The organism is Micromonospora salmantinae (assembly GCF_022230905.1).
In the GTDB taxonomy this organism is placed as follows: Bacteria; Actinomycetota; Actinomycetes; order Mycobacteriales; family Micromonosporaceae; genus Micromonospora; species Micromonospora salmantinae.
On the sequence record NZ_JAKKFG010000045.1, the window covers coordinates 569,343 to 625,836 of the forward strand.

Here is a 56,494-nt window from a genome sequence, read left to right on the forward strand (position 1 = left end):
GGGGTCGGAGTCGAACATCGGTGTGCTGAGTCTCGCCCGCCGTGACCCCGCGCGCCATCCCCCGGGACGCCGGTTCGCCGCCGTGCCTCCACCGGCTGCGGCGTCGGGGACTATCGTCGGCGGACGTGAAGGTATGGATTCCGCACCAGGCCGGCCTGAACCTCCTGGGCGAGCTGCCCGCGGACGTGACGGTGGAGGTCTTCGAGCACACCGATCGGATGCCGTCCGAGGCGGCCGACGTCCGCTTCTGGGTGCCGCCGTTCCTGGGTGGCTCGGACGCGACGGCGGTGTTGCGGAAGCTGCCCGACCTGGCGGTGGTGCAGTTGCTCTCCGCCGGGGCGGACGCCTGGGCCGGCCGGACACCGCCGGCTGTCACGCTGTGCGATGCCCGGGGCGTGCACGACCCCTCCACCGCCGAGTGGGTCGTCACCGCGATCCTCACCCAGCTGCGGGCGTTCCCGGCGTTCGTCCGCGCGCAGGCCGAGCGGCGCTGGACGTACGCGGAGAACACCCCGACCGACGAGCTGACCGGTAAGCGGGTGCTCATCATCGGCGCCGGCTCGATCGGGGCTGCGGTGCGTGAGCGGCTCGCCCCGTTCGACGTGAGCTTCACCCTGGTCGCCAGGACGGCCCGCCCGGAGCAGGGGGTGCACGCCGTCGAGGAACTGCCCCGGCTGCTGCCCGACGCGGACGTGGTGGTGGTGCTGGTGCCGCTCACCGACCAGACCCGTGGCCTGATCGACAAGGCGTTCCTGGCCGCGATGCCGGATGGGTCGCTGCTGGTCAACGCCGCCCGGGGCCCGGTGGCACACACCGAGGCGCTCGTCGCCGAGCTGGGCACCGGACGGATCTCGGCGGCGTTGGACGTCACCGACCCGGAGCCGCTGCCCGCCGACTCCCCGCTGTGGGTCATGCCGAACGTGCTGCTCACCCCGCACGTCGGCGGGTCGGTGCGCGGGCTGTTGCCGCGGGCCTACCGACTGGTGGGCGATCAGGTCCGCCGGTTCGCCGCCGGGCAACCGCTGATCAACACGGTGGTCGACGGCTACTGACCGGGGGTCTCCGCCGGAGCGTCCGGCAGCGGCTGGCCGGTCACCGCGACCAGTCGGGGCAGATCCGCCCCACGCACGGCCGGCAGGGTGACCTGGTGGCCGTCGTCGAGCCGGGCCACAGCGCGCCCGCGCTGGTCGGTGGTCAGCTCGAGGACCTGGTCCCAGCCGATCCGACGCTGCCCGACCAGCGCCCGGATGCGCAGCTCCCGCGCGTCGGCGTCGGTGCCGGCCCGCCAGGCCCACACCGCGACGGCGAGCGGGACGAGCAGCACCGGCAGCAGGTAGTCCCGGGCGTTGGCCAGCGGCAGGGCGCCGACGAAGGCGATGATCGCGGCCACCAGGATGGCTTGGTTGTACCGGAAGCGGACAGTGTCGGGCTTACTCACCCTCCGATGATCCCACTTCGGGTTGTTTCGGCTCGCGGCGGGCGGTGCCGGCAGCGTGCGGTACGCCGTACAGTGACACAGGTCGTTGTCTCCCCTGAGTGACCGGCAAGTAACCAATTCGGCCGTCCATCGTTGCCAATCGTGGGTAGCGGACTCGCAACGTCCGATGTCCCGCACCGCCGCACCGCCCCCGTGCCCCCTCACGAAGGCGACCGCCGTGCTCCTCGCGTACCCGTTCCGCGTTCTCGTTCCCCGCCGTGCGGCACCGGAGGCCGCCACGTCCGTGGCGGTGGCGCTGCTCCTCCTCGCCGGTTCCGTCGACCTGGTTCCGCCCTCGGTGGTGATCGCGTTGGCCGCCGGTGCCGGCGCCACGCTCGCCGGGCTGCGACTGTCCCGGCTGGCCTCCCGACGCGGCACCGATCCGACACCGCGTGCGGCGGGGGTGCTCCTCGACGCGGCGGTGGTGGCGGCGGGTCTCACCGCCGTCGTGTTGCCCCTGGCCGGCATCGGGCACAACCTCGCCGTGCTGATCGGGTCGGTGGTCGTGGCGGCCCTCTCGGCGGCCGGTCTGTACCGGCTCCCCGGCCGGTCCCGGGCGGCGGCCTCGGCCCGGTTGCGGTGGCTGGTCGAGTCGACCGGCCCGGCCGTCGGTCTGGCCCTCGCCGGCTGGTTGCTGCTGCCCCCCGACGGCCTGCCGGTCCCGGTTCGGCTGGTCGCCGCGTTGACACTCGGCGGGTTGGGCATGGCCGCGTTGAACGCGTTCGCGGGGCCACGGCGGCGCTCGGGTGCGGCGCTCTGCCGGGGCGGCGTCCTGCTCACAGTGGGCGGGCTGGTGCTGCTGGCCACGTTGCCGTCCGCGCCGGCCGGCCGGGCCGCCCTGCTGGCCGTACCCCCGTTGGTGTTCGGGATGTTGCTCGTCGCGGTCGGCGCCGCGGATGCGGCGGACGACTTCGAGTCGGTGGAGCCGGTCGCCGCGGCCTGGCCCCGGTCGGTGCTCCCCGCGGCGGTGCTGCTGCTGGCGGCGGGTCTGCACCTGGGCGCCGGCCGCGCACCGGACCGGACGAGCGTGCTGTTGGCCCTGGCGGCGGTGCCGCCCCTGGTGCTGCGCGAGCTGCTGCGCGCCGGTGACGCGTCCACGTCCGTTCGGCGGGCCGCTCATCGGCGACGGGCCGGCCGTTCGTTGCGGCACCGCCGTGCGGCCCCGGCCCGCTGGCCGGGCACACCGGAGCCGCCGCCCGGGCGAGCCCTCGACGTCGCGGAGGGCGCGGCGACCGCGACGGGTGCCGGCTCGACCTGGTCGCCTGACCACAGTTCCGCGTGGTCGGGGCTCGACCGGCGACCCGCGGCGGCGAGCGGCACCCCCGGCGACCGGGCTGCCCTGCTGGACGCCCTGGCCGCGATCGGCGACGTTCCGGCGCCGGCCGGCGCGCTGCTGCTGGTGGACCTGCACGGCACCGAGGGTTTCGGCCCGACGGCCCGGGAGGACGTGCTGGCCGAGGCGGTGCACCGGGCCCGCGCGGTCATCGCCCCCGACGATCTGGTCACCGGGTGCACGGGTACCGGCTTCGCGGTGGTCACCGCCGCCGGGCCGGTGCTGGCGTACGCGCTGGGCACCCGACTGCTGAGCGCGCTCGGCCCGCCCTACCGGCTGGCCGGCGCGATGCTGCGCGTGCAGACGAGCATCGGGTTGGCCGAGGTGAGCGGCGCCGGGCCGGCGGACGTGCTCCGGCAGGCCGAGCTGGCCCGGCGACGGGCCGTGCAGTTGGGCCGGGACCGGGTGGAGTGGTACGACGCGTTCCTGGAGGAGCAGCTGGTGCGCCGGCTCGACCTGGAGCGCGAGCTGCCCGGTGCGGTGGCGCGCGGCGAGCTGGACCTCGTCTACCAGCCGGTGGTCGACCTGGCCGACGGGCAGCCGGTCGGCGCGGAGGCGCTGTTGCGGTGGCGCAGCCCGGTGCTCGGCACTGTGCTCCCGGCCGAGTTGCTGCCGGTCGCCGAGGACCTGGACCTGGTCGGCGAGTTGGAGTGGTGGGTGCTGGACCGGGCCTGCCGACAGTTGTCCAACTGGTCGGTGGGCGTCCGGGAGCTGTGGATGGCGGTGAACGTCACGACCCGGGAGCTGACCACCCCCGACTTCGTCCAGCGGCTCGCGGCAGTGCTGGCCGCGTACGGGGTGCCGCCGGAGCGGCTGGTGGTGGAGGTGAGCGAGCCGAGAGTCGCCGGTGATCTGCCGACTGTGGTGGCTCGGCTGGCCGGGCTGCGGTCGATTGGCGTCCGCACCGCGTTGGACGACTTCCGGGCCGAGCACGCCTCGCTGGCCCAGCTTCGCCGCCTGCCGATCGACCTGCTCAAGGTGGGCCCGGAGTTGGTGGGGGCACGGCCGGACGGGCAACCGCCGCTGATCGACGTGGTGGTCAACGTGGGCGAGCGGTTGGGCGTCGAGATCGTCGCCGAGGAGTTGGAGTCGTCGACCCAGGTCGAGGGGGCGCGCCGGGGTGGTTGCCGGTACGGGCAGGGGTTCGCGCTGGCCCGTCCGGCGACGGCCGAGCGGGTCGAGGCGTACTTCGAGGAGTTTCCCTCAGCGTCTCGCTGAACCGGTTCATCTCCTCCGGGGTGGTGCGGTGCTGCCGCGCGGCGTGAGGTGGGGTGTCTCGTCCTGCACCCGCCCGGCCGGTTGCCCGGCAACGACGGCGAGCAGTTGCCGGGCGGCGTGCGCGCCGTACGCCGGGATGTCCCGGCCGAGCGCGGTCAGCGGCGGGTGCACCAGCCGGCACAGCGGCGAGTCGTCCCAGGCCACGATGGACAGATCGCCGGGCACTGTCAGGCCCATCTCCTGGGCGACGGAGAGCCCGGCGATGGCCATCACGTCGTTGTCGTAGATGACCGCCGTGGGCCGGTCGGCCGAGCTGAGCAACCGGCGGGTGGCCCGACCGCCCTCCTCGCCGGTGTAGTCGGACCAGACGGTGACCGCGTCGACCAGGCCGAGCCGCCGGCAGACCGCCGCGAAGGCGTCGGTGCGGATCTCGGTGTGCCGCAGGTCGGGCAGGCCGGCGACCCGGGCGATGCGCCGGTGCCCGAGCGCGACCAGGTACTCCACCGTCTCGGTCAGCGCTGCGGCGTCGTCGGACCAGAGACTCGCCAGCTCACCGGTGCCGCCGGGGCCGCCGATCACCACCGCCGGCAGTTGCAGCCGTTCGAGTGCGGGGATGCGACGATCGTCGGTGCGCAGGTCGCAGACGAGCACCCCGTCCACCCGTCGTTCGCCCCACCAGCGCCGGTAGACGGCGATCTCGGCGTCCGGGTCGGCCACCACCTGGAGGGTCAGCGCGTACGAGCGGGCGGAGAGTTCGGCCTCGACGCCACTGATCAGCGCCATGAAGAACGGCTCGACGCCGAGGGTCCGCGCCGGTCGGCACAGGGCCAGGCCGATCGCACCGGCGGTGGCGGCCGAGAGGGCGCGGGCGGCGCTGCTGCGGCTGAAACCGATCTCCGTGGCGATGGCGAGGATTCGCTGCCGGGTGGCCTCGGAGACGCCGGGTTGCCCGTTCAGCGCGTACGACACGGCGCCCTTGGACACCCCGGCGCGTTGGGCGACGTCGGCGATGGTCGGCCGCTTCACCGGCGTGCTCCTTCGCTCTCTGGCCGTTGACAGCCCGGATTCCGGACCGTACGGTTTCTCAGCTTATCCGGTTCAGTTGGCATCTTTCGATGCGGGAAGGTGCGGTGAAATCGTGAGCCGACAGGCACTCTACGACGGTTGGACAGTGCGGGCGGCCCCCGGAGCACAGGTGCCCGAGGAGGTCGCCGGCCGGTCCGTGCCGGCGACAGTGCCGGGCTGTGTGCACACCGACCTGCTCGACGCCGGGCTGATCCCCGACCCGTACCTCGACGACAACGAACGGGCGGTGGCCTGGATCGGGCGCACCGACTGGGTCTACCAGACCACCTTCGTCCACCGGGTGGGCGACGACGAGCGCGTCGACCTGGTCTGCGCCGGCCTGGACACCGTCGCCACGCTCACCCTCAACGGTGTGGAGGTCGGCCGCACCGCGAACATGCACCGCGGCTACCGGTTCGACGTCCGACCGCTGTTGCGCGACGGGAACAACGACCTGGTGGTCAGGTTCGACTCCGCGTACCGCTACGCCGAGGCGCAGCAGGAGCGACTCGGCGACCGGCCGAACGCCTACCCGGAGCCGTTCCACTTCATCCGCAAGATGGCCTGCAACTTCGGCTGGGACTGGGGGCCGACACTGGTCACCGCCGGCATCTGGCAGGAGATCAGCCTGCACGCCTGGTCGACCGCGCGACTGGCCACCGTCCGTCCACTGGTCACCATGGACGGTCGCGACGGCCGGGTCGAGGTGCACGTCGAGGTCGAGCGGGTCGCTGACGTCCCGCTGACCGTCCGCGCCGCAGTGGCCGGCGTCCGCGCCGAGGTGGTCGTCCCGGCCGGGCAGCGCACTGCCGTGCTGACCCTCACCGTCCGCGAGCCCGCGCTGTGGTGGCCCCGGGGGTACGGCGAGCAGGCCCGCCACCCGATCGAGGTGACACTGCACGGACCGGACGGCGACACCCTGGACAACTGGTCGCACCGCATCGGCTTCCGCTCGGTACGGCTGGACACCACACCCGACGAGCACGGCACCCCGTTCGCGCTGTCGGTGAACGACGTCCCAGTCTTCGTCCGCGGGGTCAACTGGATCCCGGACGACACGTTCCCCACCCGGATCACCCGGGCCCGGCTGGCCGAGCGCTTCGACCAGGCCCTCGCGGCCAACGTCAACCTGCTGCGGGTCTGGGGCGGCGGCCGGTACGAGTCGGCGGACTTCTACGACCTCGCCGACGAGCGCGGCCTCCTCGTCCAGCAGGACTTCCTCTTCGCCTGCGCCGCGTACCCGGAGGAGGAGCCGTTCGGCACCGAGGTGGCCGCCGAAGCCGCCGAGCAGGTGACCCGGCTCGCGCCGTACCCGTCCCTGGTGCTGTGGACCGGCAACAACGAGAACATCTGGGGCTGGCACGACTGGGACTGGCAGCAGGCCCTCGCCGGGCGCACCTGGGGGCGCGGCTACTACCTCGACGTGCTGCCCCGGATCGTCGGCGAGCTGGACCCGACCCGCCCGTACTGGCCGGGCAGCCCCTGGTCGGGCACCGAGGCGATCCACCCCAACGACCCGGCACACGGCACCACCCACATCTGGGACGTGTGGAACACCGACGACTACACCAAGTACCGGGAGTACGTCCCGCGCTTCGTTGCCGAGTTCGGCTACCAGGCCCCACCGGCGTACGCCACCCTGCGCCGGGCGATCAGCGACGAAGCGCTGGCGCACGACTCACCGGGCATGGCGCACCACCAGAAGGCGGCCGGCGGTGACGCCAAGCTCCAGCGGGGCCTCGACGCGCACCTGCCCGCCCCGGCGGACTTCGACGACTGGCACTACCTGACGCAGCTCAACCAGGCCCGGGCGATCCAGCTCGGGGTGGAGCACTTCCGCTCACACCGGGACGTCTGCGCGGGCACCATCGTCTGGCAGCTCAACGACTGCTGGCCGGTGACCTCCTGGTCGGCCGTCGACGGCGACGGCCGACGCAAACCCCTGTGGTACGCGCTGCGCCGCGCCTACGCCGACCGGCTGCTCACCGTGCAACCGCGCGACGGCGGCCTGGCCCTGGTGGCTGTCAACGAGACCGCCGAGGCATGGACCGCGACGGCCGCTGTCACCCGGTTCACGCTCACCGGGGAGCCGAGGGCGAAGACCTCGGTCGACCTCGACGTCCCGGCGTACTCCTCGGTGGTGCTGGTGCTGCCGGCGGACCTGGCGCGGTCGGAGGACGCCCGGCGCGAGTTGCTGGTCGCGGAGGCCGGTGGCACCGCGCAGCGCGCCCTGTGGTTCTTCGCCGAGGACCGGGAGGTGGACTGGCCGACGGCGGCCTGGGACGCGACGGTCGAGCCTGTCGACGGTGGGCGGCGGGTCCGGGTCACGGCCCGCACGGTGCTGCGCGACCTGACGCTCTTCCCGGACCGCCTGGACCCGACGGCATCCGTGGACAAGGCCCTGATCACCCTGCTTCCGGGCGAGTCGGCCACGTTCACCGTGCGCGCGGCCGGGGCGCTGGACCCTGCCGCCCTCACGGCCCGCCCGGTGCTGCGCTGCGTCAACGACCTCGCCTGACGTCCAAGATCGTGCTCGGTCCATGGAGTAGTGGCCTTTCACGGCTGCGAAGGCCACTACTTCCTGATGTCCGTTGCGTGACCGCTGGGTGTCTCTGTTGGCGTGTGCCTGAGGTGGCCGGGGGGTGAGGGGCGGTCGGTTGTCCTTTGCTCTGCACCCGCGGGCGCGACGGCTACGGTCTGCGACTGGTGCTTATTGGGGTGCAGAGCAAAGGGGGTGGGGGTGGCCTGTGCCCCCTCACCACGACGAGGGCAGCTGCTGATCAAGGTCTTGCCTAACCGGCCGCCGCGCTAACGCAATGGCGTTGCCTGGGACCCGCGTCGTGGCCTCGAGTTGAAGACTTGTTCAAGTGCTAAAGTCTTCGTATCGATCGGGAGGGTGCTCATGTCGGTGCCGCTGTACCAGGCCAAGGCGGAACTGTTCCGCACCCTCGGGCACCCGGTGCGCATCCGGGTCCTCGAACTGCTCCAGGACGGTCCGAAGCCGGTCCGCGACCTGCTCGCCGCCATCGAGGTCGAAGCCTCCAACCTCTCCCAGCAACTCGCCGTGCTGCGCCGCGCCGGAATGGTCACCTCACACCGCGACGGCCCCCTCGTCATGTACGCCCTCAGCACCCCGGACGTGGCCGACCTGCTGGCCGCCGGGCGGCGGATCCTGGGCGCGGTCCTCACCGACCGGGACGGCCTGCTCGGGGAGTTGCGCGCCACCGGCGCGGACAGGTGAGCGGCGCCATCCCGGTGGCCCGAGAGCGGCTCCTCGGGCTGCTGCCCGGCCGGGCCGACTGGGCCGCGGTCCACCGCTCACCGCGCCGGGACCTGCTGGCCGGGCTCACCGTGGCGGTGGTGGCGCTGCCGTTGGCCCTGGCGTTCGGTGTCACCTCCGGGCTCGGCGCCCAGGCCGGGTTGATCACTGCCGTGATCGCCGGTGCGGTGGCCGCTGTCTTCGGGGGCTCCAACCTCCAGGTCTCCGGGCCGACCGGGGCGATGACAGTGGTGCTGGTGCCGGTGGTGCAGCAGTTCGGAGCCACCGGCGTGCTGATGGTCGGGGCGATGGCTGGCCTGGTGCTGATCGCGCTCGCCGTGGCCCGCCTGGGCCGCTACGTCCGCTACCTGCCCACCCCGGTGCTGGAGGGCTTCACCGCCGGCATCGCCGTGGTCATCGCGCTGCAACAGGTGCCCGCCGCACTCGGCGTCAGCGACGCGCACGGGGAAAAGGTCTGGGCCGTCGCCTTCGACGCGGTCGCCCGTTTCGTCGTACACCCGCGGCCGGCCGCGCTCGCGGTGGCCCTCGCCGTCGCGGCGCTGATGCTGCTGGGTGCCCGGTGGCGACCCGGCCTGCCGTTCTCGCTGCTCGGTGTGGGGGCCGCCACCGTCCTCGCCGAGGTCATCCCGATCGATCTGATCCGGATCGGCGCGTTGCCGCAGGGCCTGCCCGCGCCCTCGCTCAGCTTCCTCGACCTCGGCGCACTGGGCGTGCTGCTTCCCAGCGCTCTCGCCGTCGCCGCGCTCGCCGCCCTGGAGAGTCTGCTCTCCGCCACCGTTGCCGATGGCATGACCGTCGGCGAGCGGCACGACCCGGACCGGGAACTCTTCGGTCAGGGGATGGCCAACCTCGCTGCCCCCCTCTTCGGCGGTATCCCGGCGACCGCCGCCATCGCCCGGACGGCTGTCAACGTCCGCGCCGGGGCGGCCTCGAAGCTGGCGGCTCTCACCCACGCCGTCGCCCTCGCCGCCATCGTGCTGGCCGCCGCGCCGTTGGTCGGCCGGATCCCGCTCGCCGCCCTGGCCGGGGTGCTGCTGGCCACCACCGTCCGGATGGTGGAGGCTGGTTCGCTGTGGGCGCTGGCCCGGGCCACCCGGGGTGACGCGGTGGTGCTGGTGCTCACCTTCGCCGTCACGGTGATCTGGGACCTCGTCACCGCCGTCGCGGTCGGCGTCGGCGTCGCCGTGGTGCTCGCCCTGCGCGCGGTGGCCCGCAGCGCCCGGCTGGAACAGGTGCCCCTCGACCCAGGGGAACACAGCGCCGAGGAGTACGCGCTGCTCACCGAACACATCGTCGCGTACCGGCTGGACGGGCCGCTCTTCTTCGCTGCGGCCCACACCTTCCTCCTCGAACTCTCCGAGGTCACCGACGTCCGTGTCGTCATCCTGCGAATGTCCCGGGTGACCACAATGGACGGCACCGGCGCGCACGTCCTCGGCGATGCGATCCGGCGGCTACGCGGACGCGGGATCATCGTCCTGCTCTCCGGTATCAACCCCGCACACGACGAGGTGCTGGCCACCCTGGGGGTGGCTGACGACCTGCGCCGCGAGGAGTTGCTCTTCCCGGACACGCCCGCCGCCATCCGGTACGCCCGCACCGTCGCGCTCCCCGCAGCGGGCCACCCGATCGTGCTCGATCCATGAAGTAGTGGCCTCCTCAGGTGGGGAGGCCACTACTTCCATGTTCGCGCACGATCACGCCCGGGGGCGCGATCCGACGGTCAGGCGCGGGCGGCGGCGAGCACCTGGCCGACCAGGGCGCCGGAGGTGCCGGAGCGCTCGTACTCGGGCCGGTTCAGGCTGCCACCCATCAGCGGCGCCGGGTTGCGGTGCACGGCCGGGCTGTCCGAGCTGACCAGGGCCGCGAAGTGGTACTCGTCGGCGCCGGTCGCCTCGACGATCCGGGCGATGTTGCGTGGGGTGATGCCACCGCCCGGCATGATGACGATCCGGCCGGCGGCCCGGCGCACCAGGTCGGCGATGAGCGGAGCACCCTCCAGCACGCTGACCTCCTGACCCGAGGTGAGCACCCGGTGCACGCCCAGCTCGATCAGCTGCTCCAGCGCCGCGTGCGGGTCGCGGGTCATGTCGAACGCCCGGTGGAAGGTGATGCTGGCGTCGCCCGCGGCGGCGATCAGCCGGCGGGTGGTCGGCACGTCGACGTCACCCTCGGCGGTCAACGCGCCGATCACGATGCCGTGCGCGCCGGCCGCCACCGCGGCCCGGACGTCCCGCTCCATGGCCTCGATCTCGAACGGCGAGTAGATGAAGTCGCCGGCCCGAGGACGGACGATCACGTGTACCCGGATCCGGCTGACCGCGCGCACTGTCGTCTCGATGGTGCCCAGGCTGGGGGTCAGCCCGCCGTCGAAGAGCGCGGAGCACAACTCCACCCGGTCGGCGCCGGCCTCCTCGGCGGCGACCGCTCCCTCGACGCTGTCGATGCAGATCTCGAATGTGTTCATGATTCTTCCTCTTCCGTGCGAGACGTACGAGACGATGCCGTGGTCCAGTCGATGACGGCCGTGACGGCACCAACGGGTACGCCGCCGCCGAGCACCGGCACCTGGCGCAGCGCGTCGGCCCCACCCACCGGTACGCCCACGGCGTCGAGGGCGGCGAGGGCGATGGCGGTGGTGGCTCGGGGCGAACCGTCGATCGCCTTCACCGCCACCGCGTGACCGTCCGGTGCGGCCACCGCGAGAACGCCTTCGGCCCCGCCCTTGGCGAGGACGCCGGGCAGCGCCCGCATCAGGTCGGTGTTCGGGTGCCCGTTCCAGCCGCCGACGTACTCCGGGTGTTGGCGCATGGCCTGCGCGACCAGCGCCTCGTCGCTGCCGGCCGGCGCGGTGACCAACGCCTGGAAGGTGCGGGCCAGGCCGGTCAGCGACAGGCCGAACAGCGGTGCACCGCAGCCGTCGACAGCGTGGTGCGCGATCGGCGTGCCGGCCAGCCTGGCGACGGCGGCGGCGGTTTCCCGCTGGAGCGGGTGGTCGGGGTCGAGGTAGTCGTGGGTGCTCCAGGACCGGGCGACGCAGGCGACGAGCATCGCGGCGTGCTTGCCGGAGCAGTTCATCCGGACCCGGTCGCGCTGCCCGTCGGCGCGGATCAGCCGGTCCCGGGTCGGTTCGTCCTCCGGCCAGTCCTCCGGGCAGCCGAGGGCGTTCTCGGTCAGGCCGGCCCCGGCCAGCATCGCCCGCACCACCTCGACGTGCCTGTCGTCGCCGGTGTGGCTGCCGGCGGCGAGGGCCAGCGCCGGGCCGGTCAGCTCGTCGCCCGCCGCGATCCGGCAGGCCAGTGCCTGCACCGGCTTGAGGGTGGAGCGGGGCAGCACCGGCTCGTCGGGTACGCCGGCGGCGAGGGCGACCTTTCCGTCCGGGGCGAGCACCACGACGCTGCCGTAGTGCCGGCTCTCCACGAAGCCGTTGCGCACGACCCGGGCCAGTTCGGCGTAGCGGAAGATGGTCACCGGGGAGTGTTCCCTTCGAGGAGTGGTGGGGGCAGCTCGGCGCTCCGCCGTCCGCGCCGTCCACCGAAGCGGCCGTTGCGGGCCTGGAGGACGCGGGCGAACTTCGACAGCGAGGCGTTGACGACCAGGTAGATCAGCGCCACCACCAGGAACGTCTGGATCAACAGATGGGTGTACGAGGAGAGCACCTGCCCGCTGTAGAGCAGCTCGGTGTAGCTGACCACGAAGCCGAGCGAGGTGTCCTTGAGCAGCCCGACGAGCTGGCTGACCAGTGACGGGGCGAGTTGGAGCAGCGCCTGCGGCAGGACCACCAGCGCCATCACCTGCCCGCGGCGCAGCCCGACCGCGAGCCCGGCCTCGGTCTGCCCACGGTCCAGCGCCAGGATGCCGGACCGGAAGATCTCCGCGAACGCCGCCGAGTTGGAGACCACCAGCGGCACCACGAGCTTCCAGAACAGCGGGAAGTTCAGCCCGTACTGCGGCAGGGCGAACAGCGTCACGTAGATCAGCAGCAGGGTGGGGACGGTCCGGAAGATCTCCACGTACGCGCCGGCCAGCCAGCGCAGCGGTCGGTGCGTCGACAGCCGGCCGAGCGCCAGGAGCAGTCCGAGCGCGGCGCTGAGCACTGCGGTCGCGGCGGCGGCGCGCAGCGTGGCCCACAGGCCGTTGAGCAGGTACCGCCAGATGGGCCAGGTGGTGAACGGTTCCCATCGGGCGGCGGCCAACTCGCCGTGGCTGGCGAACTGGTAGACGGCCGCGACCAGGGCACCGGCCAGGAGAACGGCGCCCAGCACTGTGGCGATCCGGATCCGCCGTTGGGCGCGCGGACCGGGTTCGTCGAAGAGGATCTGTTGCGTCTTGTTCATCGGACGATCGCCAGCCTTCGTTCGAGCAGGCCGGTGACCTGACCGATGATCAGCGCCAGCAGCATGTAGGCGAGGCCCGCGCCGGTGAAGACAGCGATCGGTTGAGCCTCGACCAGGTTGACGGTGTTGGCCGCCTGGGTCAGCTCGACCACGCCGACGGCGGCGGCCAGCGAGGTGTTCATCAGCAGCGCGATGCAGATGTTGCCGATCGGCTGGATCACCGCCCGGAGTCCCTGCGGCAGGATCACGTGCCGCAGGGACTGGCCGAAGGTGAGCCCGATGGCTCGGGCTGCCTCAGCCTGGCCCACACCGACGGTGTTGATCCCGGCGCGGATCGCCTCGGCCAGGTACGCCCCCTCGTACACCGCGATGACGATCGCGGCTGAGGTGAACAGCGGGAACGTGATGCCGATGGTCGGCAGCGCGAACACGAAGAGCACCAGTAGCGCCAGCAGCGGCAGGTTCTGGAACACCTCCACGTACGCGGTGCCGATGGCGCGCAGCAGCGGGACGGGGGCGATGCGCAGGGTGGCCACGACGATGCCCAGCAGCATCGCCCCGACGGTGGTCACGACGGTCAGTTCGACCGTCGTGACCAGGCCGTGGCCAAGCTCGCTCAGGTGGGAGGTGAGGGCTTCCATCGGTACGAGAGGCTGCTCAGGAGCCGTCGGCGGAACCGAGGGCGGGCGGGGTGGGCGCCCCACCCTCCACCACCGAGCCGAGGGTGCCTTCCCAGACCTTCGCCCAGGTGCCGTCAGCCTGGATCTTCTTCAGCCAGTTGTTGACGAACTCCTTGAACTGCGCGTCCTCCTTGTTGAGGCCGATGCCGTACGCCTCGGTGGTGAACGGCTCGCCCACCACCTTCATCCCCGGGTTCGCCTTGGCGCCCGAGGCGAGCAGCGTGAAGTCCTGCACGTACGCGTCGCCGCGCTTCTGCAGCAGCGCCTGCAACGCCTGCGGGTCGGTGCCGAAGGCGATCTGCTTCGAGCCGGGCGCGGCGGAGGGCAGCGCGGTGACGGCGGGGGTGTTCGCCCCGACGATCACGGTCTTGCCGGCGAGGTCCTTCACGCTCTTGATCGAGGTGTCGTCCTTGCGGACCCCGACGGCGAGGCCGGAGGTGAGGTACGGCCCGGCGAAGGCGACCTGGGTGGCCCGCTGCGGGGTGATCGTGTACGTCTGGAAGACCGCGTCCACCGACTTGGCCTGGAGCATGGCCTCCCGGGTCTGGGTGCCGATGGTCGTCGTCTTCACCTCGGGCTTGCCGATGATGTACTTCGCCAGCAACTTCGCCATGTCGGCGTCGAAGCCCTCGATGGTGCCGCTGACCGGGTTCTGCTGGGCGAGCAGTGGCGCGTCCAGAGATCCGCCGATGTTCAGGTAGCCGCGCTTGCGGATCGCCTCCATCGTCGAACCGGCCGGGATGTCCGCGTCGGTGGCCACCGGGGCGGCGTCGTACACCGACTGGGCGACCACGCCGTCGCCGCCCAGGCCGGGGTTGCCGGGCAACGTCGGAGCGCTGCCGCCGCTGTCGCCGCCGCAGCCGGCGGCGGCGAGGGCCACCGCCACAGCTGTGGCGGTGAGGGCGAGCGACCGCCGCCCGGTGAAGCTCATCTTGAGGATTGACATGACACCCTCCCGTTGGGGGCTAGTGCTGGAGGATCTTGGATAGGAAGTCGCGGGCCCGCTCGGTGCGCGGGGCTGCGAAGAAGTCGTCGGGTGCGCCGGATTCGACGATCCGGCCGTCGTCCATGAAGACCACCCGGTCGGCGGCGCGACGGGCGAAGCCCATCTCGTGGGTCACCACGATCATGGTCATCCCCTCGGCGGCGAGGGAGACCATCACGTCGAGCACCTCGTTGACCATTTCCGGGTCGAGGGCCGAGGTCGGCTCGTCGAAGAGCAGCACCTTCGGTTGCATCGCCAGGGCTCGGGCGATCGCGGCCCGCTGCTGCTGCCCGCCGGAGAGTTGGGCCGGGTGGTGGTCTGCCTTGTCGGCGATACCGACGCGCTCCAGCAGGGCCATCGCCTGCTGCCGCGCCTCGGGTCGGGGGATCCGGCGGACCCGGGTGGGGCCGAGGGTGATGTTGTCCAGCACCGTCTTGTGGCCGAAGAGGTTGAAGGACTGGAAGACCATGCCGACATCGGCGCGCAGCCGGGCCAGCGAGCGGCCCTCGGCGGGCAGCGGCTCACCGTCGATCTCGACGCTGCCCTGCCCGGCGGTCTCCAGCCGGTTGAGGCAGCGGCACAGTGTCGACTTGCCGGAGCCGGAGGGCCCCACCACGACGACCACCTCGCCGGCGGCCACCGTGAGGTCGATGTCCTTGAGCACGTGCAGCGGACCGAACCACTTGTTCAGGCCGCGTACCGACACCATCGGTCGGTCCGCATCCGTCGTCTTCGGTGCCACCAGACGGGCCTCACTTCCTTCGACTACAAAACTAAGTCAGCTTCATATCGAACCAACAGCGCCATCTAAAGGTAGCCAGGAAACTAAGTCAACCGGTTGCTTGAACAAACTCCGGGTGCTAAGAAGCTGACGTGACGATTGACGACGCGCCACGCGATGCCCTCCGGGGCGGCCCCCGGGAGCTACTGCGCTGGGTGGCCACCGGTGCGGCCGTCAGTCGGGCCGACCTGTCCCGCCTCTCTGGGCTCTCCCCGTCGACGGTCTCCCAGCGGGTCGAGGCGTTGATCAGCCAGGGGCTGCTGGAGGAGGCCGGCGCCGGGCGGTCCCGGGGCGGGCGGCGACCCCGCCAACTCGCCGTGCCCACCGGCGGCGCCGTTGTCGGCGCCATCGACCTCGGCGCGCATCACGCCCGCGTCGGTGCGCTGGATCTCTCCGGGCGGGTGGTCCAGGCCCGCACCCTGCCGGTCCGCATCGAGGACGGCCCGGAGGCGGTGCTCGGCGCGCTACTCGCCGAGGTCGCCACGCTGGTGGGCAGCGATCCGGCGGCCGGCGGCGGGGCGGTGGCCGGCGGCTCGGCGCCAGGCGCGCTCCGCGGCGTCGGCATCGGTATTCCCGGTCCGGTGCAGCACTCCACCGGGCGGATCGTCAGCCCGTCGCGGATGCCCGGCTGGAACGGCTTCGACGTCGCCGCGTTCTGCGCCGGCCGTGTCGACGTACCCGTCATCGTGGACAACGACGCCAACCTGATGGCGCTCGGCGCGCACCGTACCGCGCATCCGGAGTTGGACCACGCTGTCTACATCAAGGCTGGCACCGGAATCGGATCCGGTGTGATCTCCAGTGGACGGTTGCACCGGGGCGCGCAGGGATCGGCCGGGGACATCAGCCACTGCCGGGTGGTGGCCGATCCCGCGCCGCCGTGCACCTGTGGCAACGCCGGGTGCCTGGAGGCGGTGGCCAGCGGCGCCGCACTGGTCACCGCGCTGCGGGAGCAGGGTGTGCCGGTCTCCGACCTGACCGGTGTGATCCGCCTGATCGACGACGGTGACCGGCAGGCCACCGCCCTCGCCCGGCAGGCCGGTCGCGCCGTCGGCGAGATCCTGGCCGTGGTGGTCAACTTCTTCAACCCGCAGGTGGTGGCCATCGGTGGTCGGCTCGCCGACTGCGAGCCGCTGCTGGCCAGCATGCGGGCCACCCTCTACGAGCGGTGCCTCCCGCTGGCCACCCAGACCCTGCTCATCGAACGGGTCGCCGCCGGCCAGGACGTCGGCATCACCGGTGCCGCCCACCTGGTGATCGACCACGTCGTGGCGGCCGCCTGATCTCGCTCAAAGCGACTGGTGCGGTCACCTAGGGTGATCTTTTTCTGTATTGCATGTCGGGTCTATCCGGTTTTGCGCGTGCGTCGACGCCAATCATCCTGACAGTTTCCTTACAGGCAGTCACGTAGCCTTCCGGTGTTCCTCACTCGCCCGTGATTGCTCCTGGAGGTTTCGACGTGCGGATCAACGGACGGCTGCTCGTGCCGATCTCGTTGGCAGTGGTGCTGGCAACCGCCGCCTGCGGCCTGTCGGCACCGGCGTCCGGGCAGGCCGAAGTCCCACGCTCCGGCCCGAGTACGCACAGCTCAGCTCCGAGCCCCAAGGACACACCGACCTCCAGCCCGACTCCGGAGATCCCGACCGACGCGCAGATCCCCACCAGGGCCGCCGGCACCTTCACCACCGCCACCGGCAACGGTCGCGTGATCGGCAAGGGCAAGAAGCGGGTGCGCTACAGCGTCTCGGTGGAGAAGGGCATCGCCTGGGGTGACATCCCCGCCTGGAAGCCGGACCGGTTCGCCGCGAGCATCGAGCAGGTGCTGGCCGCACCGAACGGGTGGGCCACGTCCGCACAGCACCCGGTCACCAACGCCGCGGTGAACCTGACCCGGGCGTCGTGGTCCTTCCAGCGGGTCGGCACCTCTAAGGTCGACGTCGACGTGCGGCTCGCGACACCGAGGACAGTGGACAGACTCTGCGGCGCTAGTGGCGTCGACACCGAGGGCGTCTACTCCTGCAAGTACGGCAAGACCATCATGATCAACCTGCGACGTTGGCTCCAGGGCTCACCGGGATACCCGGTCAGCATCGACGAGTACCACGCCGGCGTGATCAATCACGAGTTCGGCCACTTCCTCGGCTTCGCCCACATGAAGTGCGGCGGTCGCGGCAAGCCGGCCCCGGTCATGATGACCCAGACGATGGGCCTGGGCGGGTGCGTGCCCAACGTCAGCCCGTTCGTCGGCAACGGGCAGTTCGTCAGCGGACCGTGGGCGCCATCCTGACCTGGCTTCCCTGTCTCAACGAAGCGCAGCGACTATGTGCCCAACGGAGGTAGACGGATTGCCATCCGGGGGCGGGTCGAGTCGATCAGCCCGCTGACAGGCGTCCTCAACCCGGTCGCGGAAGTTGCCGAAGTCGAGCCTGGTCTTGTCCCAGGAGGGGTCGTGCTCCCGCAGCAGGTCGCGGGCCCGCTTGGCGTTCTCCACGAATCGGGTGCAGTTGCCGTAGTGGAGCAGTAGCCACACCTCGAAGCAGGGATTGGACCAGGCCAGATTGACGTCGTTAGCGGCAGATTCGCGGGTCGCCGGCTCAGTGGCGAAGTCGTCGACATCGCAGACGGCCCACGCCTCGTCGAAGTCGTCGCGCTGCCGACGCCGCGCCGCACCTCGTACCACGTTGACCGGCGAGCCGCGTTCTGCCACGACGACCACCCGAGGACGCACCCACGCCTCCTGCTTGAGGCCGTTGAAGTAGTCCCGTTCCGTGGATTCACCATTGGTGGCGATCAGCACGGTTGTCCGCTGCTCTCGGGTCGATGCGCGGCGTCGGAGGTCGGTCTCGCGGCCACGGCCGGACCGTATCGAGCCCGAGGCACGCCGGTCACCCTGCCGGGGCGTCATCCGATCCTCCACGGGTGGCAAGGGCCTGCTCAAACAGGTCGGTGGACAGGTTGGGAACTGCGCCATAGTTGCCGTTCAAGTAACGGCGCTGACGGTTCTCACCTTCTTTCCGAGGCTTGAAGTCGGTCAACGGATACAGCGAGGAGGCACCCTCGTTGTCCTTCTCCACGAACCAGATCTCGTCGCGGCGGAGGATTTCTTCAGCGTCGAGGGTGCCGAGCAGGGCGGCGTCGTGGCTGGTGAAGATGAGTTGGCCGCCAAGGGGGTTCGCGGCCGGGCTGCGGAACAGGCTGATGAGCTTGGCGGTCAGGATCGGGTGCAGACTCGCATCGATCTCGTCGATCAGCATTGTGGTGCCGGTACGTAGCATCGCCGCGGCATGCAGGCCCAGGGTCAGCAGTTGCCGGGTGCCGGTCGACTGGTCCTGCAGGTCGAGCAGTGCGGTGCCGTGCGGACCCTGATGAGCGAACTGGACGCGGGGCGAGGGCCGGATAGCCGCGACGGCTCTTTTTAGTCGGTCGCTTGATCTCCTGGCTGGCAGGTCGGACCAGACGGCCTGATCATCACCCGAGTCAGAGGCGATCACGACGTCGACGATCCCCACATCGGCGGCCTGCAACAGGTCAACGACCAGGCGGCGTACCTCTTCTGCATCCGATTGGCCGATACGGACGAGGGCGGACAGCCCAGAGTTGGGGTCAGTCCGTTGGCCGGTCAGGTAGAACCACCGGTAGGTGTCGTGCAACGGCTGTGGGTTTGTCGGATCCGGTTGGGGGCGGCTCTGGCCAAAGCGCGCGACAGTGCTGAGAAAAAGAGCTGTTGGCGCGGTGATACCAGCAATCTGCTCCAAGTCGCTGCGCCGGCCCGACTCCTCGCCCCAGTTGAAGACGTCGCCGTCGCGCTCGAATACGCGCCGCCGCCGGCCCAGCGGATAGTGGTAGAGCCACTCCTCCAGCACCCGGTCGTCGTCGATCGTGAAGCCGTAGGTGTGTCTGACCCCGCCGAGCCGAAGGTCGACGACATAGCGCGATGGCTGGACGGCGACCTCCGGGTCCAACCGGAACGGCTCCCGGGACAGGCCCACACCGGGCTCAACCGCCCGGTCGGACTCCACGACCATATGCCGCATGAACGCCAGCGCGCCCAGGCAGTTCGACTTGCCCGACGCGTTGGCTCCGAAGATGCCGACGACTTGGACCGCCTGCGGAGCCGGCTCGTCGGCCTCGGCCCCGTCGCCGTAGACGGGCGTCAGGTTCAGCTGATGCTCGTCGCGAAACGAACGATGGTTGGCGAAGCGAAAACTCAGCAGCATTGGCCGCGTGCCCCTAGCTCGTGGGCGGTTACAAGTACATCTCTGCGAGTAAACCACGAGAAGGCGGCACAAAGGGCCGACGCAGGCCAGCCTTGCCGCTGGCGGCGCTTTTGATCACGGCGTCATGCCGTCAGTGCCGAAGCTGCGCGCCTCAGGCCCGTGAGGAGAGGTTGACTGCCTCGGCGAGGATGGCATCCAGCTCGTCGTCCGTCGGGTTCTCCTCCGTCAGGATCTTCTGCACTGTGGCCGCCTGGATGCGACCGATCATCTCCTGACTGATCGAGTACTCGATCGACGGATCGATGATCGACATGATCAGGGTCTCAGCGGCCTCAGCGTCGATCTCTGGTCCACCGTCAGCGAGCCCTGCTCGGAGGCCACCGACGAATGTGATGACCTCAGAACGCCCGGTGGTTTCGCCGAAGCGACGATCGACTGCGAGGAAGAAGACCGCTGCGAGGAAGCGAGGAAGCCCGTCCCACCCTTCGGCGTCAAGCCTTGTCTCAACCGCATCGTTGGCGGCGTGATCTCCGCGCACCATCGTCCGGATGTACTCCGGCAGCTCAGGCCTGATCATCTTCGTCTCGCTTCCTCGCTCGTCGAGCTTTGCCATGGTTCCATACGGCCTTCGCGGTCACCGCCAACGCGCCGGCCGCCATCACTACTGCGGTCACCGGGTTGTCGACCTGCGGACGTTCGTGAGCCGGCGTGGGTTGGGGACTCGTCGTGCCGCTTGTGGCGCCGTCCTGCTGTTGCTTGAAGAACTTGAAGACCGCTTTGGCGTTGGTCTCGGCGTTCTTCAGGCTGTCCTCGGTGTTGTCGGCCTTCTGGACCTGTTTGCGCCAAGCGATGTCTGCCCGGCGCCCACGCCTTTCGGCCTCGGTCAGCAAACGTTCCCCGCCCGGGGAGGCGTTGTCCCCAGCCGATTCGGTAGGGGCGGCACCGGGAGCGATGGTGTTGACATATCCGGTGATGTGTCGGGCAGCCTCGGCCAGGAGGCGGGCGTAGCGGCCGGCTTTGTCGCGGGCGACCTTGGCGTCGGCGACTGCCGCGTTCAAACCCCGGTCCGCGCTGCCCCGCTGTGCCTCGGCCAGGTGTGCCAGGGCCTGTTCCGCATCCGTCCGGGCGCGCAGCGCCGTGACGGCGGCGGTGTCGAGCTTTCCGTGTACGGCGAGAAGCTGCGCGACCAACTCGGCGATGCTGCCGCTCATCCGAGTCGGGTGAGGTAGGTGTTTGCGTGTTTGGCGGTGTTGTCGAAGCGGCGGCGGGTCGGTTCGACCTCTGCCCCGGCTGCGGCAAGCGCCTGCCGGGCTTTCGTTACATCCTCGTTCCGGCTGCCCTGCAGGACGGCGTTTGCCATCCGGGTCGCCGCCTCCGCGTCGGAAGCGGCCTGGTCGAACACCCGACGTCCCTGACGGGCAGCTTCGATGGCCGTGCGAAGGGACGCTTTGACCTCGCCAACGCTCATCGCTGTGGCCGATGCTCAGCCGAGAACGCTGATGTAGCGGCGTGCCGCCTCCGAGCTGCCCTGCACCAGGGCCATCGCTTCGGCCAGGCGCTGCTTGCTCTGCTCGCCTCGGGCGATGGCTTCTGCAATGGTCGGGTGCCCGGTGCCGGCGGAGATTGCGCGTAGCCGGGCCAGCATCTGTTCTGTGTTGTCGGCGGCGGCCCGGATCTGGTTGATGGTGGCGTTGCCCTGCTCGGCGGCCTGCATCAGTGCCGCCTTGACTTCCTCGATGCTGGCCATGCCGCCTCCGTCTTCCGATCGCGCTAACGGTTCACGTTTGCGTGGTCGGACGGACACTATCCGACAGGGAGTCGGCACGCAGCCCTGCATCCACGAGTCAAGATCAGATGCTGCCGATACAGATGGGATGTCCGGTGTAGCGGGCGACGGTAGCTTCACGGGGTGCACGAGAACACGACGGGCGAGCCGGGGCCATGGCGGATTCTGGGCGAGCGGACGGTGTATGAGGACCGTTGGCTGCGACTTGATCTGGTCGACGTGGAGCCGCCAGGACTCGAACCCTTCGCCCACCATGTCGTTCGGCTGGATCGTGTCGCCGTCGTCGCCGTGCTCGACGAGCACGATCGAGTTCTGATGTTGCGGCGCTACCGATTCATTCCCGGTGAAACGAGATGGGAACTGCCCGGCGGCATCGTCGAACCGGGCGAGGAGGCGGTAGCGGCGGCAAGCCGGGAAGCGGAGGAGGAAACCGGCTGGCGGCCCTCCTCTCTGACCCGGGTGGTCGCCTACCAGCCGATGATCGGCATGGTCGACTCGCCACATGAGATCTTCGTTGGGCGTGGAGCCACTTATGTCGGCCCGCCAACGGACGCGGAAGAGGCCGGTCGCGTCGAGTGGGTGCCGCTGAGTGACATGCCGGACCTGATGGCGCGCGGCGAGTTGGCGGGGTCGGGGACCTTGGTCGCCATCCTGCACGTCATTGCTGGCCTGACGCCCAATCCGTCAAGCCCTTGATCCGATCTATCCGGCGTCGGTATCGCACAGATCCGGTCAGGTTCACCAGCGAGCCTGCTTCCCGTAGATGAGAGCGGGCCTCCTCACTTTCTCCCCGAACCAAATGCGCCTGCGCAAGATCGCAGCGCATTCCCGCTGCGGCTCGCACGAAGGTGTCGTCCATCGCGCCCAAAGCCGCCGACAGCTCGTCGATAGACCGAGGGTCGCCCAGCAGCGCCAGCGAATGTCCCCGCCATCGGCGGAGGTGAGTTTCGTCGAGGAAAATCCCTGGCAGATTGGGGTCGCGCACTCCTGTGACGCCTGAGAGATGTCGGCTCGCTCGGTCGAGGGAGTGGCGGCAGTCGTCCGGGCGTCGGCTGAGCGCCCACAGCTCTGCTTCGGCGGCGGCCAACCAGGACGACAGTCGAGGCGACAACCGACTTCCTCCGTAAGCCTGTGCTTCCTGCACGAGCTGCGCCCCCAGCTCCGGTCGACCGGCATCGGCCAGGACGTATGCCTGCTCGCCCATGGCATGGGCGAGGTGAAGCGGGTCGTCAGCCTCCCGTGCGGCGCTCTTCGCCAGTTCGTAGTGGCGCCAGGCGCGATCCGCCGCTCCGACATCGAGGGCCTGCCACGCCGCGAGCGATGCGGCTTCTGCCAGAGCGCGGGCGAGCGGTTGCCTGGTAGATGGCAGTACGGTAAATGACAGGCTCTCCTGAAGACGGGACAGATGGCTCTGCATCTGGTCGACAAACTGCGCCGCCCCGAGCTGACGGTCCATGGTGCGAAGGAGTTCCGTCTGATGCCGAAGGGTGTGCACCATCGATTGACCGACCGAGTGCGAGGCATCGAGTTGTTCGACCAGTCGTGCGTAACCGTTCCCGTCGTCGTCAACCGGCACGCTATCGGAAAATAGTTCGTCATCGGTCGTGCCGAGGAGGCTCCGCAGGATGGCCGCGTAACTGCTTGAGATCTTCCGTCGGTCGTTCTCCCATTCGGAGACGTATACCCCAAGGCTGTTGGTGGAAGCGATCGAGACCATGCGTCGGCGGCCGTACTGCTCGATCTCATGGACCAGCCTTGCCTGGGACCAACCCCTGGCAAGACGAGCGCGACGCAGGTGATTTGCCATAGCCCCCCGCCGATCGATGGTGGCAGGTTCAGCTTGCCGTGATCGTGTCCCTATTCCAAGTGGCAGGGGTTAACAGCAGCGGGTTAACCCCTGTTGTCTATCGCAGTCCGCTGACACCCGGTCTGCTTTGGGCAGCACTCCGCTGCTGTACCGCTGAACAAGCTACGGCGATGGGGTGGGCGACGCCGCCTGAGCGATGCTGCTCGGGCGACGTCGCCTCCAGGGTCACCTGCCGAGAGGGCACTGTCGTGCGCGCGTTTCTCCGTCATCTCCGGGCCGAGCCACCCCGGCCGGCGCCCTATCGGGCGGCCAACTACGTACCCCTGAAGCCCTGGCAGGTCCGCGGGCGCCGGTTCACCCGCCGTGGCCGGCGTGGCGTGGACGCCCTGGAGGTCGCCGAGTTCCTCGACCGCGTCGCCCACGATCTCGCCGAGGTGTACGCGGCGCTGGGCAGCAGCCGGCGGGAGACCGAGCGGATCAAGGATGCGCTGAGGTGCTGGCAGTCACGGCGGGCCCGCGAGGATCTGGCGGCCCGCCGATGAGCGCCCGCTGGGTGGCGCACCTGCCGTTCACCGCCGCCGACCTGCCGGCCGCCCAACACTTCGCCGGCACCCTGGCCCGCTCCCTGACCTTCCTCACCGAAGTGGACGCCGGTGAGACCACCGTGTCGGCCGAGGACGCGCAGGGCGTACGCCATCGGGTCTTCTGCGACCTGCCGCTCGACGGCGGTCGGCGGTGCGTGCGGCGGGTGGAACACGACGGTGACTGCGCGGCCCGGCGGTGTCGGTGACCGCCGCGCCCGTCGTCGTCTGCCCGGACTGCGACGGGATGACCTTCACGCTGGAGCCTTGCCGGTGCACCACCTACGGTGACCGGTTCCTCGCCGACGCCGACGTGCTCGGGCCGCGCCGGGAGGCGTACCGGAGCTGCGAGCAGTGTCGCGGCGCGGGCAGCGTCGCGTACCCCTGTTATCGCTGCGGCCGGCGCGGCCGGCGGCGGGCGCAGCTCGTGGTCACCGTCGCCAACCTGGACACCGGCGCTGTCACGTCCCGCCAGGTCGTGCCCGGCGGCCTCGACCCCCACCGCGACCCGGCGGGCCACTGGATGGTCGACCTTGCCTCCCGGGTACGCGAACTCGCCGCCACCGTCGGCGCGGTCCTGGATGAGGCCGACGCGCCTTCGCTGTGGCTGGACCGGCAGTGGCGGCCCGACCTGCCCGCAGCGCTGCGGCACGAGTTGGAGGCCCACGCCATCCTGCGGGCCGATCACGCCCCCTGGCGGCTGGTGCTGGGCCGATCCACCGCCCCGGCGACCGTCGACCCGGCCGCACGGCTGGCCCGGCTGTGCGCGCTGGCCGACCTGCTGCTGCTCGACCTGGTCGTCGAGGCCCGCCGGCAGGGCGCGGGGTTCTGCTGGGCCATCCGGCACGAGGTGCCCGGCTCCCCGGTGCCGCTCGGGTCGCCCGGCTGGTGCCGGGACCTGCCGGAGGTGTTGGCCTGCACCGACGTGGCCATGGCGCTCAGCGGGCTTGCCGAGCGCGGCCTGGCCGCTCCCGCCCGGCTGCTTCGCCCCGACTCGCCGCGCCCACCCGCCGCCCCGGCCGTGGACGTCGACCAACTCGAACGCCGGGTCCTCGCTGACTGCGTCGGCCTGGACGGGGGCGAGTTGCCTGGCGCGCAGGCCCTGTGGCGCAACGGCCGCTGGTGGCACACGACTCTGCGCGCCGGCGAGCCAGTGGAGACCCTCGCGGAGCAGCCCACCGGCCAGGTCGTCCGCCGCGTGCTGGTGCCGGTCAGCCGCGGCTACGAACCGCCCGACCCGCCCTGGCTGGGTGAACCCGTCGACTGGCGGCAGTGCCCGGACTGCCGACCACACAGCCGGCTACGCGCCTGCGACTGCCGGCTCGGCGGTCGCGCCGCCGACCCCGACTGCCCGCACTGCTGCGGCGCCGGCCTGCGCCCATCCGCGCTGCACTGCTTCACCTGCGGCGACACCCAGCGCCTGCATCAGACCGTGCTGGTCACCGTCACCGACCTGCGGCACCGGGTGGTGCACCTGGCCTGGCAGGCCGGTACGCCCGAGGTTGCCCCGCTGGTCGCCACCCAACCGGGCGGCAGGCCCGTCGTCCAGCTTCCGGACCGTTACCGGCTGGGCTCCTGGGCGGCCGTGCTCGGCGCGCGGCCCGACGACCTGGCCGACGCCGACTGCGGGCAGCAGATCGGCAAGGACCTCCGCGACGGCTACGTCACACTGCCCTGGGCCGGGGCCGACCCGGTCGGGGAGCATGTCCGCAGCGCAGGGCGGGGTACTCCGGCCGGCCGTCTGATCGTGGTGGCGACGCCTCCCGACGCGCCACCGCTGGCCGAGCTGCTGCGGCTCGCCCTCGGCCTCGACCTGGCCCTCGTGGTGGCCGTTTGCGACCTGCGGCACAACGCCGCAGACCCACTGCTGGCCGACGGACTGCGCTGGTCGGTCGAGGTGAAGCCGCTTGACGCACCTGTCCGCCCCGACGACTTCCCCTACCGGCCGAGCCTGGCCGCCGCGCTCTCCTGGTGCGTCGAGTGCCTGACCGACGCCGTAGCCGGGGCCGCCCCAACCGACCCGACGGTGTCCATCCCGGTGCCCGGCTCGGGGCCGTGGGACGTCGCCGATCCCGAGCCGGAACTGCTACGCCTGGCGGCCCAGCACGCCGGGAGGGTGGTCACCGTTCGCTTCACCCGCGCCGGCTGCACCGCGCACCGACACGACGGCGACGGCGTACGCCTCATCGCCGAAGCTCCCGACCTGCGCGACCTCGGCTGACCCCGAATCGGCTGTCAGTCGGGCGCGACGAGCGGGCGGATACGGCACTGCCCGGCCGGCGCCTCTCCGCGCCGGCCGGGCAGCAATCCAGTTCTGGTCAGCTGTCGGCGGTCAGGCCCTTGAGCATCTCGGCGAAGTCGGCGGTCTCCGCTGGCGGCGGGGTCTCGACGGTCACGGCCTTGCCGTAGTCGGTGTAGTCGATCACCATGTCGCCCATCTTGCCCATGACCATGCCCGCCCGACGCGGCCGATACTGCTCGTCGACCCACAGGTCGATCTTCAGCTCCTTGACGCCCTGCGTGGCCAGCGTCTCCTCCGTGGCGTCGCGGCGCATGGCGTCGATCTGCTTGAGGTAGGTCGCCACGGGAGTGGTGACGGTGTAGTGCACCGTTGGCACCCCATCCACCGTCTCCTGGCCGACCACCGTCGTGCCCTCGATGGCGAGCAGCGTCTTGACCTGCTTGACCGGGTCCATGTCCTCGAGCTGCTTGCTGAAGCCCGTGCCTGCCATCTCGCTCAGACCGGTCAGGTCCATCTTCATCCAACGCTTTCCGCCCGTAGCCGTGCGGCCCTCCGCTGGAATCTCGGTGAAGATCACGGCACCGATCATCCGGACGGTCGTGGCACCCTTGCTGTTGGTCATCTTCATCTCGGCCTTGAGCGGGTCACCCAGGTCCAGGAAACCCCGCATCGAGATCTTCTCGCCGCCCATCGTGCCCGTCATCGTCACTGTCACCGACTCGGTCTTGTCGGTCGCCTCGGCCGCCTTCAGCAGCGACCCCTTGAGATCACTGGCCAGCAACTCCAGGACGCTGGGCTGCTTCGGCGCCTCGGAGGCTCCGGACGTCACACCGCAGGCGGAGACGGCGAGCGCGGTGAGCGTCGAGACCGCCACCAGAGCCGGCTTCTTCCAAAATGACACGTACACGCCTTCCCCCGTAGGAATCTGGGACGATCCCCAGTAGACCGACGACACGCTAGCCCACCTGATCGATTCGGGGGCACCGCGTTTTTGCCGATTCGCCCAGTGGGTCCTCGTCGTGCGCTGATCGCCACGCGATCGTTGCTGTCGGGGTATCCAGGTCGATGGGATACCCCGACAGCGCAGCGCCGATCCCGTGCGTCGGTACCGGTCAGCTACCGGTGGTCAGACCTTTGATGCCCTTGGGCAGTTCGGCGAGGTCGGCGATCTCCGCCAGCGGCGGCGTCTCGACGGGCACTGCGTCGCCGTAGTCGGTGTAGTCGGTCACCAGGTGGCCGTACGCGCCCATGTCTAGGCCCGCCCGACGGGGTCGGTACTGCTCGTCGACCCACAGGTCGACGGTGACTTCCCGGACGCCCCCCGTGGTCATCTGCTTCTTGACGCCTGCCCGCAGCTTGGCATCGAGTTGGCCCAGGTAGGTCGCCACGGGGGTGGTGACGGTGTAGTGGACAGCGACCACCCCGTTCACCGTCTCCTGCCCGACCACCCTCGTGCCCTCGGTGGCGAGCAGCCTCTTGACCTGCCTGGTCGGATCGACGTCGTCGAACTGCCTGGTCAGATCCAGCCCAGCCTGGTCGCCGTCGGTGGTCGGGTCAAGCCTCAACCAGCGCTTGCCGCCCATGCTCGCGCGGCTCTCCGCCGGCATCTCGACGTAGAAGACCGCGCCGATCATCCGGACGGTGTTCATGGTGCCCCTGGAGTTCGCCATCGTCATCTCGGCCTTGACCGGGTCGCCAGGGTCCAGGACGCCCTGCATCGAGATCTTCTCGTCGCCCGCGGTGCCCAGCATCATCAGCGTCACCGAATCGGCCCTGTCGGTGACCTCGGCCGTCTTCTGCAGCGCCCCCTTGGGATCGCTGGTGAGCAACTCCAGGGCGCTGGGTTGTTTCGGCGTCTCGGACGACCCGGATGCCACGTCGCAGGCCGAGACAGCGAACACGGTGAGCGCCGACACCGCTGTCACCGCGGTCCTTTTCCAGAGCGACACGCGCGTGCCTCTTCCCCGTAGGACCCTGGGGCGATTCCCAGTGGGCCGACGACACGCTAGCCCACGTGGTCGATTCGGGGGCACCGCGTTCTCGCCGATCCACCCCTGATCGAGACGCGATCGTTGCTGTCGGGGTATCCGGGTGGACGGGATACCCCGACAGCAACGGATGTCGGCGGTGCGGGCAGGGCCGGACGGTTACTCCGGGACGCGGCGGTATGCGCCGTCGCTGGCCGAGGTGGCCATCGAGGCGTACGCGCGCAGCGCCGCCGACACCGGCCGCTGCCGATCGGTCGGGGTGTACGGCTTGTCGCGCTTCTCTTCGGCCACCCGTCGTGCCTCCAGCTCCTCGGCCGGCACGTTCAGCTCGATCGACCGGCCCGGGATGTCGATGACGACCTCGTCGCCGTCGCGGACCAGGGCGATCAGCCCGCCGGAGGCCGCCTCGGGGGAGACGTGCCCGATGGAGAGCCCGGAGGTGCCGCCGGAGAAACGGCCGTCGGTGAGCAGCGCACAGGAGCGGCCCAGCCCGCGCCCCTTGAGGAACGAGGTGGGGTAGAGCATCTCCTGCATGCCGGGGCCGCCCTTGGGCCCCTCGTAGCGGATCACCACGACGTCCCCGGCGACCACCTGCTTGGCGAGGATCGCTGTCACCGCGTCGTCCTGCGACTCGTAGACCTTCGCCGGGCCACGGAAGGTCAGGCAGTCGTCGGGCACGCCGGCGGTCTTCACCACGCTGCCCTCGGGTGCCAGGTTGCCGTGCAGGATGGCCAGCCCGCCGTCGGCGGAGTAGGCGTGCTCGCGGTCCCTGATGCAGCCGCCGGCCGCGTCGGTGTCCAGCGACGACCACCGGTTGGTGGTGGAGAACGGTTCGACGGTACGCACCCCACCGGGAGCCGCGTGGAACAGCTCGACCGCCGTCGGCGTCGGCGAGCCACCGCGCACGTCCCAGTCGGTCAGCCACTGTGCCAGCGAGGGGGAGTGCACGGCCCACACGTCCCGGTTGAGCTGCCCGGCCCGGTCCAGTTCGCCGAGGATCGCCGGGATGCCGCCGGCCCGGTGCACGTCCTCCATGTGGTAGTTCGGCGAGTTCGGCGCGACCTTGGCCAGGCACGGCACCCGCCGGGAGATCGCGTCGATGTCGGTGACGCCGAAGTCCATCTCCGCCTCGCGGGCGGCGGCGAGCAGGTGCAGCACCGTGTTGGTGGACCCGCCCATCGCCACGTCCAGGGCGACAGCGTTCTCGAAGGCGGCCTTGGAGGCGACCGTACGCGGCAGCACCGAGTCGTCGTCGCCGTCGTACCACCGCTTGGAGATCTCCACGATGGTCCGGCCGGCCTCGACGAAGAGCGACCGGCGGGCGGCGTGGGTGGCCAGCGTGGAACCGTTGCCGGGCAGCGCGAGCCCGATCGCCTCGGTGAGGCAGTTCATCGAGTTGGCGGTGAACATGCCGGAGCAGGAGCCGCAGGTCGGGCAGGCGGAGCGTTCGATCTCACCGAGCTGCTCGTCGGTGACCGCCTCGTTCGAGGAGGCGATCATCGCGTCGATCAGGTCGATCTTGCTGTGCACGACGCCCTCGATCGCCATCGTCTTGCCGGCCTCCATCGGGCCGCCGGAGACGAAGACGGTCGGGATGTTGAGCCGCAACGCGGCCAGCAGCATCCCGGGGGTGATCTTGTCGCAGTTGGAGATGCAGACCAGGGCGTCCGCGCAGTGCGCGTTGACCATGTATTCGACCGCGTCGGCGATCAGCTCACGGCTGGGCAGCGAGTAGAGCATGCCGCCGTGGCCCATCGCGATGCCGTCGTCGACAGCGATGGTGTTGAACTCCCGGCCCACCCCACCGGCCTCGGCGACCGCGTCGGCGACCAGGCCACCCATGTCCTTGAGGTGTACGTGACCAGGCACGAACTGGGTGAAACTGTTGGCGATGGCGACGATCGGCTTGCCGAAATCGTCGTCGGTCATCCCGGTGGCCCGCCAGAGGGCCCGGGCGCCGGCCATCGTCCGACCGTGTGTGGAAGTCCTCGACCGCAGCTCAGGCATGCATACCAGCATGACACCGTCGGCGCGTCGGCCCACCCCGGTATCTGCCGTGTCCCAACAGATGCACACCCAGCCCCCCATGACGTGCGCCCATCCGGCACTCTTGGAGGCGTGCATTTTCCACCGGGCATGGTCGCTGTCGCGGCGCTCAGCGGGCTCGTCGCCGCGGTGGCCACCGTGCTGCTGACCGTCGTCGCCCGGCGGCGGACGGTGCCGCGTCGACCGGCACACGTGCTGCTCGCGGCGGCCGCCGGTGTTGCAGTGCTCAGCCTCCTGGCCGGGGTGGTCGCCGCGCTCAGCGCGAACGACCACTGGGCCCACGAGCAGGGGCAGCGCACCGGTTGGGCGACAGCGGTGGCGATCGGCACTGCGGTGAGCGGGCTGGCCTTCGCCGCTGGTCTGCTCCGGCTGCCCGGGGTGGCCGCCACGGCTGCCGGAACGACCCGGCTCGCCCTGGACGGGTTGGTCATGGCGGCGGCGCTGTGGTTCGTCGGTTGGGTGCTCTTCTCCGAGCCCACCCGGTTGCTCGGTGCCGCCACCCCGATGGCCTGCCCGGCGATTCTGGTGGCCACTGTGAGTGCCGCGCTCGGTGCCGGGCTCGTCGTGATCGTCGTCTTCCGGGCCGCCGCGCCACGTCGACGGCTCGCCGCGCTGGGCGCCGGCATCAGCGCGGTGACCTGCGGTGGGCTGGGTCTCAGCGCCGGGCTCTGCCAGGCCGGGCCGACAATGGCGCTGACCGGAGCGGCGGTGCTCGCCGCTGGTCTGCTGATCGTCGCGCTCGCCGTGTACCGGGCCGACCGGCCGGGGCAGATCGACCTGGACCTGGTCGGCAGCGACGGCGAGTACGCGATCGCCCCGATGCTGGCGATGGCCGCCTCGGCGATGTACCACCTCGCCCAGGACGGCCGGTTCACCGCGGCGGGCATCGTGGCCGGCAGCGTGGAGGGCTTCGCCCTGGTGGCACGGCAGTACCTCACCCTGCGCGACGTCCGGGGGTACGCGAGCCGCCTGGCCGAGCGGGAGGCGCACTTCCGGGAGCTGGCGCACACCGACCCGCTGACGTCGCTGGCCAACCGGCGCGGGCTGCTCCGGGCGCTGCACCGCAACGCCGCCGACCACAACCCGTGTGTGCTGCTCGGTCTGGACCTGGACGGCTTCAAGAACGTCAACGACATGCGGGGCCACGACGTGGGCGACGCCGTGCTGGCCGAGGTGGGCCGGCGGCTGCGCGGCAACCTGCGCCCCGGCGACGTGGCCGCCCGGCTGGGTGGCGACGAGTTCGCCGTCCTCATGCAGGGCCGGCCGGTCGAGGCGGACCGGGTCGCCGAACGGCTCCTCGGGGTGCTCAACCGCCCCTACGACCAGCCGGAGGGGCCGGTCTTCCTATCGGTGAGCATCGGGGTGGCCGACTGGGCCGACGAGCCGGACGTGGAGCTGCTGCTGCGCCACGCCGACCTGGCACTGCGCTACGCCAAGCAGCGTGGCAAGAACCGGATCGAGCGGTACGACGCCGCGTACGACAAACTGCTGCGCCGGCGTACGACGGTGGAGCACGAGCTGCGCGGGGCCATCGACCGCGACGAGCTGCGGTTGGCGTTCCAGCCGGTGGCGTCGCTGCCGTCGGTGCGGCCGGTCGGCGCCGAGGCGCTGCTCCGCTGGCACCATCCTGAGCTGGGCAACGTGCGTCCGGACGAGTTCATCCCGCTCGCCGAGGAGTGCGGCATGATCGCCCCGCTCGGTGCCTGGGTGCTGCATCAGGCCTGCTACCAGCTCTCCCGGTGGCTGGCGGACGGGCACGACGTGTGGGTGTCGGTAAACGTCTCCCCGCGCGAGCTGCACGCCCCGGCGTACGTGGTCCAGGTCGCCGAGGCGCTGCGCGCCCACCACGTGCCGCCGCAGCGGCTGGTGCTGGAGGTCACCGAGCACGCGGTCGCCACCGACCTGGACGAGCTGATCCGACGGCTCACCGCGCTGCGGTTGACCGGTGTCCGGATCGCGCTGGACGACTTCGGGGCCGGCTACTCGTCGCTGGGGCAGCTGCGCCGGTTGCCGATCGACATCCTCAAGATCGATCACAGCCTGGTCGCCGAGCACGAGCCGGTCCATCCGGTCGGCCAGGACGGCCCGGCGTTCGCCCCGATGGTCGACATCGTCATGCGCCTGGGCCACCAGTTGGGCCTGGAGGTGATCGCCGAGGGGGTGACCACCCCGACCGAGTTGGCAGCGGTGGTGGCCGCCGGTTGCCGCTTCGGCCAGGGCGCGCTCTTCGGCTGGGGGGTGCCGGCCGAGCACCTGGAGGCGATGCTGGAGGCAGCCACGTCCCCGGGCGCGCGTCCCGCTCCGGTGCCCGCGCCACGCCGCGCTCCGGGCGGGTCCGGGCAGCTCACCCCACCTGCCGATGGCGCGTCGCCGGCCGACGCGCCGACCTCCGTTAACCAACATGTGGGATCAGTTGACTCATCGCGTGAGATGCGTCAGGCTTAGCCGCATGTCGTCGTACCGGTCGCTGCGAGTACTTACCTGAGCGCACTCTCCCTCACCGAGAGTGCGCTGGCCCCGTGCATCTGCACGAGGGCCGTTTTTATTGCCATCGGAACCTGGCGAGGCGGGCCGCGCCCGCGTCGCATCGCTTGACTAGCCACCAGCCACTCCAGCCGAAGGCCAGAACCGCCATGACGAGACCCACGCCCGAGACCCTCGCCCACACCGCCCGCCGGGCCCGCGCGGCTGCCGACCCGACCCTCGACGTCGACCAGGCCGCCACGCGCACGGCCACTCCGGCCGCTCCGGCGGTACGGCCCGCCGCCGCGACCCCGATCTCCGGGGCCGGCTCGCTCGTGCGGTCCCTGGAGGCGCTCGAGGTCGACGTCGTCTTCGGCATTCCGGGCGGCGCGATCCTGCCGGCGTACGACCCGCTCTACGACTCGACGGTCCGGCACATCCTGGTGCGGCACGAGCAGGGCGCGGGGCACGCGGCGACCGGCTACGCGCAGGCCACCGGCAAGGTCGGCGTCTGCATCGCCACCTCCGGCCCGGGCGCGACGAACCTGGTCACCCCGATCGCGGACGCGTACATGGACTCGGTGGCGATGGTGGCGATCACCGGGCAGGTGGCCAGCCCGTTGATCGGCACCGACGGCTTCCAGGAAGCGGACATCCAGGGCATCACCCTGCCGATCACCAAGCACAACTTCCTCGTGCAGAACGCCGAGGAGATCCCCCGGGTGCTGGCCGAGGCGTTCCACCTGGCCAGCAGCGGGCGACCCGGCCCGGTGCTCGTCGACATCCCCAAGGACGTGCTCCAGGCGTCGACCACCTTCTCCTGGCCGCCCACCCTGGACCTGCCCGGCTACCGGCCAACCCTGCACCCGCACGGCAAGCAGATCCGGGAGGCGGCGCGGCTGATGGCCGCAGCCCGACGGCCGGTGCTCTACGTGGGTGGCGGGGTGCTCAAGGCCGGTGCCACCGACGGGCTGCGCCGGCTGGCCGAGCTGACCGGCATCCCGGTCGTCACCACGCTGATGGCGCTCGGCGCGTTCCCCGACTCGCACCAGCAGCACCTGGGGATGCCCGGCATGCACGGCACGGTCGCCGCGGTCTACGGCCTGCAGAAGGCTGATCTGATCGTCGCGCTGGGCGCACGCTTCGACGACCGGGTCACCGGCAAACTGGACTCGTTCGCCCCGGACGCGGCAGTGGTCCACGCGGACATCGACCCCGCCGAGATCGGCAAGAACCGGCACGTGGACGTGCCGATCGTCGGCGACGCCAAGCACGTCATCGACGAGCTGATCACCGCGGTGACGGCCGAGCGGTCGGCGGGGCGCACCGCCGACCTCGGTGACTGGTGGACGCAGCTCAACGACCTGCGCAACCGTTACCCGCTGGGCTACGACGAGCCGGTCGACGGGACCCTGTCCCCGCAGTACGTGATCAAGCGGCTGGGCGAGATCGTCGGCCCGGACGCGATCTTCGTGGCCGGGGTCGGCCAGCACCAGATGTGGGCGTCGCAGTTCATCTCCTACGAAAAGCCGTACACGTGGTTGAATTCCGGCGGCCTCGGCACGATGGGCTACGCGGTGCCGGCGGCGATGGGCGCCAAGGTCGGCAAGCCGGACACCGTGGTCTGGGCGGTGGACGGGGACGGCTGCTTCCAGATGACCAACCAGGAGTTGGCCACCTGCGCGTTGGAGGGCATCCCAGTCAAGATCGCCGTCATCAACAACGGCAATCTCGGCATGGTCCGGCAGTGGCAGACGCTCTTCTACAACGAGCGCTACTCCAACACCGAGCTCGGCACCCACAAGCACCGCATCCCCGACTTCGTCAAGCTCGCCGAGGCCCTGGGCTGCGTCGGGCTGCGGTGCGAGAGCGCCGATGACGTCGACAAGACCATCGCCGCCGCCATGGAGATCAACGACGCGCCCGTGGTGATCGACTTCGTGGTCGGCAAGGACGCGATGGTCTGGCCGATGGTCGCCGCCGGCACCAGCAACGACGAGATCATGTTCGCCCGTGGCGTCCGCCCGGTCTTCGACGAGGATGACATTTAATGACCATGCATACGCTGTCCGTGCTGGTGGAGAACAAGCCGGGCGTGCTCGCCCGGGTCTCCGGCCTGTTCTCCCGGCGCGGGTTCAACATCGACAGCCTCGCCGTCGGCGAGACCGAGAACCCGGACGTCTCGCGGATCACCATCGTGGTCAACGCGGAGTCGTCCCCGCTGGAGCAGGTCACCAAGCAGTTGAACAAGCTGGTCAACGTGCTCAAGATCGTTGAGCTGGATCCGCAGGTCTCGGTCGCCCGAGAGCTGCTGCTGGTGAAGGTTCGCGCCGACCGGTCCGCGCGATCGCAGGTGCTGGAGACCGTCAACCTGTTCCGCGCCCGGGTGGTCGACGTCGCACCGGACACGCTGACCATCGAGGCCACCGGCACCCCGGACAAGCTCGACGCGCTGCTCCGCGACCTCGAGGCCTTCGGCATCAAGGAAATGGTCCAGTCCGGGCTGGTGGCCATCGGGCGCGGCTCGCGTTCGATCACCGCCGGTCCCGCGCTGCGGGCCGCCTGACCCGCCGGTCGGCCCTCGGCCGACCGTCCGGCGAATTCATCCGCACAGACCACGACGGGCCGCCCCGGCCGTCGTACGAAAGGGAAGTTCTCATGAGCGTTGAGGTGTACTACGACGACGATGCCGACCTCGGCCTGATCCAGGCCAAGAAGGTCGCGGTGATCGGTTACGGCAGCCAGGGCCACGCCCACGCGCTGTCGCTGCGTGACTCCGGCGTCGACGTGGTGATCGGTCTGCCGGAAGGCTCGAAGAGCCGTCCCAAGGCTGAGGAGCAGGGCCTGCGGGTGGTCACGGCCGCACAGGCCGCCGCCGAGGCCGATGTGATCATGGTGCTCGCACCGGACACCGCCCAGCGCGGGATCTACGCGGAGTCGATCGCCCCGCACCTCGCCCCCGGCAAGGCGATCTTCTTCGGCCACGGCTTCAACATCCGGTACGGCCTGATCAAGCCGCCGGCCGAGGTGGACGTGGCGATGGTCGCGCCCAAGGGCCCCGGCCACCTGGTCCGCCGCCAGTACAGCGACGGCAAGGGCGTGCCCTGTCTCGTCGCCGTCGAGCAGGACGCCAGCGGCAACGCGCTCGCGCTCGCCCTCGCGTACGCCAAGGGGATCGGCGGCACCCGGGCCGGCGCGATCAAGACCACCTTCACCGAGGAGACCGAGACCGACCTCTTCGGCGAGCAGGCGGTGCTCTGCGGCGGCGCCTCGGCGCTGGTGCAGACCGGTTTCGAGGTGCTCACCGAGGCGGGCTACGCCCCGGAGGTCGCCTACTTCGAGTGCCTGCACGAGCTGAAGCTGATCGTCGACCTCATGTACGAGGGCGGCATCGCGAAGATGCGTTACAGCATCTCCGACACCGCCGAGTACGGCGACCTCTCCCGCGGCTCGCGCATCATCGACTCCCGGGTCAAGGACGAGATGCGCAAGATCCTGGGTGAGATCCAGTCCGGCGAGTTCGCCCGCGAGTGGGTCGCCGAGGACGAGGCCGGCCGGCCCAACTTCACCAAGTGGCAGGCCGAGGGTGCGGCGCACCCGATCGAGGAGACCGGCAAGAAGCTGCGCGGCATGATGAGCTGGGTCGACCGCCCGATTACCGAGACCGCCTGACCCGTCCGAACGACGATCCACCGACAGCCCCTGGGCCGGCGCTCTCCCCAGCGCCGCCCCGGGGCTGCCCGGCATGCTGCCGCCCGTCGATACGTCGGGCGGCAGTGCTCGTGCGCCACGGCTCTCCCGAAGTGACCGGGTGACCGACGCCGCCAGTGCTCGGCCCGGCCGGAGCAACCGTGTCGGTGCGGTGAACGGCCGATGTCCGTCGCCCGACCGGGCGTGTGAGGGCACTCACCCCGAAGACCGGAACACGCCGACCAGCGAGGCCCCTACGATCGCCTGTAGGTGCAGCAGCCGGCACCTGACGGCCACGGCACGGATCAGCGCAGGGCGCAGTGCGGCGCCCCGCCGCCCGGGCCGATCGCAAACACGACCTCTACGAGGACCGATGAATCCTGTCGTACTGATCGCCGAAGAACTCGCCCCCGCCGCCATCGAGGTGCTCGCCCACGACTTCGACGTCCGTCACGTCGACGGCACCGACCGTCCGGCCCTGCTCTCGGCGCTCTCCGAGGCCGACGCCGTCATCGTGCGCAGCGCGACCCAGATCGACGCCGAGGCGGTCGCCGCAGCGCCGCGACTCAAGGTGGTCGCCCGGGCGGGCGTCGGGCTGGACAACGTCGAGGTGCCGGCCGCCACCGCGCGGGGCGTCATGGTCGTCAACGCGCCCACCTCGAACATCGTCTCCGCCGCCGAGCAGGCCGTCGCGCTGCTGCTCGCCGTCGCCCGTAACACCGCCAGCGCCAGTTCCGCGCTCAAGGCGGGGGAGTGGAAGCGGTCGAAGTACACCGGCGTCGAGGTGCAGGGCAAGACGGTCGGCGTGGTCGGTCTCGGTCGTATCGGGGTGCTCTTCGCTCAGCGCATCGCCGCGTTCGGCACCCGGCTGATCGCGTACGACCCGTACATCCAGCCGGCCCGTGCGGCGCAGCTCGGCGTCCGCCTGGTCGGCCTGGAGGAGCTGCTGCGGGAGAGCGACTTCATCTCCATCCACCTGCCGAAGACGCCGGAGACGGTGGGCCTGATCGGTGAGAAGGAGCTGGCGCTCGTCAAGCCCGGCGTTCGCATCATCAACGCCGCCCGTGGCGGGCTGGTCGACGAGCAGGCGCTCGCGGACGCGATCGCCGAGGGGCGGGTCGCCGGCGCCGGCGTCGACGTGTACAGCAAGGAGCCGTGCACCTCGTCGCCGCTGTTCGCCTTCGACAACGTGGTGGCCACCCCGCACCTGGGCGCCTCCACCCACGAGGCGCAGGACAAGGCCGGTCTCGCCGTGGCCAAGAGCGTCAAGCTGGCGTTGCAGGGCGAGTTCGTTCCGGACGCGGTGAACGTGCAGGCCGGCGGCGTGGTCGCCGAGGACGTTCGGCCGCTGCTGCCGTTGGCGGAGAAGCTCGGTCGGGCGTTCACCGCGGTCGCCGGCGGGGTCGCCGCCAGCGTCACTGTCGAGGTCCGCGGTGAGATCGTCAGCCACGACGTGTCGGTGCTCAAGCTCGCCGCCACCAAGGGCCTGTTCAGCTCCGTGGTCGAGGAGCAGGTCACCTACGTCAACGCCCCGCACCTGGCCGCCGAGCGCGGCGTCGAGGTCACCCTTGCCACGCTGGCCGAGACGGCCGAGCAGCCGACCCTGGTCACGGTGCGCGGCGCGCTGCCGGACGGCCGGACGGTCAGTGTCTCCGGCACTGTCACCCACTCCGGCGCCCGGGACGTGCTGAAGCTGACCGAGGTGGACGGCTTCGACGTGGAGATCGGCGCGGAGGGCATCCTGCTCTTCCTGCGCTACGCCGACCGGCCCGGTGTGGTCGGCACTGTCGGTACCCTGCTCGGCGAGGCGGGCATCAACATCGCCGCCATGCAGGTGGCCCGTCGGGAGGCGGGCGGTGAGACGCTGATGACGCTCACCGTCGACCAGGCGCTCGGCGCCGACCTGCTCACCTCGGCCGCCGACTCGATCGGCGCCACGGCGGCCAGCGCCGCCGACCTGCGCGACGAGTAGTAGACGACAAGCACCGTGGGGGGCCTGGCGATTCGCCGGGCCCCTCGTCATTTCCCGTCCGTGCCGCCGGTCAGGTCAGCCGGGCAGCCGCGCCGGCGGCGGGTAGACCGAGCCGTCCTGCGGGTCGAAGAGCATCAGCCCGTGCTCGCCGGCCAGCCGCTCGATGTCCAGCAGCACCTGGTCCGCGCAGGTCGGGTGCAGGTTCAGCTCGACGTGGTCGTGGGCCGCGTGCAGCGGCGCCACCGCCCACGGGCTGTTCGGGCCGGGGTGACGGTCCGGATAGGAGGCGGTGATCGCCCGGTAGAAGCTGACCACCCGTGGATCGGGGTAGCGATCCACGTGCCGCCCCTGCCGGCAACCGTTGACCGCTGTCCGCACGTCCTCGGGCGTCGCCCCGTCCTCCAGGGCCCACACGCTCAGATCGAAACTCACGGCGGATAGCGTGCCATCCGCCGTTCACCATGTCGAAACTGCCTCGCCGCCGGTCAACCACCGATCACCGCGTGCTCCGGTCACGACGGTCCGGTGTGGAGACTCTTGCGTCGAGTTGCGTCGATTCGCTAGCGTACGCACTGCGGTCACTGGCCGAGTTCGAGGCGCCGGCCCGTCTTCGGGTGGCGCGGTCGACGTCCGGCCCGACCGGTCCGCACCCCTCGGTTGTGCGAGCCACGCGCACTCGTCGCTGACCGGCCCTCACGGTCGTTGCCGAGACCGTGGGGGCCGGGCCCGACCGGCTCAGCGACGGTGTGCGAAGAGCGCGCGATAGTCGGAGTTGCCCCGGAACCACGCCAGGCCGGTGGGGCCGGCGGCGTAGAGCGCTGTGGCGTAGGCGTCGGCGATCGCCAGGTCGGGGCCCACCACTGTGGCGGCGACGAGGTGATCGGCCGGCTCGCCGGTGTGCGGGTCCACCACGTGCCCCTGCCGCCCGGTCACCCCGGAGGTGCCGATCGCGCCGGCGGTCATCTCCAGCACCAGCGGCGCGCGCTCGGGTGCGGTCGGGTGGTGCACCGCCACCCGCCAGGGTCCGCCGTGCGGCGCTCGGCCCCGGACGACGAGGTCGGCGCCGGCGAGTACGGCGTAGTCGTGGATGCCGGCGGCGCGCAGTCGCTCGGCGGCGCGTTCCACCGCCCAGCCGCCGAGCAGGCCGCCCGGGTCGAAGCCGCCGGGCACCGCCCAGGCGTCGAACCACCCGTCGGTGGCCGCGCGCATCGCGGCGCAACGGTCCACCAGATCGGCGAGCGGCGGGTACGACTCCGGGCTGATCTCGTCTCGTCGCAGCCGGGAGACCAGGCTCTCCGGCCGGTTGGGGCCGTAGGTGAGGTCGATGGCGCGTAGCTCGGCGACGCTGTCCCGCAGCGCCTCGCCCACGCCTCGGCGGCCGAGCCACTCGGGGGCGTTGAGCAGCAGTGTGTACTCGGCGGTCGCGGTGCGTACGGTGTGCTGCACAGCGATCCGGCCCTCGGTGGCGGCGGCCGGGTCGATCCGGTGCCGGCGGCTGCCGAGTCGGAGGTCCGGCCGGCGGTTGCGGAACGCGGACGGGTCCGGCCAGCGGGTCCGTGGCTGCTCGTCGATGCGCATCGCATCTGCCCCCTCGCACATGGCGCCGCGTCATCGCGACCCCGTTGGTCAGCGGGCCCCCGCGACCCACTGAGCACTACCGTAGGCAGCGGAGATGACCGCCCCATGAGTCCCAGCTGAGAGGGTGCTGTGCATTCGCGCATCCCAAATTGTGGACGCAGCGTACCGGGAGGCGGGACGGCGACGTACCGTTGCCCGAACGGAACCGTCGAGCAGAGGAGTGCGGTCGTGGCGCGGATCGCGGTGGTGGCCGGGGACGGCATCGGGCCCGAGGTGGTCGCGCAGGCCCGCAAGGTCCTCGACGCGGTGCTGCCCGACGTGCAGGCCACCGAGTACGACCTCGGAGCCGCCCGCTGGCACCGTACCGGAGAGGTGCTGCCCGACTCGGTGCTGACCGAGCTGGCCGGGCACGACGCGATCCTGCTCGGCGCGGTCGGTGACCCGACGGTCCCGCCGGGGGTGCTGGAGCGAGGGTTGCTGCTCAAGCTCCGTTTCGCCTTCGACCAGTACGTCAACCTGCGCCCGTCCCGGCTCTGGCCCGGGGTCGCCGGCCCGCTGGCCAACGTGAAGCCGGGCGAGGTCGACCTCGTGGTGGTGCGCGAGGGCACCGAGGGGCTCTACGCCGGCGCCGGTGGTTCCCTGCACCGGGACACCCCGGCCGAGGTCGCCACCGAGGAGAGCCTGAACACCCGGCACGGCGTGGAGCGGGTGATCCGCGACGCGTTCGCCCGCGCCGGCCGCCGGGAGCGGCGCAAGGTCACCCTCGTGCACAAGACCAACGTGCTCACCCACGCCGGGTCGCTCTGGGCGCGTACGTTCGACGTGGTCGCCGCCGAGCACCCGGACATCGAGACCGAGTACCAGCACGTCGACGCGGCAGCCATGTTCCTGGTCACCCAGCCGCAGCGCTACGACGTGGTGGTCACCGACAACCTCTTCGGCGACATCCTCACCGACATCGCCGCGGCCGTCACCGGTGGCATCGGGCTGGCCGCCAGCGGCTGCATCAACCCCGAGGGGGCGTACCCCTCGATGTTCGAGCCGGTGCACGGCTCGGCGCCGGACATCGCCGGGCAGGGCATCGCCGACCCGGTCGCCGCGGTGCTCTCCGCCGCGTTGCTGCTGGAGCAGCTCGGGCACAGTGAGTCGGCCGCTCGGGTCAACGCGGCGGTCGCCGCCGAGCTGGCCAGCCGCGTACCGGGCGTGACGCTGCGTACCGAAGAGGTCGGCGACCGGCTCGCCGCCCACGCCGTAGCCTGATCACCCCGGCCCGAGTGGCGACCGGCCCTGAGGCCGGTCTGCCACGGGTGCCCCGACCGGCGCTACCCGCTGAACGACCGTTCGGGGTAAGTTTCTGGCACAGCCATGTCGGTGTGCGGTCCCGCATGCCGTTGTTCCGCAGGGAGGTCAGCGCGATGAGCGGTGGTGACAAGCTCGACTTCGAGATCCGTCCGAATCTCGCGCCGGTATCCGCCGCCGATCGGGCCGCGCTGCTGACCAATCCCGGGTTCGGCAGGGTCTTCACCGACCACATGGTCACGGTCCGCTACGCCGACGGCAAGGGCTGGTACGACGCCCGGGTGGAAGCCCGTGCCCCGATTCCGATGGACCCGGCCAGCGCGGTGCTGCACTACGCGCAGGAGATCTTCGAAGGGCTCAAGGCGTACCGCACGGCCGACGGTGGCGTGACGATGTTCCGGCCGGACGCCAACGCGGCCCGCTTCGCCACCTCCGCACAGCGGATGGCGATGCCGGTGCTGCCGCCGGAGGTGTTCGTCGACTCGCTGCACAAGCTCATCGAGATCGACCGGGAGTGGATCCCCACCGGCGAGGACGGCAGCCTCTACCTGCGGCCGTTCATGTTCGCCAGCGAGGTCTTCCTGGGCGTCCGCCCGGCCAACGAGTACCTCTACATGGTGATCGCCTCACCGGTCGGGGCGTACTTCACCGGTGGCGTCAAGCCGGTCACCGTCTGGGTCTCTCCGGACTACACCCGGGCCGCGCCCGGTGGCACCGGCGCGGCCAAGTGCGGCGGCAACTACGCCGCGTCGCTCGCCGCCCAGGCGGAGGCCATCGAGGCCGGCTGCGACCAGGTCGTCTTCCTGGACGCGGTGGAGCGCCGGTTCGTCGACGAACTGGGCGGCATGAACGTCTTCTTCGTCTACGACGACGGCACTGTGGTCACCCCACCGTTGACCGGCACGATCCTGCCGGGCATCACCCGCGACGCCGTCCTCGCGCTGGCCGGCGCGGCCGGACACCAGGTCGAGGAGCGGCCGGTCAGCTTCGCCGACTGGCAGGCCGACGCCGCGAGCGGTCGCCTTCGGGAGGTGTTCGCCTGCGGCACCGCCGCGGTGGTCACCCCGATCGGTGGGGTTCGCTTCCCGGACGGTGAGTTCCTGATCGGTGGTGGCGAGCCCGGTCAGGTCACCATGGCCCTGCGTCAGCAGTTGGTCGACATCCAGCGGGGCAAGGCGGCCGACCCGCACGGCTGGGTGCAGCGGGTCTTCTGATCTCCGTCGCTGCGCCGGCCCGTCCACCCGGACGGGCCGGCGCAGTCGGACCTACGTGTCGGTGGGCTGCGCCTTGGTGGGCTGGTCGAGCAGGTGGTCGCGGAGCGCGGCGAACTGCTCGTCGGTCACCCCGGCGTGGCGCAGGTACGCCTCGACCGAGCCGTGCCCCGCGCGCAGCTCGTCCAGGAAGATCTGCATCGCCTCGGCGGGTGAGGCCAGGAACGGTGCCGGCACCTCCACTCCGTCCGTGTTGATGGAGGCCAGCCAGGCGCTGTACCGGGCCGACGCCTCGCTGCTCAACGCGTAGTCCGCTGTGATGTCCGCGTCGTCGACGCCGAGCACGGCGAGGGTCAACGCGCAGACGATGCCGGTGCGGTCCTTGCCGGCCACGCAGTGCACGACCACCGGGGCGTTGGCGGAGTCGGCGATCAGCCCGACCGCCTCGGCCAGCCCGGCGGTGCCGGTCTGGGCCAGGTCGGCGTACCGGTCCGCGAGGTACCGGGCCAGGCTCGCGCCCTCCTCGTGCGGTACGCCCGCCCAGTCGTCGTGCTCCGGGTGGATGTGCCGGTAGGTCAGCCCCTCGTATGCCGGCACCCGGCCGTCCCGCTCCACCTCGGTGGGGCGGCGCAGGTCGATGACGGTGCGGACGCCGATCGCGACGAACGCGTCGCGGTCCTGTTCGGTGAGGCGGTGCAACGAGTCGGAGCGGTAGAGCCGGCCACGGCGTACGGGTCGGCCGCCGCGCCCGAGGTAGCCGCCGGCGTCGCGGAAGTTGAAGGTGGCGGGGAGCGGAATCTGTCGGCTGTCGTCGATGGCGTCCACGCCCTCACGGTAACGGCCGGTGGGACAGTGCCCCACCGGCCGTCGGGTCGAACAGTCACCGTGCGGTGCCGGGCGGGAGCGCGCCGTACGTCTCGTCGTAGTAGCCACCCAACTGGTCCCGGTAGCTCGGGTCGCTGTGGCTGGTCTCGTCGTACTCCGGGGCGGCCTTGATCTGGTCCCGGGTCCGGTCGACGGAGACGGTGCGCTGGTCGTGGTCGACCTGGTTGACGGTGCCGGCCGGCAACATCACCTTCTTGCCGAAGATCCAGGGCCCGGTGTCCACGACCAGGTAGCTGCCGCCCACCTCGTGACTGGCGCTGTCAATCTTGCCGATTCCACCGTCGGTGGCCTCGACCTTGTAACCGACCAGGTCGACGTCGGCCACGCCGGCCTGGTCCCGGTAGCGCCAGGGGTCGAACGTGCCGGCCGGCGCGCCGCCGGGCACCGTGCCGTGGTCGCCGCCGCGCAGCGGGTCCGGCCCGGCGTGGGTGGCGTGCGGATCGATCCTGTCCATGCCGTTCACTCCTGACTGTCGCCGATCGTCTCGGCTGAGGTGGGTGCGTCCCCGCAGGAGCTACCCGGCTGTCGGGGGCCGGAAACGGCGACGGGCTCAGGCCAGTGCGGCCTCGGCGTCCAGGGTGACCGCCGTGGCGTGCACCACTGCGGAGATCCGCAGGGCCTCGTTCAGCTGCTCCCGGGTGAAGCCGATGCCGCGCAGCTTCTTCTCGTGCAACTCCAGGCACACCCCGCAGCCGGCGATGGCCGACACGGCGAAACACCAGAGCTCGAAGTCGCCCTTGTCCACCCCCGGCCTCGCGATGATCTGCATCCGCAGTCGGGCCGGCATCGAGGCGTACTGCTCGTCGCCGATCAGGTGCTTGGCCCGGTAGTAGATGTTGTTCATCGCCATGATCGCCGCAGCGCCCTTGGCCGCCTCGACACCCTCCGGCCCGAGGTGCCCGAGCGCCTCGGCCGCGATCTCCCGCAACACGACCGGGTTGCGAGCGGTCACCGCACAGGCCAGCGCGGTGCCCCAGGTCTGTGCCGGAGTCAACGCCGAGGAACCGACGGTGGAGCCGAGGTTGAGCCTGATGTCCGTGGCGTACTCCGGCAGGGCTGCCTTGATCGCGTCCAGGCGCATGGTCAGACTCCGGCGGCGGGGGTCTCGTCGGCGATCTCCGTCGGGCTGATGGAGGTGAAACCCATCGGCCCGACGAAGACCACGCACCACGTGCCCTCGTGGGACGTGTGGTTGATCGTCCTGGACGCGTTGGTGACGCCCAGCGATACGCAGGCGGCGAGTCCGTGCTCAGGTAAGCGGTCACTGACGGTGAGCACAGGTCCTCCTTGCAGACGGCACGGTGGCCATCATCGGATCCGCTCCAGATGCTTCCGCATCGCTGTTTCCGCCGATGAGTGGCCTGGCGCCTTGTGAAGCCGATCACGAGCGGCGGCCAGGGGGCGAACGAACCCTCCGTCACCATCCCGCTATGTGGATTGTTCCTCCCAAATTCGGGGGAGGGGTGGCAGAGTGGCCATCGTGACCAGCACCGCCCTGATTATTGCGACCTAGCGCGCCGGCTCTCCCCTCTGCCGAGCGCGCAGACCTCCCGCATCCGCGGGAGGTCTTTTTGTTGCTCCGAGAAAGGATCCTGATGACGTTCCAGGTCTTCGACACCACGTTGCGCGACGGCGCCCAGCGCGAGGGGCTCACCTACTCGGTGGTCGACAAGCTGGCCGTGGCCCGGCTGCTCGACGAGTTCGGCGTCGGGTTCATCGAGGGCGGCTGGCCGGGCGCGGTGCCCAAGGACACCGAGTTCTTCCGCCGCGCCCGCACCGAGCTGGACCTGCGGCACGCCGTGCTCGTCGCGTTCGGCGCCACCCGCAAGGCCGGCGTCGCGGTCGCGGACGACCCCCAGGTACGCGCCCTGCTGGACGCGCAGACCCCGGCCGTGGCCCTGGTCGCCAAGGCCGACAGCCGGCACGTCGAGCGCGCGCTGCGCACCACCGGCGCGGAGAACCTCGCGATGATCCACGACACCGTCAACCACCTCGTCCGGGAGGGTCGACGGGTCTTCGTCGACGGGGAACACTTCTTCGACGGCTACCGGCACGACCCCGCGTACGGCGCAGCGGTGGTGCAGACCGCGCTCGCCGCCGGCGCCGAGCGGATGGTGCTCTGCGACACCAACGGCGGCATGCTCCCGTCCCAGGTGAGCGCCGTGATCCACGACCTGACGAACAGGCTGGGGATCGACGCCGGGCTGCTCGGTATGCACGCCCAGAACGACACCGCCTGCGCGGTGGCCAACACGATCGCCGCCGTGGAGGCGGGCGTCCGCCACGTGCAGGGCACCGCCAACGGGTACGGCGAACGCCCGGGCAACGCCGACATCTTCGCGGTCGTCGCCAACCTTCAACTCAAGCTCGGCATGCCCGTCCTACCGGAGGGCTGCCTGGCGCAGATGGTGCGGGTCTCGCACGCCATCGCCGAGATCGCCAACATCGCCCCCGACACCCACCAGGCGTACGCCGGGGCTGCCGCCTTCGCTCACAAGGCGGGGCTGCACGCGAGTGCGATCAAGGTCGACCCGTTGCTCTACAACCACGTGGACCCGTCGGTGGTGGGCAACGACATGCGGATCCTGATCACCGAGATGGCCGGCCGGGCCAGCGTCGAGCTCAAGAGCCGTGAGCTCGGCCTGGACCTGGCCGCCAACCCGGAGGCGCTGACCCGGGTCACCAAGCGGGTCAAGGAGCTGGAGGCGGGTGGCTGGTCCTTCGAGGCGGCGGACGCCTCCTTCGAGTTGCTGGTCCGCTCCGAGCTGCCGGAGGGCAGCCCGGCGCGACCGTTCACCCTGGAGTCGTACCGGGTGTTGGTCGAGCATCGCGAGGACGGCGCGGTGGTCTCCGAGGCGACCGTCAAGATCCGGGTTCGCGGTGAGCGGGTGATCGCCACCGCCGAGGGCAACGGCCCGGTCAACGCCCTCGACGAGGCGCTGCGGGTGGGGCTGGCGCGGCACTATCCGCAGCTGCGCGACTTCGAGTTGGCCGACTACAAGGTGCGCATCCTGGAGGGCAGCCACGGCACCGGCGCGGTCACCCGGGTCCTGCTGGAGACCTCCGACGGCAGCGGCCGGGACTGGACCACTGTCGGCGTCCACCCGAACGTGGTCGAGGCCAGCTGGCACGCCCTGGTGGACGCCCTCACCTACGGCCTAGCCCCCACCTCCGTCTGACTCCCGCCTCCCGGCCCCCACCCCCACTCTCGCGATCTTGCACTTTGTGTCGATGGTCTGCGGCTTTTGCCGCTTATGCCGCGACAGTAAGTGCAAGATCGACGAGGTGGGATGGGTTAGGGGGTGGGGAGGGTCAGGGTGGCTTGGACGGGGCGATGGTCGCTGCCGGGCAGGGTTAGCACCTGCACCGAGCGGACCGCTATCCGATGGTCGACCAGGACGTGGTCGATGGTGACGGGTGGGATGAGGTCGCCGTCGTACGGACCCCAGGTGCCGGTCAGGCCCTCCCCGGTGGCGTCGGCGGCGTCGACGTAACCGCTGCGCAGCAGGGCCCGCAGTGGACCGTGGTCGAGGGTCGCGTTGAAGTCGCCGGCGAGGATTCGCAGGCCACCGTCCGGGGTGGCCGGTGGTTGGGCGGTCAGGTCGGCACGCCAGGCACCCACCTGGTCCAGCGCGTACGGCGCCGAGGGGTGGGCCGACTCGACGCGGACCGGGGGCCCGCCGGGCACGGACACCGTCGCGTACGCCTGGCTGAAGCCCCAGCCCTCGAGGTTGCGTCGGACGCCGCCGTCGGTGATCGGCCACCGCGAGTAGAGCCCCGAGCCGGGGGTGCCGATCTCCGGGTTGAGCTGCCGGTGCGGCAGCAGCGTGGCCAGGCCGAGCTGATCCAGGGCGGTCTGCGCGTCCGGGGTGAACTCCTGCACGGTGAGCACGTCCACGTGGTGTCGCCGGACCAACTCCACCAGTGTCGGCGCGTCGCCGGCGCCGGCGAGCAGATTGGCGGTGAGCAGCCGCACGGTCGGCCCGGCCGCCGCCGGCTGCGGGTTGGCCAGCGCCCGAGGTGCGACGGTGCCGAGCAACGCCACCGCTGCCAGGGCCGCGAGCGCCGCCGGCCACCAGCGCCGCAGGGCGAGCGCGAGGGCCAGGACCAGCACGCTGACGCCCGCGACGTACGGCGTGAAGGCGAGCGCCTGCACCAACGGCCCCCGGTCCAGGCCGAGCAGTCGGGCGGCCGCCCACAGTGCGGTGGGTACGACGGCAAGCCAGCAGAGCACCGTGGCGAGCCGAGCGTTCCGGTGCGCGGGTGGAGCGTCGACGATCACGACGATGATCGTAGTCGGGCCTGACGAACCCATTTCATGAATGGCGATGCGCTCACATTTCACAATTATCTGACGGTTGGTTGACACCCCGGAAAAGCGAGATCAACTATTGACTGGCGGCTTTTTTCGGTGCTACGTTCCATCTGGCTTAAACGACGCAACTCTGAGTAGTAACCGCAGCTCAGGTGGGATGTAGATTGCTGATAAATCAATCTCGTCGGGTGTGAGCGAGGCAGCTTTCCCCCGCCCAACTGTCGTCGTACGCCTATTTATGGGCAGTCATCCGTCCCGCCCCGCGGGTCGGCCGAATTCGCACGGTCACACAAGGGGGACCTGTCATGAGCACATCCTTCCGACGTAAGGTGGCGGCGGTCACGTTCGCTGTCCTGGGGCTCAGCCTCGCCGGCGGGGGCATCGCTATCGCCCAACCGTCGGCGAAGGCGCCGCAGGAAACGGTCCAGCCGGCACGCGGCACGAACTCCCAGCCGCCGGTCAGCGCCGAGTCGGCGCGCATCGCGAAAGCCGCGCTGAAGGCGAGTGCGGCCACCCCACTGGTGGCCACAAACGTCTTCACCGTCGTCAACTCCAACGGCACCAAGGCGCGCGGCGGCGGCACCGTGGTCAAGTACGGCGTCGGGGAGTACGAGGTGATCTTCGGTCACACCGTCTCGGCCGGTGCCTTCCTGGCCACCCTCTCCCTGTCCGGCTCCTGCTGCATTCCGCCGGGTGGCGAGGTCTCGGTCGCCCCGCGGCTGCTGACGCCCAACGCGGTCTTCGTGCAGACCCGCAACTCGGCCGGGACGCCGGCCAACCTGGGCTTCACCCTGCTCACCCACACACCCTGACCGAACCGACACCCGGCCCCCGTCGCCTCCGGCGCGGGGGCCGGACCCTGTCCGCCCGGCGCGCCGGAGGCGACGGGGGCGCCGCGAGGTCGGCGGTCCAACTGGCCGTCCTCGACCGGTTCGTACCCGGTCGGGCACCGCATGGTCGGTCACCTGCCGGTTGGGCGCTCCTCGGCAGGCTCGCGACGGTCGTCACCCTTCCGCGCGGCTCATCCCCATTCCGGCCACTCCGGGCCGGTCCCTGCCGCACAATCCCACGTTTGCCGAGCGTGTGCCAGGGAAGCAAGCACCGTGACGGACATCTCGGACACCCTGGCCAGCATGCCCAGCCCGGTCGATCCGGAGCCGACCGGCATCGAGCTGGAACAGACCCTCTTCGAGGTCAAACGCGTGATCGTCGGGCAGGATCGCCTCGTCGAACGCCTGCTCACCGCCCTGGTCGCCAACGGACACTGCCTCCTGGAGGGGGTACCCGGCGTGGCCAAGACACTGGCCGCGCAGACCCTCGCGACAGTGGTCGGCGGCACCTTCTCCCGGATCCAGTTCACCCCGGACCTGGTGCCCTCCGACATCGTCGGCACCCGGATCTACCGGGCGTCCAAGGAGACCTTCGACATCGAGCTGGGCCCGATCATGGCCAACCTGGTGCTGGCCGACGAGATCAACCGGGCCCCGGCCAAGGTCCAGTCGGCGCTGCTGGAGGCGATGGCCGAACGGCAGGTCTCGATCGGCGGGCGCAGCTGGCCGGTGCCGGAGCCGTTCCTGGTGCTGGCCACCCAGAACCCGATCGAGTCCGAGGGGGTCTACCAGCTCCCGGAGGCACAGCGTGACCGGTTCCTGATGAAGGTGGTGGTCGACTACCCCAGCGACGCCGACGAACTGGCCATCCTCTACCGGATGAGCACCGACCGGCCCACCCCGCGTCCGGTGCTCGACGCGCAACGGCTGCGGGACCTCCAGATCCACGCCGAGCGGGTCTTCGTCCACCACGCGTTGGCCGAGTACGTGGTGCGGCTGATCCTCGCCACCCGCGACCCGGGCCGGTTCGGGCTGCCGGAGATCGCCCCGCTGTTGGCGTACGGGGCCAGCCCCCGGGCCACCCTGGGCCTGGTCGCCGCCGCCCGGGCACAGGCCCTGCTGCGGGGACGGGAGTACGTGCTGCCCGAGGACGTCCGCGAGCTTGCCGTCGACGTCCTCGCCCACCGGCTGGTGCTCTCCTTCGACGCGGTGGCCGACGGGGTGTCGGCCGAGAGCGTGGTGCGACGGCTCGTCGAGGCGGTGCCGCCGCCCCGGCTGGCCACCGGGCACCCGCAGCAGACACCGGATCTGGCGGCGGCATGAGACGCGCCGCCGTCGCGCCCGCCGACCCCGGCCTGGCCGAGCTGGCCCCGGACCAGCGCCTGCGCCGCCTGGAGCTGACCGTCACGCGCCGACTGAACGGCCTGCTGCACGGCCAGTACCGTGGTCTGCTGCCCGGTCCCGGCAGCGAACCGTCCGGCAGTCGCGAATACCGGCCGGGCGAGGACGAGGTCCGCCGGATGGACTGGGCGGTGACCGCCCGGACCGCAGTGCCGCACGTCCGGCAGGTCGACGCCGACCGGGAACTGACCACCTGGCTGCTCGTCGACGGCAGCGCCAGCATGGAGTTCGGCACCGCCGAGCTGGACAAACGGGAACTGGCGGTGGCCGCCGTCGCGGCGGTCGGCTTCCTGACCGCGGGCGTCGGCAACCGCCTCGGCGCCCAGGTGCTGCGCGCCGACGGGGTACGCCGCTTCCCGGCCCGCAGCGGGCGTACCCATCTACTCTCCCTGCTCCGCGCGCTGCTCGCCGCCCCCCGGGCCACCGCGCCCACCGACCGGCCGGGGCGTGGGCCGGAAACCCCACCGCCCGACCTGGCCGACGGCCTCGACGCTCTGCACCGCATCGCCAACCGGCGTGGGCTGGTCGTGGTGGTCTCCGACTTCCTCGACGGCCTGCCCGACGACCCCGGCCAGACAGCGCCCTGGGAGCGGACCATGCGCCGGCTGGCCGTCCGGCACCAGGTGCTGGCGATCGAGGTGACCGACCCGCGTGAGCTGGAACTACCGGACGTCGGCCTGATCACGCTCGTCGACCCGGAGACCGGTCGGCACCGCGAGGTGTGCACATCGGACAGTGGGCTGCGCGAGCGGTACGCCGAGGCCGCCACGGCCCAGCGCGAACAGGTCCACCAGGCGCTGCGCCGCAGCGGGGCCACCCACCTGCCGCTGCGCACCGACGGCGACTGGAGCGCGGACATCGTCCGGCACGTGCACGGCCAGCGTCGGCTGGCCGCCGCGCCGGTCGGCCGCCCCCGGGGAGGTGCCGCGTGATCTGGCAGTCGCCGTTGCGGCTCTGGCTACTGCTCGGCGTGCTCGCCCTGGTCGTCGCGTACCTGGTGCTGCAACGCCGACGCAGCCGGTACGCGGTCCGCTTCACCAACCTGCGGCTGCTGGACCGGGTGGCGCCGGAGCGGCCCGCCTGGCGTCGACACGTACCGGCCGGGCTCTTCCTGGCCATGCTGGCGCTGCTCGTGGTCGGCTTCGCCCGACCGAGCGCCGAGGTCCGGGTGCCCCGGGAACGGGCCACTGTGATGGTGGCGGTGGACGTCTCCACGTCGATGCTCGCCACCGACGTCGAACCGGACCGGTTGGCCGCGGCGAAGGAGGCCGCCCGGCGCTTCGTCGAGGGCCTGCCCGACGAGTTCAACGTGGGTCTCGTCGCGTTCGCCGGCAGCGCCGCCGTGCTGGTGCCCCCGGGCATCGACCGGGACGCGCTCGACGAGGGGATCGACCGGCTCGCCGAGGGCATCACCGGTGTCCAGGGCACCGCGATCGGCGAGGCCATCAACACCTCACTCGGCGCGGTCAAGAGCCTGGACAGCGAGGCCGCGAAGGAGACCCCACCCGCCCGGGTCATCCTGCTCTCCGACGGCGCCAACACCTCCGGGATGGACCCCATGGAGGCGGCCGCGGAAGCGGTGAAGGCGGAGGTGCCGGTGCACTCGATCTCGTTCGGCACCCCGTCCGGGTTCGTCGACCGAGGTGGACGACCCATCCAGGTGCCGGTGGACGGACAAACCCTCAAGGCGGTCGCCGAGGAGACCGGCGGCATGTTCCACGAGGCCAGCACCACCGACGAGCTGCGAGCCGTCTACGACGACATCGGCAGTTCGGTCGGCTACCGCACCGAGCGGCAGGACATCTCGGCCCGGTTCATCGGCCTCGGACTGGTGTTCGCGATGGGTGCCGCCGCCGGGTCGATGCGCTGGTTCTCCCGGCTGCCCTGACCGCCGCGCACAACCGACGTCGACAGTGAGGAGTACGCATGGCAGTGCAGACCGGACTGGGCGAACCGCGCGGTCCCTGGTTCATCTCACCGGAACTCGACCCGGACGGGCGCGGGTGGTGGGACACGCCCGAGCGGGACCCGGGAGGGCGACGGCCTGGGCGGCTGCTCGCCGTGTTGGCAGTGGTGGCGGTCTCGGCCGTCTCCGGTGCTCTCGCCGGCGGCGTGGTGGCCAGCCGGGACGGGGCTGGGGGCCCGGCAGCGGCGTCCGCCGCCCCGGTGCCGGCCGAGCTGGTCACCGCGGCCGAGCGGACCGTACCCGGGGTGGTGTCGGTGCTGGCCGGCGGCACGACCGGCGGATCCGCGACCGGCGGGTCCGCGACCGGTTCCGGCTTCGCGGTGGACGACCAGCAGCACCTGATCACCAACGACCACATCCTGGCCAAGGGGGGTGGCGGGCCGGTGACAGTGGAGCTGCCCGACGGCCGCCGGTTCGCCGCCGAGGTGGTCGGACGGGAGCCGCGCAGCGACCTGGCGGTGCTGAAGGTGCCGGCATCGGCCGGTCTCACCCCGCTGCCCCTGGCCAAGCCCGGCGCGACCCGGGTCGGTGAGCCGGTGCTCGCTGTGGGGTCGCCGCTCGGTCTGGCCGGAACGGTCACCGCGGGCATCGTCAGCGCGCTCGACCGGCAGGTGCGGCTCGGCAACAACCGGCACACCGCGGTGCAGACCGACGCGTCCATCAACCCCGGCAACTCCGGTGGGCCACTGGTCAACGCGCGCGGGGAGGTGGTCGGGGTGAACACCGCCATCGCCACCATCGACGGAAACGGCTCGATCGGCATCGGGTTCGCCATCCCGATCGACCAGGTGCAGCAGACCGCCGACACGATCATCGGCAAGGGTGGCTGAGCTGCCCGAACGCCCTGACGGGGGCCACCACTGTCAGATATCCGGCCGGACGGCATCGGATCATGGAAATATTACGCTCGGTATGGATACTGGCGGAGGTGGAGCGTCCTCTTCTCACGGTCCTCCTGCTGGTGGGCCTGGTCATCGGATGTGCAGTGGGGTCGGCGTACGCCCGGGCACGACGCGGGTGGAACGATTACCAGACCGTCAAGAAATCGGTGCCAGGCGCCCGCCGGGGCGCCTGGTCGCTGATCCGTGGCGTCGTCGTGAAGGCCGCGGTGATCGGGGTGCTTCTCTTCGGCGCGGTGGCGTACGCGGCCGTCGGCTCCGACGAGGAGACCGCCGGGCCGGCACCCAGCCAGTCCCCGACGCAGAGTGAGCCTCCGCACCGATGACCCCCGGCGGGTCGTCGCGGGTTAGCCTCGGGGCGTGGACGACGGACTGCGGGTGACCGACCGGTGGGTCGTCCCCGCCGGGGAGCTACGGGAGCGCTTCTCCCGCTCGTCGGGGCCGGGCGGGCAGGGTGTGAACACCGCGGACTCCCGGGTCGAGCTGAGCTACGACGTGGCCAACTCGCCGGCCGTGCCCGAGTGGCTGCGGCCGCGGGCGCTGGCCCGGCTGGCCAACCGCCTGGTCGACGGGGTGCTGACGATCGCCGCCAGCGAGCACCGGGCCCAGCTGGCCAACCGGGAGGCGGCCCGGGCCCGGATGACCGCCCTGCTGCGGGAGGCCGCCGCGCCCCCACCGCCGACCCGCCGAGCGACCCGCCCGTCCCGTGGAGCCAAGGAACGCCGGCTGGCCGAGAAGAAACGCCAGTCCCAGCGCAAGCGGGACCGCCGCGCCGACGACGACTAGTCCGGGACGACGACCAGGCCGGGACGACGACCAGGCCGGGACGACGACCAGGCCGGGACGACGACCAGGCCGGGACTACGCCTAGTCCGGGACGACTAGTCCGGGACGGCGGCGAGCAGCCGGTCGCGCAGCACGGCGGCCCGCTCGGCGAACCCGCGCTGGGCCGCCGCGTACTCCGCCCGGCCGTCCGGAGTCTCCACGCGCACCGGCGGGTAGCCCAGTGCCGCCAGGTCGTACGGGCTGGCCCGCATGTCCAGCGTGCGGATGTCCCGGGCCAGGGCGAACGCGTCGGCCACCAGTTCCGAGGAGACCAACGGCGACAACTTGTACGCCCACTTGTACAGATCCATGTTGGCGTGCAGGCAGCCCGGCTGCTCGTGCGCGTGCTGCGTCTCCCGGGTCGGGGTGAGCAGGTTCAACGGGCGGGCCGGCGGGGTGAAGAACCGGAACGCGTCGAAGTGGCTGCACCGCACGCCCCGCTCCTCGACGATCCCGGCGGTGCGTTCCGCGCTGAGCCGCAGCGGCCAGGCGTTGTGCCGCAGCTCCTCCCGGGTCTGCCGGTAGACCATCGCCCACTCGTGCATCCCGAAGCAGCCGAAGTGCGGCGCACGTCCACGCGTCGCCTCGAGCAGGGAGCGGATCCAGGCGATCGAGTCGCCGCGCCGGGCGCGTACCCCAGCGGTGTCGAGGGTGACCCCGGCGGTGCCGGCGCGGTAGTCGCGGCCGAACTCGGCCGGATCGGCGTCCCGCAGCTCGACCCCGGGCCCCGGATGCCAGCGCCGCAGCTGGGCCGGGCGGTGCGAGTAGTAGGTGAACAGGAAGTCGGCCACCGGATGCCGCTCACCGCGCCGTCGCCGGGCCAGGTGCGGGGTCAGCCAGACGTCCACCCGCTCCTCGTGGGCCCGTCGGCGGGCCTGCCACTGCGTCGCGTCGAGCACGGCGGGGGCGAGGGCGGCGGTCACGCACCCAGGGTACGACCGCCGCCCGCACACCGATCAGGGCATCTGCACCCGGACCCCGGCGGAGAACACCCCGCTGCGCAGCTCCAGCTGCTGGGGCGGATCCCGCCCGTCCACGGTGAAGACCAGCGGGAGCACCATCCGGGTGCCCGCCGCCATCGGGTCGGCGAAGACGTCCCGACCCAGGTTCGCCGTCCGGGTGGCCGACTCGTCGGTGCTCACCCAGCGCCCGCCGGGCAGGTACGCCCGTTGCAGCTCGCTGTGCCAGGGCTGGTGGTCGCCGGTGACGTTGCGCACACCGACGGTGGCCTCGCAGCGTCGCCCGTTGGCCGGTGCGGCACCGCCGCCGTCGGCCTTCCCGGCGGTGCCGGGCGCGCCGCAGGTCATCCGGTACACGGTGAACTCGAACGCCGACTCGCGCAACGGCACGCCCAGCGACCCGTTGACCCCGGTGCCCACCCACGCGCCGCTGGTGGGCTGCTTCTGCGTGTCGATCGCGGCGACCTGCCGGGTCGCCGTCCAACCCGCGGTGCCGACCACACCGGCCAGCACCACGACGGCGGCGCCCACCAACATCCAGACCGGCGGGGTACGCCGACGCCGTACCGGACTCGGCGCTGCCGGGCGCGGGTAGACCGTCCCGCGGTCACTCTCGCCGCCGCCGGTGGACAGCGCGGCGGCCGTCACCCGACGCCCGCGCCGACGTCGCCACACCCACACCAGGGCGGCGCTGATCAGCAGCAGGACCGCCAAGCCGGCGAGCAGCACCGGGTAGCGGCGCCACGGCGGCGCCTCGCCCGCCTCGGCCGCCGGTGCCGCTGCCGCCTGCCAGGTGGCAGTGGCGCAGTCGTACGGCCGGCTGCCGTCACTGGTGAACGCGCAGGTCGGCGCGGTCAGTGGCCGGCCCGGCGCGGTCGCCGCGAGCGCGGTGCCCAGGGTGGTGGTGCTGTGCGCGGGCAGCCGCAACCGCCAGGTCACCTCGGTGGCCGATCCGCCGGCCGGGGTGGACCGGCCACCACCGCTGATCGCGGTCGTCGACGAGCCGGGCGGCAGTTCCTGACGCACTGTGGTCTCCAGCGGGGAGTTGCTCACGTTGCGCACCTGGATCCGGTACCTCGGTGCCGGGCTGCTCTCCGTCGCGACCGCCACAGTGACCTGTTGCGGGGGCGCCGACGCCGGCGCCCGGGCCGGTGGTGCCATCGCCGGTGGCGCCGAGGGCGGGGTGGGCTCGGTCACCCGCGCGACCATCGCCACCGGCGGCCGGGTTCCCGCTGGTGCTGCTGTGGCGGCCGGTGGTGCTGGCGTGGCCGCCGTTGGTTGTGGCGTGGCCGCCGTTGGTTGTGGTGTGGCGGCCGGTGGTCGTGGCGTGGCCGCCGCCTCCGGAGCCGCCGTCGGCAGGGCCGGCACGGCGGCGAGGATGCCGAGGCAGTGCACGAACACTGCGAGGGCTCTGTGGTGTCGTGTCGATGCAGGCATACGAACGAACCTCCGGAGCCGACGCTAGGGGCGAGTCGCCTCCGTGCGGGTACGAAGTCGAGAAGTCCGCACCGGTCACCTCCAGCTCCGATAGGGTGCCGCGCGCTGACGGGTTGAGCACACCCGAGCGCCGGTCCTGGCCGGTTGGGGCGTCGGCGGCGCTAGATTGGCCGGGTGCGTATCGCTCGTTTCGCCCATGCCAAGGGAATGTCGTTCGGTGCCGTCGAAGGCGAAGCGGAGGCCGGGCCACAGGGCCTGACCATCGCCGAGATCGAGGGCCACCCGTTCGGCAATCTCTCCTTCAGTGGGGCCCGCTGGGCCCTCTCCGACGTCCGGCTGCTCTCGCCGATCCTGCCCAGCAAGGTCGTCTGTGTCGGCCGCAACTACGCCGACCACGCCGCCGAGCTCGGCAACGAGGTGCCCAGGGAGCCGCTGCTCTTCCTCAAACCGTCCACCTCGGTGATCGGCCCCCGGGACGCCATCCGACTGCCGATCTTCTCCAAGCAGGTCGAGCACGAGGCGGAGCTGGCGGTCGTGATCGGGGCGCCGGGTGCGCGCCGCGCCGACCGCGCCGCCGCCGAACGCGCCATCTTCGGCTACACCTGCGCCAACGACGTCACCGCTCGGGACCTGCAGCGTTCGGACGGGCAGTGGACCCGGGCCAAGGGCTTCGACTCGTTCTGCCCGATCGGCCCGTGGATCACCACCGGGCTGGACGTCTCCGACCTGGAGATCCGGTGTGAGGTGGGTCGCAACCCGGAGGAGATGGAGGTACGCCAACTCGGCCGGACGAAGGACATGGTCTTCGACGTGCCGGGCCTGGTGTCGTACATCTCGCACGTGATGACTCTGCTGCCCGGCGACGTCGTTCTCACCGGCACTCCAGCCGGGGTTAGCCCGCTTGTCGAGGGGGATACGGTCACCGTGCGGATCGACGGCAT

The 56,494-nt window shown here is 71.2% G+C and carries 54 protein-coding genes (1 of these 54 running past the window's edge); 27 read left to right on the forward strand and 27 right to left on the reverse strand.

Annotated elements, in window-relative coordinates:
• The first annotated feature begins 125 nt into the window (after window positions 1-125).
• Window positions 126-1,052 carry a 2-hydroxyacid dehydrogenase gene (locus tag PSH03_RS31600; RefSeq protein WP_238691254.1) on the forward strand — a complete coding sequence of 309 codons (927 nt, stop codon included), beginning with the start codon at window positions 126-128 and terminating at the stop codon, window positions 1,050-1,052.
• Here the strand turns inward: PSH03_RS31600 and PSH03_RS31605 are convergent.
• A complete protein-coding gene (locus PSH03_RS31605) occupies window positions 1,046-1,438 on the reverse strand; it encodes a PH domain-containing protein (protein WP_238691255.1) in 393 nt (130 codons plus the stop codon). The genes PSH03_RS31600 and PSH03_RS31605 overlap by 7 nt on opposite strands.
• 217 nt (window positions 1,439-1,655) lie before the next feature.
• Between PSH03_RS31605 and PSH03_RS31610 the strand changes: the two genes are divergently transcribed.
• Window positions 1,656-4,028, forward strand: coding sequence for a GGDEF domain-containing phosphodiesterase (locus PSH03_RS31610; protein ID WP_238691256.1), 2,373 nt, complete (start codon window positions 1,656-1,658; stop codon window positions 4,026-4,028).
• A gap of 6 nt (window positions 4,029-4,034) precedes the next feature.
• Here the strand turns inward: PSH03_RS31610 and PSH03_RS31615 are convergent, their stop codons facing one another.
• Window positions 4,035-5,054 carry a LacI family DNA-binding transcriptional regulator gene (locus PSH03_RS31615; protein ID WP_210781087.1) on the reverse strand — a complete coding sequence of 340 codons (1,020 nt, stop codon included), beginning with the start codon at window positions 5,052-5,054 and terminating at the stop codon, window positions 4,035-4,037.
• A gap of 112 nt (window positions 5,055-5,166) precedes the next feature.
• On the opposite strand from PSH03_RS31615, the gene PSH03_RS31620 reads away from it, so the two are divergent.
• The 3 genes from PSH03_RS31620 to PSH03_RS31630 all read left to right on the forward strand — a co-directional run bounded on the left by PSH03_RS31620 (window position 5,167) and on the right by PSH03_RS31630 (window position 10,019).
• Window positions 5,167-7,611, forward strand: a complete 2,445-nt coding sequence (locus tag PSH03_RS31620) for a glycoside hydrolase family 2 protein (protein WP_238691257.1) — start codon at window positions 5,167-5,169, stop codon at window positions 7,609-7,611.
• Window positions 7,612-7,995: 384 nt separating this feature from the next.
• Window positions 7,996-8,334: an ArsR/SmtB family transcription factor gene (locus PSH03_RS31625; RefSeq protein WP_210781089.1), complete on the forward strand. Its 339-nt coding sequence runs from the start codon at window positions 7,996-7,998 to the stop codon at window positions 8,332-8,334.
• Window positions 8,331-10,019 carry a SulP family inorganic anion transporter gene (locus PSH03_RS31630; RefSeq protein WP_210781090.1) on the forward strand — a complete coding sequence of 563 codons (1,689 nt, stop codon included), beginning with the start codon at window positions 8,331-8,333 and terminating at the stop codon, window positions 10,017-10,019. Before PSH03_RS31625 ends, PSH03_RS31630 begins: the two co-directional genes overlap by 4 nt.
• 77 nt (window positions 10,020-10,096) lie before the next feature.
• On the opposite strand, the gene PSH03_RS31635 is transcribed toward PSH03_RS31630, so the two are convergent.
• The 6 genes from PSH03_RS31635 to PSH03_RS31660 are packed head-to-tail and all read right to left on the reverse strand — an operon-like array spanning window position 10,097 to window position 15,084.
• The gene (locus PSH03_RS31635) at window positions 10,097-10,840 is read right to left on the reverse strand and encodes a copper homeostasis protein CutC (protein WP_210781091.1); all 744 of its coding nucleotides are present in this window, start codon (window positions 10,838-10,840) and stop codon (window positions 10,097-10,099) included.
• A complete protein-coding gene (locus tag PSH03_RS31640; RefSeq protein WP_238691258.1) occupies window positions 10,837-11,844 on the reverse strand; it encodes an asparaginase in 1,008 nt (335 codons plus the stop codon). The genes PSH03_RS31635 and PSH03_RS31640 overlap by 4 nt, the downstream gene beginning before the upstream one ends.
• Window positions 11,841-12,710 carry an amino acid ABC transporter permease gene (locus tag PSH03_RS31645; RefSeq protein WP_210781092.1) on the reverse strand — a complete coding sequence of 290 codons (870 nt, stop codon included), beginning with the start codon at window positions 12,708-12,710 and terminating at the stop codon, window positions 11,841-11,843. Before PSH03_RS31645 ends, PSH03_RS31640 begins: the two co-directional genes overlap by 4 nt.
• A complete protein-coding gene (locus PSH03_RS31650; protein ID WP_091393215.1) occupies window positions 12,707-13,351 on the reverse strand; it encodes an amino acid ABC transporter permease in 645 nt (214 codons plus the stop codon). Before PSH03_RS31650 ends, PSH03_RS31645 begins: the two co-directional genes overlap by 4 nt.
• Before the next feature lie 16 nt (window positions 13,352-13,367).
• The gene (locus PSH03_RS31655) at window positions 13,368-14,336 is read right to left on the reverse strand and encodes a glutamate ABC transporter substrate-binding protein (protein ID WP_208646673.1); all 969 of its coding nucleotides are present in this window, start codon (window positions 14,334-14,336) and stop codon (window positions 13,368-13,370) included.
• Between the two features lie 19 nt (window positions 14,337-14,355).
• A complete protein-coding gene (locus tag PSH03_RS31660) occupies window positions 14,356-15,084 on the reverse strand; it encodes an amino acid ABC transporter ATP-binding protein (RefSeq protein WP_238691345.1) in 729 nt (242 codons plus the stop codon).
• A 164-nt stretch (window positions 15,085-15,248) separates the two neighbouring features.
• Between PSH03_RS31660 and PSH03_RS31665 the strand changes: the two genes are divergently transcribed.
• On the forward strand, window positions 15,249-16,439 hold the full coding sequence (locus tag PSH03_RS31665; protein ID WP_238691259.1) for an ROK family transcriptional regulator: 1,191 nt from the start codon (window positions 15,249-15,251) through the stop codon (window positions 16,437-16,439).
• A gap of 176 nt (window positions 16,440-16,615) precedes the next feature.
• Window positions 16,616-17,443, forward strand: coding sequence for a DUF3152 domain-containing protein (locus PSH03_RS31670; protein WP_238691260.1), 828 nt, complete (start codon window positions 16,616-16,618; stop codon window positions 17,441-17,443).
• A gap of 15 nt (window positions 17,444-17,458) precedes the next feature.
• On the opposite strand, the gene PSH03_RS31675 is transcribed toward PSH03_RS31670, so the two are convergent.
• The 6 genes from PSH03_RS31675 to PSH03_RS31700 all read right to left on the reverse strand — a co-directional run bounded on the left by PSH03_RS31675 (window position 17,459) and on the right by PSH03_RS31700 (window position 21,120).
• Window positions 17,459-17,953: an RloB family protein gene (locus PSH03_RS31675; protein WP_210787641.1), complete on the reverse strand. Its 495-nt coding sequence runs from the start codon at window positions 17,951-17,953 to the stop codon at window positions 17,459-17,461.
• An 88-nt stretch (window positions 17,954-18,041) separates the two neighbouring features.
• Window positions 18,042-19,373, reverse strand: coding sequence for an AAA family ATPase (locus PSH03_RS31680; RefSeq protein ID WP_238691261.1), 1,332 nt, complete (start codon window positions 19,371-19,373; stop codon window positions 18,042-18,044).
• Between the two features lie 151 nt (window positions 19,374-19,524).
• The gene (locus PSH03_RS31685; protein ID WP_238691262.1) at window positions 19,525-19,986 is read right to left on the reverse strand and encodes a hypothetical protein; all 462 of its coding nucleotides are present in this window, start codon (window positions 19,984-19,986) and stop codon (window positions 19,525-19,527) included.
• Complete coding sequence (locus PSH03_RS31690) at window positions 19,937-20,584, reverse strand: hypothetical protein (protein WP_238691263.1); 648 nt, start codon at window positions 20,582-20,584, stop codon at window positions 19,937-19,939. The genes PSH03_RS31685 and PSH03_RS31690 overlap by 50 nt, the downstream gene beginning before the upstream one ends.
• The gene (locus tag PSH03_RS31695) at window positions 20,581-20,841 is read right to left on the reverse strand and encodes a hypothetical protein (protein ID WP_238691264.1); all 261 of its coding nucleotides are present in this window, start codon (window positions 20,839-20,841) and stop codon (window positions 20,581-20,583) included. Before PSH03_RS31695 ends, PSH03_RS31690 begins: the two co-directional genes overlap by 4 nt.
• Before the next feature lie 15 nt (window positions 20,842-20,856).
• Entirely contained in the window at window positions 20,857-21,120 is a 264-nt protein-coding gene (locus tag PSH03_RS31700; RefSeq protein WP_141908162.1) for a hypothetical protein, read from the reverse strand.
• Between the two features lie 162 nt (window positions 21,121-21,282).
• On the opposite strand from PSH03_RS31700, the gene PSH03_RS31705 reads away from it, so the two are divergent.
• Window positions 21,283-21,855, forward strand: a complete 573-nt coding sequence (locus PSH03_RS31705) for an NUDIX domain-containing protein (protein WP_238691265.1) — start codon at window positions 21,283-21,285, stop codon at window positions 21,853-21,855.
• On the opposite strand, the gene PSH03_RS31710 is transcribed toward PSH03_RS31705, so the two are convergent.
• On the reverse strand, window positions 21,818-22,876 hold the full coding sequence (locus tag PSH03_RS31710; protein ID WP_238691266.1) for an NsdA family TPR-like regulatory protein: 1,059 nt from the start codon (window positions 22,874-22,876) through the stop codon (window positions 21,818-21,820). The two genes, PSH03_RS31705 and PSH03_RS31710, sit on opposite strands and share 38 nt — an antisense overlap.
• Window positions 22,877-23,214: 338 nt before the next feature.
• Between PSH03_RS31710 and PSH03_RS31715 the strand changes: the two genes are divergently transcribed.
• The 3 genes from PSH03_RS31715 to PSH03_RS31725 are packed head-to-tail and all read left to right on the forward strand — an operon-like array spanning window position 23,215 to window position 25,768.
• Window positions 23,215-23,508, forward strand: coding sequence for a DivIVA domain-containing protein (locus PSH03_RS31715; RefSeq protein ID WP_238691267.1), 294 nt, complete (start codon window positions 23,215-23,217; stop codon window positions 23,506-23,508).
• Window positions 23,505-23,756: a hypothetical protein gene (locus PSH03_RS31720; protein WP_204943698.1), complete on the forward strand. Its 252-nt coding sequence runs from the start codon at window positions 23,505-23,507 to the stop codon at window positions 23,754-23,756. The genes PSH03_RS31715 and PSH03_RS31720 overlap by 4 nt, the downstream gene beginning before the upstream one ends.
• Window positions 23,753-25,768: a hypothetical protein gene (locus tag PSH03_RS31725; RefSeq protein WP_238691268.1), complete on the forward strand. Its 2,016-nt coding sequence runs from the start codon at window positions 23,753-23,755 to the stop codon at window positions 25,766-25,768. The genes PSH03_RS31720 and PSH03_RS31725 overlap by 4 nt, the downstream gene beginning before the upstream one ends.
• Window positions 25,769-25,865: 97 nt before the next feature.
• On the opposite strand, the gene PSH03_RS31730 is transcribed toward PSH03_RS31725, so the two are convergent.
• From PSH03_RS31730 to ilvD, 3 genes are all read right to left on the reverse strand, one after another.
• Window positions 25,866-26,690: an SCO4651 family lipoprotein gene (locus tag PSH03_RS31730; RefSeq protein ID WP_238691269.1), complete on the reverse strand. Its 825-nt coding sequence runs from the start codon at window positions 26,688-26,690 to the stop codon at window positions 25,866-25,868.
• 211 nt (window positions 26,691-26,901) lie between these two features.
• Complete coding sequence (locus PSH03_RS31735; protein WP_238691270.1) at window positions 26,902-27,714, reverse strand: SCO4651 family lipoprotein; 813 nt, start codon at window positions 27,712-27,714, stop codon at window positions 26,902-26,904.
• Window positions 27,715-27,936: 222 nt separating this feature from the next.
• Window positions 27,937-29,784 (reverse strand): dihydroxy-acid dehydratase, encoded by a 1,848-nt coding sequence (gene ilvD / locus PSH03_RS31740; RefSeq protein WP_210781107.1) that lies wholly within the window; start codon window positions 29,782-29,784, stop codon window positions 27,937-27,939.
• A gap of 129 nt (window positions 29,785-29,913) precedes the next feature.
• Between ilvD and PSH03_RS31745 the strand changes: the two genes are divergently transcribed.
• The 5 genes from PSH03_RS31745 (at window position 29,914) to serA (ending at window position 37,948) form a co-directional block, all read left to right on the forward strand.
• Window positions 29,914-32,268 carry a putative bifunctional diguanylate cyclase/phosphodiesterase gene (locus tag PSH03_RS31745; protein ID WP_247668844.1) on the forward strand — a complete coding sequence of 785 codons (2,355 nt, stop codon included), beginning with the start codon at window positions 29,914-29,916 and terminating at the stop codon, window positions 32,266-32,268.
• A gap of 188 nt (window positions 32,269-32,456) precedes the next feature.
• On the forward strand, window positions 32,457-34,337 hold the full coding sequence (locus tag PSH03_RS31750) for an acetolactate synthase large subunit (protein ID WP_238691271.1): 1,881 nt from the start codon (window positions 32,457-32,459) through the stop codon (window positions 34,335-34,337).
• Window positions 34,337-34,852 carry an acetolactate synthase small subunit gene (gene ilvN, locus PSH03_RS31755; RefSeq protein ID WP_088946549.1) on the forward strand — a complete coding sequence of 172 codons (516 nt, stop codon included), beginning with the start codon at window positions 34,337-34,339 and terminating at the stop codon, window positions 34,850-34,852. The genes PSH03_RS31750 and ilvN overlap by 1 nt, the downstream gene beginning before the upstream one ends.
• 92 nt (window positions 34,853-34,944) lie before the next feature.
• Window positions 34,945-35,958, forward strand: a complete 1,014-nt coding sequence (gene ilvC, locus PSH03_RS31760; protein ID WP_238691272.1) for a ketol-acid reductoisomerase — start codon at window positions 34,945-34,947, stop codon at window positions 35,956-35,958.
• A 391-nt stretch (window positions 35,959-36,349) separates the two neighbouring features.
• A complete protein-coding gene (serA, locus tag PSH03_RS31765; RefSeq protein ID WP_210781110.1) occupies window positions 36,350-37,948 on the forward strand; it encodes a phosphoglycerate dehydrogenase in 1,599 nt (532 codons plus the stop codon).
• Between the two features lie 75 nt (window positions 37,949-38,023).
• Here the strand turns inward: serA and PSH03_RS31770 are convergent, their stop codons facing one another.
• Both PSH03_RS31770 and PSH03_RS31775 read right to left on the reverse strand, forming a co-directional pair.
• On the reverse strand, window positions 38,024-38,380 hold the full coding sequence (locus PSH03_RS31770) for a hypothetical protein (protein WP_091393184.1): 357 nt from the start codon (window positions 38,378-38,380) through the stop codon (window positions 38,024-38,026).
• A gap of 303 nt (window positions 38,381-38,683) precedes the next feature.
• The gene (locus PSH03_RS31775; RefSeq protein ID WP_238691273.1) at window positions 38,684-39,526 is read right to left on the reverse strand and encodes an FAD:protein FMN transferase; all 843 of its coding nucleotides are present in this window, start codon (window positions 39,524-39,526) and stop codon (window positions 38,684-38,686) included.
• A 228-nt stretch (window positions 39,527-39,754) separates the two neighbouring features.
• Here PSH03_RS31775 and PSH03_RS31780 point away from each other — a divergent pair, with 228 nt between their 5' ends.
• Both PSH03_RS31780 and PSH03_RS31785 read left to right on the forward strand, forming a co-directional pair.
• Window positions 39,755-40,786, forward strand: a complete 1,032-nt coding sequence (locus PSH03_RS31780) for a 3-isopropylmalate dehydrogenase (RefSeq protein ID WP_210781112.1) — start codon at window positions 39,755-39,757, stop codon at window positions 40,784-40,786.
• Between the two features lie 155 nt (window positions 40,787-40,941).
• A complete protein-coding gene (locus tag PSH03_RS31785) occupies window positions 40,942-42,039 on the forward strand; it encodes a branched-chain amino acid aminotransferase (RefSeq protein ID WP_210781113.1) in 1,098 nt (365 codons plus the stop codon).
• A 51-nt stretch (window positions 42,040-42,090) separates the two neighbouring features.
• Here PSH03_RS31785 and PSH03_RS31790 read toward each other — a convergent pair whose 3' ends face one another.
• The 4 genes from PSH03_RS31790 to PSH03_RS31805 form a co-directional block, all read right to left on the reverse strand.
• Window positions 42,091-42,897, reverse strand: coding sequence for a tyrosine-protein phosphatase (locus PSH03_RS31790; protein ID WP_238691274.1), 807 nt, complete (start codon window positions 42,895-42,897; stop codon window positions 42,091-42,093).
• Between the two features lie 19 nt (window positions 42,898-42,916).
• Window positions 42,917-43,375 (reverse strand): PRC-barrel domain containing protein, encoded by a 459-nt coding sequence (locus PSH03_RS31795; protein ID WP_210781115.1) that lies wholly within the window; start codon window positions 43,373-43,375, stop codon window positions 42,917-42,919.
• Between the two features lie 96 nt (window positions 43,376-43,471).
• Window positions 43,472-44,002 (reverse strand): alkylhydroperoxidase, AhpD family, encoded by a 531-nt coding sequence (gene ahpD, locus PSH03_RS31800; protein WP_238691275.1) that lies wholly within the window; start codon window positions 44,000-44,002, stop codon window positions 43,472-43,474.
• Between the two features lie 2 nt (window positions 44,003-44,004).
• The gene (locus PSH03_RS31805; protein ID WP_238691276.1) at window positions 44,005-44,199 is read right to left on the reverse strand and encodes a hypothetical protein; all 195 of its coding nucleotides are present in this window, start codon (window positions 44,197-44,199) and stop codon (window positions 44,005-44,007) included.
• 317 nt (window positions 44,200-44,516) lie between these two features.
• Between PSH03_RS31805 and cimA the strand changes: the two genes are divergently transcribed.
• Window positions 44,517-46,100: a citramalate synthase gene (gene cimA, locus PSH03_RS31810; protein ID WP_238691277.1), complete on the forward strand. Its 1,584-nt coding sequence runs from the start codon at window positions 44,517-44,519 to the stop codon at window positions 46,098-46,100.
• A 116-nt stretch (window positions 46,101-46,216) separates the two neighbouring features.
• Here the strand turns inward: cimA and PSH03_RS31815 are convergent, their stop codons facing one another.
• Window positions 46,217-47,200 carry an endonuclease/exonuclease/phosphatase family protein gene (locus PSH03_RS31815; RefSeq protein WP_372494950.1) on the reverse strand — a complete coding sequence of 328 codons (984 nt, stop codon included), beginning with the start codon at window positions 47,198-47,200 and terminating at the stop codon, window positions 46,217-46,219.
• Between the two features lie 341 nt (window positions 47,201-47,541).
• On the opposite strand from PSH03_RS31815, the gene PSH03_RS31820 reads away from it, so the two are divergent.
• The 7 genes from PSH03_RS31820 to arfB all read left to right on the forward strand — a co-directional run bounded on the left by PSH03_RS31820 (window position 47,542) and on the right by arfB (window position 53,118).
• Complete coding sequence (locus PSH03_RS31820) at window positions 47,542-48,048, forward strand: hypothetical protein (RefSeq protein ID WP_210786399.1); 507 nt, start codon at window positions 47,542-47,544, stop codon at window positions 48,046-48,048.
• A gap of 291 nt (window positions 48,049-48,339) precedes the next feature.
• Complete coding sequence (locus PSH03_RS31825) at window positions 48,340-49,389, forward strand: AAA family ATPase (RefSeq protein ID WP_210786400.1); 1,050 nt, start codon at window positions 48,340-48,342, stop codon at window positions 49,387-49,389.
• A complete protein-coding gene (locus tag PSH03_RS31830; protein ID WP_238691278.1) occupies window positions 49,386-50,399 on the forward strand; it encodes a DUF58 domain-containing protein in 1,014 nt (337 codons plus the stop codon). The genes PSH03_RS31825 and PSH03_RS31830 overlap by 4 nt, the downstream gene beginning before the upstream one ends.
• The gene (locus tag PSH03_RS31835; protein ID WP_210786402.1) at window positions 50,396-51,355 is read left to right on the forward strand and encodes a VWA domain-containing protein; all 960 of its coding nucleotides are present in this window, start codon (window positions 50,396-50,398) and stop codon (window positions 51,353-51,355) included. The genes PSH03_RS31830 and PSH03_RS31835 overlap by 4 nt, the downstream gene beginning before the upstream one ends.
• A gap of 38 nt (window positions 51,356-51,393) precedes the next feature.
• Entirely contained in the window at window positions 51,394-52,263 is an 870-nt protein-coding gene (locus tag PSH03_RS31840) for a S1C family serine protease (protein ID WP_210786403.1), read from the forward strand.
• 98 nt (window positions 52,264-52,361) lie between these two features.
• On the forward strand, window positions 52,362-52,658 hold the full coding sequence (locus PSH03_RS31845; RefSeq protein WP_210786404.1) for a hypothetical protein: 297 nt from the start codon (window positions 52,362-52,364) through the stop codon (window positions 52,656-52,658).
• Between the two features lie 34 nt (window positions 52,659-52,692).
• A complete protein-coding gene (gene arfB, locus PSH03_RS31850; protein WP_210786405.1) occupies window positions 52,693-53,118 on the forward strand; it encodes an alternative ribosome rescue aminoacyl-tRNA hydrolase ArfB in 426 nt (141 codons plus the stop codon).
• 95 nt (window positions 53,119-53,213) lie between these two features.
• On the opposite strand, the gene PSH03_RS31855 is transcribed toward arfB, so the two are convergent.
• Both PSH03_RS31855 and PSH03_RS31860 read right to left on the reverse strand, forming a co-directional pair.
• Window positions 53,214-54,080: a 3-methyladenine DNA glycosylase gene (locus tag PSH03_RS31855; RefSeq protein WP_238691279.1), complete on the reverse strand. Its 867-nt coding sequence runs from the start codon at window positions 54,078-54,080 to the stop codon at window positions 53,214-53,216.
• 33 nt (window positions 54,081-54,113) lie between these two features.
• The gene (locus tag PSH03_RS31860) at window positions 54,114-55,553 is read right to left on the reverse strand and encodes a hypothetical protein (protein ID WP_238691280.1); all 1,440 of its coding nucleotides are present in this window, start codon (window positions 55,551-55,553) and stop codon (window positions 54,114-54,116) included.
• A 174-nt stretch (window positions 55,554-55,727) separates the two neighbouring features.
• Here PSH03_RS31860 and PSH03_RS31865 point away from each other — a divergent pair, with 174 nt between their 5' ends.
• Window positions 55,728-56,494 carry the 5' portion of a fumarylacetoacetate hydrolase family protein gene (locus PSH03_RS31865; RefSeq protein ID WP_238691281.1) on the forward strand. 37 nt of this gene lie beyond the right edge of the window, so only the first 767 of its 804 coding nucleotides appear in the window; the start codon lies at window positions 55,728-55,730; its stop codon lies beyond the right edge, outside the window.

Coding starts and splice junctions, on each gene's coding strand:
- PSH03_RS31785 (WP_210781113.1), top strand. CDS start 40,942: ATGAGCGGTGGTGACAAGCTCGACTTCGAGATCCGTCCGAATCTCGCG.
- PSH03_RS31680 (WP_238691261.1), bottom strand. CDS start 19,373: ATGCTGCTGAGTTTTCGCTTCGCCAACCATCGTTCGTTTCGCGACGAG.
- PSH03_RS31750 (WP_238691271.1), top strand. CDS start 32,457: ATGACGAGACCCACGCCCGAGACCCTCGCCCACACCGCCCGCCGGGCC.
- PSH03_RS31840 (WP_210786403.1), top strand. CDS start 51,394: ATGGCAGTGCAGACCGGACTGGGCGAACCGCGCGGTCCCTGGTTCATC.
- PSH03_RS31710 (WP_238691266.1), bottom strand. CDS start 22,876: ATGGTCTCGATCGCTTCCACCAACAGCCTTGGGGTATACGTCTCCGAA.
- PSH03_RS31690 (WP_238691263.1), bottom strand. CDS start 20,584: ATGAGCGGCAGCATCGCCGAGTTGGTCGCGCAGCTTCTCGCCGTACAC.
- ilvD (WP_210781107.1), bottom strand. CDS start 29,784: ATGCCTGAGCTGCGGTCGAGGACTTCCACACACGGTCGGACGATGGCC.
- ahpD (WP_238691275.1), bottom strand. CDS start 44,002: ATGCGCCTGGACGCGATCAAGGCAGCCCTGCCGGAGTACGCCACGGAC.
- serA (WP_210781110.1), top strand. CDS start 36,350: ATGAATCCTGTCGTACTGATCGCCGAAGAACTCGCCCCCGCCGCCATC.
- PSH03_RS31655 (WP_208646673.1), bottom strand. CDS start 14,336: ATGTCAATCCTCAAGATGAGCTTCACCGGGCGGCGGTCGCTCGCCCTC.
- ilvN (WP_088946549.1), top strand. CDS start 34,337: ATGACCATGCATACGCTGTCCGTGCTGGTGGAGAACAAGCCGGGCGTG.
- PSH03_RS31830 (WP_238691278.1), top strand. CDS start 49,386: ATGAGACGCGCCGCCGTCGCGCCCGCCGACCCCGGCCTGGCCGAGCTG.
- PSH03_RS31720 (WP_204943698.1), top strand. CDS start 23,505: ATGAGCGCCCGCTGGGTGGCGCACCTGCCGTTCACCGCCGCCGACCTG.
- ilvC (WP_238691272.1), top strand. CDS start 34,945: ATGAGCGTTGAGGTGTACTACGACGACGATGCCGACCTCGGCCTGATC.
- PSH03_RS31635 (WP_210781091.1), bottom strand. CDS start 10,840: ATGAACACATTCGAGATCTGCATCGACAGCGTCGAGGGAGCGGTCGCC.
- PSH03_RS31685 (WP_238691262.1), bottom strand. CDS start 19,986: ATGGCAAAGCTCGACGAGCGAGGAAGCGAGACGAAGATGATCAGGCCT.
- PSH03_RS31820 (WP_210786399.1), top strand. CDS start 47,542: ATGAGCACATCCTTCCGACGTAAGGTGGCGGCGGTCACGTTCGCTGTC.
- PSH03_RS31660 (WP_238691345.1), bottom strand. CDS start 15,084: ATGGTGTCGGTACGCGGCCTGAACAAGTGGTTCGGTCCGCTGCACGTG.
- cimA (WP_238691277.1), top strand. CDS start 44,517: ATGACGTTCCAGGTCTTCGACACCACGTTGCGCGACGGCGCCCAGCGC.
- PSH03_RS31650 (WP_091393215.1), bottom strand. CDS start 13,351: ATGGAAGCCCTCACCTCCCACCTGAGCGAGCTTGGCCACGGCCTGGTC.
- PSH03_RS31625 (WP_210781089.1), top strand. CDS start 7,996: ATGTCGGTGCCGCTGTACCAGGCCAAGGCGGAACTGTTCCGCACCCTC.
- PSH03_RS31860 (WP_238691280.1), bottom strand. CDS start 55,553: ATGCCTGCATCGACACGACACCACAGAGCCCTCGCAGTGTTCGTGCAC.
- PSH03_RS31745 (WP_247668844.1), top strand. CDS start 29,914: ATGGTCGCTGTCGCGGCGCTCAGCGGGCTCGTCGCCGCGGTGGCCACC.
- PSH03_RS31795 (WP_210781115.1), bottom strand. CDS start 43,375: ATGGACAGGATCGATCCGCACGCCACCCACGCCGGGCCGGACCCGCTG.
- PSH03_RS31700 (WP_141908162.1), bottom strand. CDS start 21,120: ATGGCCAGCATCGAGGAAGTCAAGGCGGCACTGATGCAGGCCGCCGAG.
- PSH03_RS31775 (WP_238691273.1), bottom strand. CDS start 39,526: ATGCGCATCGACGAGCAGCCACGGACCCGCTGGCCGGACCCGTCCGCG.
- PSH03_RS31695 (WP_238691264.1), bottom strand. CDS start 20,841: ATGAGCGTTGGCGAGGTCAAAGCGTCCCTTCGCACGGCCATCGAAGCT.
- PSH03_RS31645 (WP_210781092.1), bottom strand. CDS start 12,710: ATGAACAAGACGCAACAGATCCTCTTCGACGAACCCGGTCCGCGCGCC.